Source organism: Shewanella waksmanii (genome assembly GCF_043643685.1).
In the GTDB taxonomy this organism is placed as follows: Bacteria; Pseudomonadota; Gammaproteobacteria; order Enterobacterales; family Shewanellaceae; genus Shewanella; species Shewanella waksmanii_A.
In genome coordinates, this window is the sequence record NZ_JBHZSN010000001.1 from 541,784 (window position 1) to 599,454 (window position 57,671).

General features: G+C 45.0%; 51 protein-coding genes and 1 riboswitch (1 of these 52 cut by a window edge). Of the genes, 31 read left to right on the forward strand and 20 right to left on the reverse strand.

Annotated features, from left to right (window positions below):
- The first annotated feature begins 105 nt into the window (after positions 1 to 105).
- The 16 genes from tsf to tilS all read left to right on the forward strand — a co-directional run bounded on the left by tsf (position 106) and on the right by tilS (position 19,203).
- Positions 106 to 954, forward strand: coding sequence for a translation elongation factor Ts (tsf, locus tag ACHUFW_RS02360; RefSeq protein WP_394200378.1), 849 nt, complete (start codon positions 106 to 108; stop codon positions 952 to 954).
- Positions 955 to 1,089: 135 nt separating this feature from the next.
- Positions 1,090 to 1,827, forward strand: coding sequence for a UMP kinase (gene pyrH / locus ACHUFW_RS02365; protein WP_394200379.1), 738 nt, complete (start codon positions 1,090 to 1,092; stop codon positions 1,825 to 1,827).
- A gap of 49 nt (positions 1,828 to 1,876) precedes the next feature.
- The gene (gene frr / locus ACHUFW_RS02370) at positions 1,877 to 2,434 is read left to right on the forward strand and encodes a ribosome recycling factor (protein WP_394200380.1); all 558 of its coding nucleotides are present in this window, start codon (positions 1,877 to 1,879) and stop codon (positions 2,432 to 2,434) included.
- An 82-nt stretch (positions 2,435 to 2,516) separates the two neighbouring features.
- Complete coding sequence (gene uppS / locus ACHUFW_RS02375; protein ID WP_394200381.1) at positions 2,517 to 3,308, forward strand: polyprenyl diphosphate synthase; 792 nt, start codon at positions 2,517 to 2,519, stop codon at positions 3,306 to 3,308.
- Between the two features lie 15 nt (positions 3,309 to 3,323).
- A complete protein-coding gene (locus ACHUFW_RS02380; RefSeq protein WP_394200382.1) occupies positions 3,324 to 4,181 on the forward strand; it encodes a phosphatidate cytidylyltransferase in 858 nt (285 codons plus the stop codon).
- A gap of 4 nt (positions 4,182 to 4,185) precedes the next feature.
- Entirely contained in the window at positions 4,186 to 5,376 is a 1,191-nt protein-coding gene (gene ispC, locus ACHUFW_RS02385; protein ID WP_394200383.1) for a 1-deoxy-D-xylulose-5-phosphate reductoisomerase, read from the forward strand.
- An 18-nt stretch (positions 5,377 to 5,394) separates the two neighbouring features.
- Positions 5,395 to 6,756, forward strand: coding sequence for a sigma E protease regulator RseP (gene rseP / locus ACHUFW_RS02390; protein WP_394200384.1), 1,362 nt, complete (start codon positions 5,395 to 5,397; stop codon positions 6,754 to 6,756).
- A 31-nt stretch (positions 6,757 to 6,787) separates the two neighbouring features.
- Positions 6,788 to 9,271 carry an outer membrane protein assembly factor BamA gene (gene bamA, locus ACHUFW_RS02395; protein ID WP_394200385.1) on the forward strand — a complete coding sequence of 828 codons (2,484 nt, stop codon included), beginning with the start codon at positions 6,788 to 6,790 and terminating at the stop codon, positions 9,269 to 9,271.
- Between the two features lie 63 nt (positions 9,272 to 9,334).
- Positions 9,335 to 9,829: an OmpH/Skp family outer membrane protein gene (locus tag ACHUFW_RS02400; RefSeq protein WP_394200491.1), complete on the forward strand. Its 495-nt coding sequence runs from the start codon at positions 9,335 to 9,337 to the stop codon at positions 9,827 to 9,829.
- 6 nt (positions 9,830 to 9,835) lie between these two features.
- The gene (gene lpxD, locus ACHUFW_RS02405; RefSeq protein WP_394200386.1) at positions 9,836 to 10,861 is read left to right on the forward strand and encodes a UDP-3-O-(3-hydroxymyristoyl)glucosamine N-acyltransferase; all 1,026 of its coding nucleotides are present in this window, start codon (positions 9,836 to 9,838) and stop codon (positions 10,859 to 10,861) included.
- A gap of 32 nt (positions 10,862 to 10,893) precedes the next feature.
- The gene (gene fabZ, locus ACHUFW_RS02410; RefSeq protein WP_394200387.1) at positions 10,894 to 11,355 is read left to right on the forward strand and encodes a 3-hydroxyacyl-ACP dehydratase FabZ; all 462 of its coding nucleotides are present in this window, start codon (positions 10,894 to 10,896) and stop codon (positions 11,353 to 11,355) included.
- A complete protein-coding gene (gene lpxA / locus ACHUFW_RS02415) occupies positions 11,352 to 12,122 on the forward strand; it encodes an acyl-ACP--UDP-N-acetylglucosamine O-acyltransferase (protein ID WP_394200388.1) in 771 nt (256 codons plus the stop codon). Before fabZ ends, lpxA begins: the two co-directional genes overlap by 4 nt.
- 72 nt (positions 12,123 to 12,194) lie before the next feature.
- Positions 12,195 to 13,343 carry a lipid-A-disaccharide synthase gene (gene lpxB / locus ACHUFW_RS02420; protein WP_394200389.1) on the forward strand — a complete coding sequence of 383 codons (1,149 nt, stop codon included), beginning with the start codon at positions 12,195 to 12,197 and terminating at the stop codon, positions 13,341 to 13,343.
- Positions 13,343 to 13,963, forward strand: coding sequence for a ribonuclease HII (gene rnhB / locus ACHUFW_RS02425; RefSeq protein ID WP_394200390.1), 621 nt, complete (start codon positions 13,343 to 13,345; stop codon positions 13,961 to 13,963). The genes lpxB and rnhB overlap by 1 nt, the downstream gene beginning before the upstream one ends.
- Before the next feature lie 378 nt (positions 13,964 to 14,341).
- Positions 14,342 to 17,815 (forward strand): DNA polymerase III subunit alpha, encoded by a 3,474-nt coding sequence (dnaE, locus tag ACHUFW_RS02430; protein WP_394200391.1) that lies wholly within the window; start codon positions 14,342 to 14,344, stop codon positions 17,813 to 17,815.
- Complete coding sequence (gene tilS / locus ACHUFW_RS02435; RefSeq protein WP_394200392.1) at positions 17,815 to 19,203, forward strand: tRNA lysidine(34) synthetase TilS; 1,389 nt, start codon at positions 17,815 to 17,817, stop codon at positions 19,201 to 19,203. Before dnaE ends, tilS begins: the two co-directional genes overlap by 1 nt.
- 169 nt (positions 19,204 to 19,372) lie before the next feature.
- On the opposite strand, the gene dgcS is transcribed toward tilS, so the two are convergent.
- A complete protein-coding gene (dgcS, locus tag ACHUFW_RS02440) occupies positions 19,373 to 20,251 on the reverse strand; it encodes a diguanylate cyclase DgcS (RefSeq protein ID WP_394200393.1) in 879 nt (292 codons plus the stop codon).
- A 310-nt stretch (positions 20,252 to 20,561) separates the two neighbouring features.
- Here dgcS and ACHUFW_RS02445 point away from each other — a divergent pair, with 310 nt between their 5' ends.
- Both ACHUFW_RS02445 and ACHUFW_RS02450 read left to right on the forward strand, forming a co-directional pair.
- Positions 20,562 to 22,511 carry a monovalent cation:proton antiporter family protein gene (locus ACHUFW_RS02445; RefSeq protein ID WP_394200394.1) on the forward strand — a complete coding sequence of 650 codons (1,950 nt, stop codon included), beginning with the start codon at positions 20,562 to 20,564 and terminating at the stop codon, positions 22,509 to 22,511.
- A gap of 109 nt (positions 22,512 to 22,620) precedes the next feature.
- Complete coding sequence (locus ACHUFW_RS02450) at positions 22,621 to 23,355, forward strand: SGNH/GDSL hydrolase family protein (RefSeq protein WP_394200395.1); 735 nt, start codon at positions 22,621 to 22,623, stop codon at positions 23,353 to 23,355.
- On the opposite strand, the gene ACHUFW_RS02455 is transcribed toward ACHUFW_RS02450, so the two are convergent.
- Entirely contained in the window at positions 23,348 to 24,472 is a 1,125-nt protein-coding gene (locus tag ACHUFW_RS02455; RefSeq protein WP_394200396.1) for a patatin-like phospholipase family protein, read from the reverse strand. The genes ACHUFW_RS02450 and ACHUFW_RS02455 overlap by 8 nt on opposite strands.
- Positions 24,473 to 24,675: 203 nt before the next feature.
- Positions 24,676 to 26,385, reverse strand: coding sequence for a proline--tRNA ligase (locus ACHUFW_RS02460; RefSeq protein WP_394200397.1), 1,710 nt, complete (start codon positions 26,383 to 26,385; stop codon positions 24,676 to 24,678).
- A gap of 221 nt (positions 26,386 to 26,606) precedes the next feature.
- On the opposite strand from ACHUFW_RS02460, the gene ACHUFW_RS02465 reads away from it, so the two are divergent.
- The 4 genes from ACHUFW_RS02465 to ACHUFW_RS02480 all read left to right on the forward strand — a co-directional run bounded on the left by ACHUFW_RS02465 (position 26,607) and on the right by ACHUFW_RS02480 (position 29,143).
- Positions 26,607 to 27,203 (forward strand): glutathione S-transferase family protein, encoded by a 597-nt coding sequence (locus ACHUFW_RS02465; protein ID WP_394200492.1) that lies wholly within the window; start codon positions 26,607 to 26,609, stop codon positions 27,201 to 27,203.
- Between the two features lie 11 nt (positions 27,204 to 27,214).
- Entirely contained in the window at positions 27,215 to 27,640 is a 426-nt protein-coding gene (locus ACHUFW_RS02470) for a GNAT family N-acetyltransferase (RefSeq protein WP_394200398.1), read from the forward strand.
- Between the two features lie 2 nt (positions 27,641 to 27,642).
- Entirely contained in the window at positions 27,643 to 28,140 is a 498-nt protein-coding gene (locus tag ACHUFW_RS02475) for a GNAT family N-acetyltransferase (RefSeq protein ID WP_394200399.1), read from the forward strand.
- Between the two features lie 160 nt (positions 28,141 to 28,300).
- Positions 28,301 to 29,143, forward strand: coding sequence for a hypothetical protein (locus ACHUFW_RS02480; RefSeq protein ID WP_394200400.1), 843 nt, complete (start codon positions 28,301 to 28,303; stop codon positions 29,141 to 29,143).
- 89 nt (positions 29,144 to 29,232) lie between these two features.
- Here ACHUFW_RS02480 and ACHUFW_RS02485 read toward each other — a convergent pair whose 3' ends face one another.
- Positions 29,233 to 29,361, reverse strand: a complete 129-nt coding sequence (locus tag ACHUFW_RS02485; RefSeq protein ID WP_394200401.1) for a hypothetical protein — start codon at positions 29,359 to 29,361, stop codon at positions 29,233 to 29,235.
- 254 nt (positions 29,362 to 29,615) lie between these two features.
- Between ACHUFW_RS02485 and ACHUFW_RS02490 the strand changes: the two genes are divergently transcribed.
- Complete coding sequence (locus tag ACHUFW_RS02490; protein ID WP_394200402.1) at positions 29,616 to 29,930, forward strand: hypothetical protein; 315 nt, start codon at positions 29,616 to 29,618, stop codon at positions 29,928 to 29,930.
- Positions 29,931 to 30,095: 165 nt separating this feature from the next.
- Positions 30,096 to 30,923, forward strand: a complete 828-nt coding sequence (locus ACHUFW_RS02495; protein ID WP_394200403.1) for a DUF481 domain-containing protein — start codon at positions 30,096 to 30,098, stop codon at positions 30,921 to 30,923.
- Between the two features lie 67 nt (positions 30,924 to 30,990).
- Here the strand turns inward: ACHUFW_RS02495 and ACHUFW_RS02500 are convergent, their stop codons facing one another.
- The 6 genes from ACHUFW_RS02500 to ACHUFW_RS02525 form a co-directional block, all read right to left on the reverse strand.
- Positions 30,991 to 31,617 (reverse strand): acyltransferase, encoded by a 627-nt coding sequence (locus tag ACHUFW_RS02500; RefSeq protein WP_394200404.1) that lies wholly within the window; start codon positions 31,615 to 31,617, stop codon positions 30,991 to 30,993.
- A 41-nt stretch (positions 31,618 to 31,658) separates the two neighbouring features.
- On the reverse strand, positions 31,659 to 32,372 hold the full coding sequence (tsaA, locus tag ACHUFW_RS02505; protein ID WP_394200405.1) for a tRNA (N6-threonylcarbamoyladenosine(37)-N6)-methyltransferase TrmO: 714 nt from the start codon (positions 32,370 to 32,372) through the stop codon (positions 31,659 to 31,661).
- A gap of 15 nt (positions 32,373 to 32,387) precedes the next feature.
- The gene (gene rcsF, locus ACHUFW_RS02510; protein ID WP_394200406.1) at positions 32,388 to 32,774 is read right to left on the reverse strand and encodes an Rcs stress response system protein RcsF; all 387 of its coding nucleotides are present in this window, start codon (positions 32,772 to 32,774) and stop codon (positions 32,388 to 32,390) included.
- Positions 32,775 to 32,839: 65 nt separating this feature from the next.
- Positions 32,840 to 34,108, reverse strand: a complete 1,269-nt coding sequence (locus ACHUFW_RS02515; protein WP_394200407.1) for an amidohydrolase family protein — start codon at positions 34,106 to 34,108, stop codon at positions 32,840 to 32,842.
- Positions 34,108 to 37,158 carry an amidohydrolase family protein gene (locus ACHUFW_RS02520; protein WP_394200408.1) on the reverse strand — a complete coding sequence of 1,017 codons (3,051 nt, stop codon included), beginning with the start codon at positions 37,156 to 37,158 and terminating at the stop codon, positions 34,108 to 34,110. Before ACHUFW_RS02520 ends, ACHUFW_RS02515 begins: the two co-directional genes overlap by 1 nt.
- 162 nt (positions 37,159 to 37,320) lie before the next feature.
- On the reverse strand, positions 37,321 to 37,713 hold the full coding sequence (locus ACHUFW_RS02525) for an H-NS histone family protein (protein ID WP_394200409.1): 393 nt from the start codon (positions 37,711 to 37,713) through the stop codon (positions 37,321 to 37,323).
- 309 nt (positions 37,714 to 38,022) lie between these two features.
- Here ACHUFW_RS02525 and ACHUFW_RS02530 point away from each other — a divergent pair, with 309 nt between their 5' ends.
- The 4 genes from ACHUFW_RS02530 to ACHUFW_RS02545 all read left to right on the forward strand — a co-directional run bounded on the left by ACHUFW_RS02530 (position 38,023) and on the right by ACHUFW_RS02545 (position 42,553).
- Positions 38,023 to 38,772 carry an electron transfer flavoprotein subunit beta/FixA family protein gene (locus ACHUFW_RS02530; protein ID WP_394200410.1) on the forward strand — a complete coding sequence of 250 codons (750 nt, stop codon included), beginning with the start codon at positions 38,023 to 38,025 and terminating at the stop codon, positions 38,770 to 38,772.
- A complete protein-coding gene (locus ACHUFW_RS02535; RefSeq protein ID WP_394200411.1) occupies positions 38,772 to 39,695 on the forward strand; it encodes an electron transfer flavoprotein subunit alpha/FixB family protein in 924 nt (307 codons plus the stop codon). The genes ACHUFW_RS02530 and ACHUFW_RS02535 overlap by 1 nt, the downstream gene beginning before the upstream one ends.
- Before the next feature lie 155 nt (positions 39,696 to 39,850).
- Positions 39,851 to 40,070, forward strand: a riboswitch (Lysine riboswitch).
- 79 nt (positions 40,071 to 40,149) lie between these two features.
- Positions 40,150 to 41,715 carry a Na+/H+ antiporter NhaC family protein gene (locus tag ACHUFW_RS02540; protein ID WP_394200412.1) on the forward strand — a complete coding sequence of 522 codons (1,566 nt, stop codon included), beginning with the start codon at positions 40,150 to 40,152 and terminating at the stop codon, positions 41,713 to 41,715.
- 259 nt (positions 41,716 to 41,974) lie between these two features.
- Positions 41,975 to 42,553 carry a thymidine kinase gene (locus ACHUFW_RS02545; protein WP_394200413.1) on the forward strand — a complete coding sequence of 193 codons (579 nt, stop codon included), beginning with the start codon at positions 41,975 to 41,977 and terminating at the stop codon, positions 42,551 to 42,553.
- Between the two features lie 33 nt (positions 42,554 to 42,586).
- On the opposite strand, the gene ACHUFW_RS02550 is transcribed toward ACHUFW_RS02545, so the two are convergent.
- Positions 42,587 to 43,009, reverse strand: a complete 423-nt coding sequence (locus ACHUFW_RS02550; RefSeq protein ID WP_394200414.1) for a hypothetical protein — start codon at positions 43,007 to 43,009, stop codon at positions 42,587 to 42,589.
- Between the two features lie 292 nt (positions 43,010 to 43,301).
- Between ACHUFW_RS02550 and ACHUFW_RS02555 the strand changes: the two genes are divergently transcribed.
- Complete coding sequence (locus ACHUFW_RS02555; protein WP_394200415.1) at positions 43,302 to 44,879, forward strand: methyl-accepting chemotaxis protein; 1,578 nt, start codon at positions 43,302 to 43,304, stop codon at positions 44,877 to 44,879.
- 50 nt (positions 44,880 to 44,929) lie between these two features.
- On the opposite strand, the gene ACHUFW_RS02560 is transcribed toward ACHUFW_RS02555, so the two are convergent.
- From ACHUFW_RS02560 to ACHUFW_RS02595, 8 genes are all read right to left on the reverse strand, one after another.
- Positions 44,930 to 45,586 carry a 3-oxoacid CoA-transferase subunit B gene (locus ACHUFW_RS02560; protein ID WP_394200416.1) on the reverse strand — a complete coding sequence of 219 codons (657 nt, stop codon included), beginning with the start codon at positions 45,584 to 45,586 and terminating at the stop codon, positions 44,930 to 44,932.
- A gap of 18 nt (positions 45,587 to 45,604) precedes the next feature.
- Positions 45,605 to 46,303, reverse strand: coding sequence for a CoA transferase subunit A (locus ACHUFW_RS02565; protein ID WP_394200417.1), 699 nt, complete (start codon positions 46,301 to 46,303; stop codon positions 45,605 to 45,607).
- Positions 46,304 to 46,351: 48 nt separating this feature from the next.
- Complete coding sequence (locus tag ACHUFW_RS02570) at positions 46,352 to 47,242, reverse strand: hydroxymethylglutaryl-CoA lyase (RefSeq protein ID WP_394200493.1); 891 nt, start codon at positions 47,240 to 47,242, stop codon at positions 46,352 to 46,354.
- Positions 47,242 to 49,263 carry an acetyl/propionyl/methylcrotonyl-CoA carboxylase subunit alpha gene (locus ACHUFW_RS02575; protein ID WP_394200418.1) on the reverse strand — a complete coding sequence of 674 codons (2,022 nt, stop codon included), beginning with the start codon at positions 49,261 to 49,263 and terminating at the stop codon, positions 47,242 to 47,244. The genes ACHUFW_RS02570 and ACHUFW_RS02575 overlap by 1 nt, the downstream gene beginning before the upstream one ends.
- Positions 49,264 to 49,323: 60 nt before the next feature.
- Entirely contained in the window at positions 49,324 to 50,124 is an 801-nt protein-coding gene (locus ACHUFW_RS02580) for an enoyl-CoA hydratase-related protein (protein WP_394200419.1), read from the reverse strand.
- 28 nt (positions 50,125 to 50,152) lie between these two features.
- On the reverse strand, positions 50,153 to 51,760 hold the full coding sequence (locus ACHUFW_RS02585; protein WP_394200420.1) for a carboxyl transferase domain-containing protein: 1,608 nt from the start codon (positions 51,758 to 51,760) through the stop codon (positions 50,153 to 50,155).
- A 77-nt stretch (positions 51,761 to 51,837) separates the two neighbouring features.
- A complete protein-coding gene (locus ACHUFW_RS02590) occupies positions 51,838 to 53,007 on the reverse strand; it encodes an isovaleryl-CoA dehydrogenase (RefSeq protein ID WP_394200421.1) in 1,170 nt (389 codons plus the stop codon).
- A gap of 111 nt (positions 53,008 to 53,118) precedes the next feature.
- A complete protein-coding gene (locus tag ACHUFW_RS02595) occupies positions 53,119 to 53,520 on the reverse strand; it encodes a MerR family transcriptional regulator (RefSeq protein ID WP_394200422.1) in 402 nt (133 codons plus the stop codon).
- A 443-nt stretch (positions 53,521 to 53,963) separates the two neighbouring features.
- Between ACHUFW_RS02595 and ACHUFW_RS02600 the strand changes: the two genes are divergently transcribed.
- Complete coding sequence (locus tag ACHUFW_RS02600) at positions 53,964 to 55,868, forward strand: propionyl-CoA synthetase (RefSeq protein WP_394200423.1); 1,905 nt, start codon at positions 53,964 to 53,966, stop codon at positions 55,866 to 55,868.
- Between the two features lie 299 nt (positions 55,869 to 56,167).
- Positions 56,168 to 57,232 (forward strand): GGDEF domain-containing protein, encoded by a 1,065-nt coding sequence (locus ACHUFW_RS02605; RefSeq protein WP_394200424.1) that lies wholly within the window; start codon positions 56,168 to 56,170, stop codon positions 57,230 to 57,232.
- Between the two features lie 264 nt (positions 57,233 to 57,496).
- Here ACHUFW_RS02605 and ACHUFW_RS02610 read toward each other — a convergent pair whose 3' ends face one another.
- A protein-coding gene (locus ACHUFW_RS02610) for a hypothetical protein (protein ID WP_394200425.1) crosses the window boundary here: on the reverse strand, positions 57,497 to 57,671 show its end. It continues 218 nt past the right edge of the window; the window shows 175 of its 393 coding nt (coding positions 219-393); its start codon lies beyond the right edge, outside the window — the gene reads right to left on this strand; it ends in the stop codon at positions 57,497 to 57,499.

Genomic DNA, 57,671 nt, shown 5'->3' on the forward strand with positions numbered 1-57,671 from the left:
GTCATCCCCCCTTATTAACCAAAAGATATGATTGGTGAACAGGGGCCCCAAGGCCCCTGTTTTTTATCAAATGAATTTGTAGAATTATCTGTAGAGGATTTAACAATGGCAATTACTGCTGCCCAAGTTAAAGAACTTCGTGACCGCACTGGCGCTGGCATGATGGACTGTAAAAAAGCTCTAACTGAAACCAATGGTGACATTGAGCTTGCAATTGACAACATGCGTAAAAGTGGTGCTGCGAAGGCTGCTAAAAAAGCAGGTAACATCGCTGCTGAAGGTACTATCCTTATCAAGAGCGGTGAAGGTTTCACTGCACTACTAGAAGTTAACTGCCAAACTGACTTCGTAGCTAAAGACGCTAACTTCCTAGCATTTGCTAACGAAGTACTAGACGCTGCAACTGCTGCTAAAGTATCTATTGAAGATCTTAAATCACAGTTTGAAGAAACTCGTGTTGCGCTAGTTGCTAAAATTGGTGAAAACATCAATGTTCGTCGTGTTGAGTACATCGACGGTGCAACTGCTGCTTCTTACCGTCACGGTGAGCGTATCGGTGTTGTTGTAACTGGTGAAGCTGACGAAGAGACTCTAAAGCACGTTGCTATGCACGTTGCTGCTTCTAAGCCTGAGTTCGTTAACCCAAGCGACGTTCCAGCTGATGTTGTTGAAAAAGAAGAAGCACTTCAGGTTGAAATCGCAATGAACGAAGGTAAGCCTGAAGAGATTGCTAAGAAAATGGTTGCTGGTCGTATGAAGAAGTTTACTGGTGAGATCTCTCTTACTGGTCAAGCATTCATCATGGAACCAAAGAAAACTGTTGGCGAAATTCTAAAAGAGAAAGGCGCAACAGTATCTAACTTCATTCGTCTAGAAGTGGGTGAAGGTATCGAGAAGAAAGAAGAAGATTTCGCTGCTGAAGTAGAAGCACAAATCGCCGCTTCTAAGGCTTAATTCGTTAAGTTGTTAGATACCCCCAAAACCGCAGCAATCGCTGCGGTTTTGTTATATCGATTTTTTATTCGTAACATGCATTTTGCCAGTTAAAATTGGTATGATACTCATCGACTCTAATTAGGAATATAAACTATGAGCACAAATCCTAAACCTGCATTTCGACGCATTCTATTAAAACTCAGTGGTGAAGCACTGATGGGTGAAGAAGGTTTTGGTATCGACCCTAAAGTCCTTGATCGTATGGCACAAGAAGTTAAAGAGCTGGTCGAGCTAGGTATTCAGGTTGGTGTAGTGATTGGTGGTGGTAACTTATTCCGAGGAGAAGGGTTAGCAACAGCTGGTATGAACCGCGTTGTTGGCGACCATATGGGCATGCTCGCAACCGTGATGAATGGTTTGGCAATGCGTGATGCGTTGCACCGTGCTTATGTTAATGCTCGCTTGATGTCTGCTATCCCACTAAAGGGCGTATGTGACGATTATAATTGGGCTGAAGCAATCAGTTTGTTGAAGTCTGGCCGTGTGGTTATTTTTGCTGCCGGCACAGGTAACCCGTTTTGTACCACCGATTCAGCAGCCTGCTTACGTGGTATTGAAATTGAAGCGGAAGTGGTGTTAAAAGGCACCAAGGTTGATGGTGTTTATTCTGATGACCCAGTGAAAAACCCTGAAGCCGTAAAATATGATCGTATGGGCTATGATGAAGTCCTAGATAAAGAATTAAAAGTGATGGATCTTGCTGCATTTACTTTAGCAAGGGATCACGATATGCCGCTATTAGTGTTCAATATGAACAAGCCTGGCGCACTTCGCCGTGTTATCATGGGTGAAGATGAAGGTACTTTGATTAAAAAGCCAAGTGCTGAATAATACAGAATATATATCAATTTAATACTGAGTGATCAAAAGGATATTTAACGTGATTAACGAAATCAAAAAAGATGCTCAAGAGCGTATGGCTAAGTGCGTTGAAGCAACAAAAACTCAAATGGCTAAAGTACGTACTGGTCGTGCTCACCCAAGTTTGCTTGATTCAATCAAAGTATCTTATTACGGTTCGATGACGCCACTTAAGCAAGTGGGTAACGTTTCTATTGAAGATTCTCGCACATTAGCGGTAACCGTATTTGATACAACAATGATTCCAGTTGTTGAAAAAGCGATTATGAGCTCAGATTTAGGTCTTAACCCTATGTCTGCGGGTACCACTATTCGCATTCCACTACCAGCACTAACAGAAGAGCGTCGTAAAGACCTTATTAAAGTTGTTCGCGCTGAAGCTGAAAACGGCCGTGTTGCTATCCGTAATGTTCGTCGTGATGCAAACTCTGATGTTAAAGCATTAGAAAAAGAGAAAGAGTGTACTGAAGATGATGTTCGTCGTACTGAAGACGAAATTCAAAAGTTCACTGATGCGCACATCAAGCAGATTGAAGAAATCTTGGTTGCAAAAGAAGCAGAATTGATGGAAGTCTAATCTCCCTGTTTCACTACTAGAGTTAACACGCCGTGTAGGGGTATACTACACGGCGTTTGTCTATTTTTAAGGGTTGTACTAGATGTCAATCGAATCCCAGTCAGATACTGATAAAGTAACGGCGGGTCTTGCTGAGTTGGTAAAACAATCGATGCCCAAACACGTTGCTATCATTATGGATGGCAATGGTCGTTGGGCGCAGGCTCAGGGTAAACCTCGTGTGGTTGGCCATAAAGCAGGTGTTAAAACGGTTAGGCGAGCGGTCAGTACAGCAAGAGAGCTCGGTATTGGCTCGTTAACTTTGTTTGCTTTTTCAAGCGAAAATTGGCGTCGACCAGATAAGGAAGTGACACTATTAATGGAGCTGTTTTTCACGGTATTGCAACGTGAAATAAAATTGCTTCATAAAAATGGTGTGCGCTTAAATATCATCGGTGATATCAGTCGCTTTTCTGAGCGATTACAAAAGCAGATTGCTGCAGCAATGGAGAAAACTGCGGATAACGATAAGCTAGTGTTAAATGTCGCAGCAAATTACGGCGGCCGTTGGGATATCCTTCAAGCAGCTCAAGCATTGGCAAAAAAAGTCGAATCTGGTGAATTGAGCAGCAATCAACTCACTGAAGAGGGGCTAAGTCAGCATTTGTGCATGCAAAATCAGCCTGAAGTTGATTTAATGATCCGCACGGGTGGAGATTACCGCATCAGTAACTTCGTGCTGTGGCAAGCGGCATACGCTGAGTTGGTGTTTACGGACATTTTATGGCCCGATTTTGATGAGCATGCTTTTAAGCAGGCCATTGATACTTTTGCCAGTCGTCAGCGACGTTTTGGTTTGACCGGCACACAGATAGAAACACTACAAGCAGAATAATTAAGAGGGAAAGTTTTGCTAAAACAAAGAATAATAACAGCAAGTTGGTTAATCCCTTTAGTCATAGGTGCAGTATTTTATGTGCCTAGCCAGTATTTTTCGTGGGGACTCGTTGCCGTCTTTATGATTGCGGCAAAAGAGTGGGGACGTATCATAGATAAGAACTGTAATATTACCCAATGGAGTTTTACTATTACCATTGGCTTTTTACTCGTTGCGTTAAACTTATTTGTGCCGTCTCATGAAGTGTGGTTCAAAGGCAACTTACACCCCGTCATGTTAGCGATTATTTTAATCGGCGCTATGTGGTGGGCCATCTCATTAGTGCTTGTGCTCGCTTATCCAAAAAGCGCAGGCTTTTGGCGCGGCAGTCCTACCTTTAAATCAATGTTTGGTCAGCTTACCTTAGTGCCGTGCTTTGCATCATTGGTGGCACTGAAGTCTTTGAGCTCTGCTGCCATGCCTCTTTATGGTGGTACGCTAATCTTTTTTGTTATGACAGTGGTGTGGGCAGCTGATACTGGTGCTTATTTTGCGGGTAAAAGCTTTGGTAAGCGTAAATTGATGCCTAACGTTAGCCCAGCTAAAACCATTGAAGGTTTGCTAGGTGGTTTGCTCACTACCATGCTTGTTGTCTATGCTGTTATGACAGTGTCACCGGAGCAGGAGCTTGGATTGGTCGTGTCGGTGACCTTATTTGTCGCCTTGGTTTCAGCGTTAGGCGACTTATCTGAGAGTATGTTTAAGCGTGTTGCTCAAATTAAAGATTCGGGCACAATTTTACCCGGTCACGGTGGGGTATTAGATAGAATCGATAGCCTAACAGCTGCACTGCCGATCTTTACTCTCCTATATATCGCATTTTGGATGTAAATAGATGCAAAACATGGTTATTTTAGGTGCGACTGGTTCAATTGGAACCAGTACCCTAAGTGTGGTTGCGGCCAACCCAACCGCTTTTAAAGCGTTTGCATTAGTTGCCCATAGCAGTGTGGATAAAATGGTAGACTTGTGTTTACAGTTTAATCCATCCATTGCTCATATGGTTGATGCTAACGCCGCTGCTGAGCTTCAGAAGCGTTTACCTGCGCATTTAGCCGTTGCTGTGTCTACCGGTGCCGATGAACTGGCCCAAATTGTATCTATGCCGCAAGTAGATACTGTGATGGCGGCAATTGTAGGAGCTGCGGGACTACCAGCTACATTGGCTGCGGTTAAAGCTGGTAAAAAAGTCCTGCTGGCAAATAAAGAAGCACTGGTGATGTCTGGTCGTTTGTTCATTGATGAGGTAGAGCGCTCTGGTGCTCAGCTATTACCTGTTGATAGTGAACATAATGCGATTTTTCAGTGCTTACCTGAGTCCGTTCAAACCCAAATTGGGCGCTGTGACCTAACGGCTGCTGGCATCTCTCATATCTTACTCACTGGCTCTGGCGGGCCATTTTTACAAGTCCCCCTTGAAAGCCTAGTGAGTAAAACGCCAGATCAAGCGTGTAAACACCCCAACTGGTCTATGGGGCGCAAGATCTCAGTTGATTCTGCCACGATGATGAATAAGGGCCTTGAGTATATTGAAGCGCGATGGTTATTTAATGCTAACCGCGAGCAAATCCAGGTGGTGATTCATCCGCAAAGCGTAATTCATTCGATGGTACAGTATATCGATGGTTCAGTATTGGCCCAAATGGGCAAGCCTGACATGCGTACTCCGATTGCTCATTGTATGTCCTATCCACAGAGAATTTGTTCTGGCGTTGAACCTTTGGACTTTTTTAAAGTCGGACAATTAAGCTTTGTTGAACCTGACTTTGCGCGTTTCCCAGGTTTAAAGCTTGCTATTGATGCTTGTGAGCAAGGGCAGGAAGCGACAACGGTATTAAATGCCGCCAACGAGATCTCTGTTGCAGCGTTTTTAGATGGCGCAATTAAGTTTACTGATATTGCTAAAGTCAATGAGTTAAGCTTAAATCGCATACCGCAAACTAATTTAAATAGCATTGAAGATATTATGCAGCTAGATGCACAAGCACGTGTCGTCGCAGCTGAAGTAGTCAGTGGACTCATTTAATCGTAATAAAGGAAATGGATGTTTGATTTTCTATGGAACTTAGGTTCCTTCATTATCGCTTTAGGTATGTTGATTACCGCACACGAATATGGCCACTTTTGGGTGGCGCGTCGCTGTGGTGTGAAAGTCGAACGTTTTTCTATCGGTTTTGGCAAGGCCATTTGGCGTAAAACAGGCCAAGATGGCACCGAATATGTTGTCGCGATGATTCCCCTTGGTGGATACGTCAAAATGCTCGATGAGCGAGTTGATGATGTGCCTGAATCGCTCAAGTCACAAGCATTTAACCGTAAAACCGTTTGGCAACGTATTGCGATTGTTGGCGCTGGACCTATGGCGAACTTTATATTTGCCATTTTCGCGCTCTATATCATGTATCTTATCGGTGTCCCTGCGATAAAGCCCGTTATTGAGTCGACCCAAGCCGATAGCCCTGCTGCCGTGATTAGTGTTAACGAGCCGATGCAGGTGACGGCTGTTGGTGGAAAGCCAGTTCGTACTTGGGAAGAGGTCACTTATGCTTTGGTGAGCCATATTGGTGATGAACGCTTAGCGATGACCTTGGCGCCACTTAAAGGTGGATATGGTAAAGAGCAGAGCTATCAGCTTGATATTAGTCAGTGGAAGTTTGACCCCGATAAACAGTCACCAATAACCTCGCTTGGCTTGGAGGTGTTTCGACCTGAAATTACCCCAGTTTTAGGTATGGTCAGTGATGATGGCGCCGCCGCGGCCGCGGGCATGAAGGTGGGCGATAAACTGGTGGCGGTTAATCAAACCCGCTATCAGGATTGGGATCAATTTGTCGAGCTAGTTAAAGCATCCCCTAACCAGCCTCTTGCTATCACAGTGCAGCGTGACGGTGAACAATTAATACTCGATGTGACACCCAAAGCACGGCGCGGCGACTCCGGTGTCGAAGAAGGGGTCATTGGTGTAGCGCCGACTCAAGCTAATTGGCCAGAAGATATGCGGCTGCAATTAGAGTATGGGTTAATAGATTCTTTTGCTGTTGCTGCTGATAAAACGTGGCAACTTATCTCTGTGAGCATTAAGATGATTGCCAAACTCTTTACCGGCGATGTATCGGTGAAGAATTTGAGCGGTCCAATTTCTATTGCACAAGGTGCGGGAAGCAGTGCAACATATGGATTGGTTTATTTTTTAGGATTCCTAGCATTAATCAGCGTAAACTTAGGCATTATTAATTTATTGCCTTTGCCAGTGCTTGATGGTGGGCATCTTGTTTATTACTTCATCGAAGTAATTACGGGTAGGCCTGTACCAGAAAAGGTACAGGAAATTGGATTCAGATTTGGGGCAGCCTTGCTGCTAATGTTGATGAGTATAGCCCTTTTCAATGATTTTTCCCGACTCTGAGCAAGGACACACAAATAATTAGAAGTGCTCTATGAGATTGAATAAACTTTTTGCCTCGATGTTATTAGTCGGTGCGTCTTTATCAGGGAACGGTTGGGCCGATACATTCCAGCCATTTGAAGTAGCCGATATCCAAATTCAAGGCTTACAACGGGTTGCACTGGGTGCGGCACTGTTGAATATGCCTATTAAGGTGGGTGATACGGTTGACCAGCAACGTTTGCAGCAAGCGATTAAAAGCTTGTATGCATCAACTAACTTTGAGCATATTGAAGTTAGTCGAGACGGTAATGTGCTCGTGGTTACCGTTAAAGAGCGGCCTACGATCAGTACGGTTACTTTTGAAGGTAACAAAGACATTAAAGATGAGCAGTTACAAGAAAGCTTGGACAGCTCAGGTGTTAAAGTCGGTGAGTCACTAGACAGAACCATGCTCAGCGGCATCGAGAAAGGTCTACAAGACTTCTATTACGGTGTAGGTAAATACGGCGCGAAAGTTGAAGCGCAAGTGATCAATCTGCCACGTAACCGTGTTGAGTTAAAATTTAACTTCACTGAAGGTTTAGCAGCAGAAATCGAGCAAATTAATGTTGTCGGCAATACGGTATTTACCGATGCTGAGCTCATCGGCATGCTTGAACTTAAAGATTATGTCGCTTGGTGGGATATTTTCGGCGAGCGCCGCTATCAGAAACAAAAGCTACAAGCTGACTTAGAAACCATTAAAACCTTCTACCATAATCGTGGCTATATTCGTTTTGATGTTACTTCAACCCAAGTAGCGATGACACCGGATCGTAAAGGCTTGTACATCACTATTAACGTGGATGAAGGTGAGCAATACACCGTTAATGAAGTTAATCTAACGGGTGAATTGATGGGCCGTGAGAAAGTCATGGAAGCCATCTTGCCGATTAAGAGTGGTGAGATGTATAACGGTGCAGACGTAACCTTTGCTGAAGAAATGTACAGCAAATACCTAGGCCGTTTTGGTTATGCTTACCCTGAAGTGACGACATTCCCAGAGATTGATGACGAGAACAAACAAGTTAACTTGAACATCAATATTCAACCGGGTAAACGTGTTTATGTTCGCAGCATTAATTTCTCTGGTAACCAAGTTACTAAAGATGAAGTGATGCGTCGTGAGTTACGCCAGATGGAAGGTGCATGGTTAAACTCTGCACAAGTTGAGCTGTCTAAAGCTAACTTAAACCGCTTGGGTTACTTCGAAACAGTTGATACTGAAACGGTGCAGGTACCTGGTACAGATGACTTAGTTGATGTAGCCTTTAACGTTAAAGAGCAGCCTTCGGGGTCATTTAACGCAGGTGTGGGTTATGGTACTGAGTCTGGCTTAAGTTTGCAGTTCGGTGTTCAGCAAAGTAACTTCTTGGGTACAGGTAACCAAGCAGGCGTTAATCTAAATACCAACAAGTATTCGAAAAACGTTAATCTCTCCTTCACCGATCCATACTTTACTAAAGATGGTGTTAGTTTAGGTGGTAGTATTTTCTGGAATGAGTTTGATGCGCAAGAGGCGAACCTGGAACGCTATAAAAACAGCTCATATGGTATTGCTGTGAACTCTGGCTTCCCTATCAATGAATATAACCGTATTCATGGTGGGTTAGGTTATCGCCACAATAGTATTTCGGAAATTTCCGCTTATGAGCAAGCGCTGAGATTCTATAACATTTATCGTGATCCAGATGACCCTAACGCCGACTTAGCATTCGATAACTTTGAAATGAATATTGGTTGGTCACGCCGTACATTAAACCGCGGAACCTTCCCATCGTCTGGTTCGTCACAGCGCTTTAATGCGAAGATGACCATTCCTGGATCGGATCTTCAGTACTTTAAGACTGATTTTAATACTGACTTCTATTTCCCGTTAAATCGTAACCACAGCTTTGTGCTCTTAACTAAAGCTCGCCTAGGTTATGGTAATGGTTATGGTAAGTTCCATGATAATGATCAGATCCTACCGTTCTGGGAAAACTATTATTCAGGCGGAAGCAGCTCATTGCGTGGCTTTAAGTCTAATTCAGTAGGTCCGCGTTCATTCTACCTATATCGAGGTGGCGAGCCATGCTCACCTGATCCATCGGGTGATGGTTGTTCTCTACCAGGCGATCCGAACCGTATCGATGTCAGTGAAGGTCGGTCTATTGGTGGTAACGCAATTGCGACAGCTACGATTGAAATGATTGTACCAACGCCATTCTTGGACGAAGCGTATACTAATTCGGTACGAACTAGTTTCTTTGTTGATGCCGGTAACGTGTGGGATACTGAGTTTGATTATGATTCATATCGATTCCTTCCGGCTGAACAGTTTGCTAAGCTAGAGGATTACTCGGATCCGAGTCGAATTCGTGCTTCGGCAGGTATGAGTGTACAGTGGCTATCGCCAATGGGGCCTATGGTATTTAGCCTCGCGTGGCCAATTAAGGAATATGAAGATGATGACACTGAAATCTTCTCATTTAATATTGGTCAAACTTTCTAAAATTAATTAATAAAGTTTACTCTGCTTAATTAGCAGAATAAGAAGGAGTCTATTTTGAAAAAGATGTTTAATCGCGCAATGATGGTTTTGGTTCTTTTAGGTGCCCCATTAGCCGCTCAAGCAGAAAAAATTGCTGTTGTTGATATGCAAGCGGTATTTGAGCAATTGCCTCAGCGCGAAGCTGTTAATAAAACATTGAAAGCTGAATTTGGCGACCGTGTTGCAGCTGTGCAAAAAATGCAAGACGAGCTTCGTGATATGCTAGAAAAGCAGCAACGTGATGCGGCCCTGATGAGCGATGCTCAAAAAACTGAGCTAGTGCGTAAAATGGAGTCAATCAAAGCTGAGCTGCAGTTAAAAGGAAAAGCCCTTGACGAAGACATGCGTCGTCGCAATGGAGAAGAGCAGAATAAACTGCTTGTTGAAGTACAAAAAACCATTAATGAAATTGCGGAAAAAGAGCAGTATGACGTGGTATTACAACGTGGTGCGGTAATTTACGTTAAACCAACTTCAGATATTAGTAGCAAAGTTGTTGATGCACTAAGTAAAGGCTAATGCTTGATGAAGCATTTTACATTAAGTGAGATTGCATCGCACTTAGATGGAGAGGTGGTTGGCGATGGCTCAATCACCATCTCAAGTGTTGCTACATTAGAAAAGGCGCAAGCTAATCAGCTTGCGTTTCTTGCTAATCCTAAGTATCGCTCGCAGCTTGATACAACAAAAGCTGGCGCTGTATTGTTAAATGAACAAGCGCTAGCTGGCTATCAAGGCAATGCCATTGTGCTCAAAGACCCTTATGTGGGGTTCGCGCGGGTTGCACAACTACTTGATAGTACGCCTAAGTCGGCCGATGGTATACACCCAAGTGCTGTCATTGATGATAGTGCCAAGCTTGGCCAAGGGGCTGAGGTTGGTGCTAATGCAGTGATTGGCGCTAATGTGATTATTGGTGAAGGGGTTCAAGTTGGCGCAGGGTGTGTCATTGGTCAAGACAGCATTATTGGCAGTGGCACTAAGCTTTGGGCTAACGTGACGATTTATCATAATGTCCACCTTGGGCAAAATTGTATTGTTCATGGCGGTGCAGTCATTGGTTCTGATGGCTTTGGTTATGCCAATAACCGCGGCCAATGGGTTAAAATCCCTCAGACTGGTGGCGTCAGAATCGGTGACAATGTAGAGATAGGAGCGAGTACGACAATCGATCGTGGCGCGCTTGATCATACAGAAATTCACGAAGGCGTGATTATCGATAACCAAGTGCAGGTAGCACATAACGTGGTTATTGGAGCACATACCGCCATTGCAGGAAGTACGACGCTTGCAGGCAGCTTGACCATAGGTAAATACTGCATCATTGGTGGCAATACTGCGATAGCCGGTCACTTGTCCATTGTTGATGGCACCCATGTCTCAGGTGGTACTAACGTAACCAGCGAAATTAGAAAGCCTGGTCTATACTCCTCTGCAACGATTGCAACAGAAAACAAGCTTTGGCGGCGTAACACCGTTAGATTTAGACAATTAGATAGTCTGTTTCAACGGGTTAAAAAGTTAGAGCAAAACGTAAAATCAGAAGATTAACTGCCCTGGGTGGCGGCTAAGGAAGTAATTGAGTGTCAAACGAATTAAATACGATGGATATCAAAGAGATTTTAAAGTTTCTGCCTCATAGATATCCATTTTTGTTGATTGATCGCGTATTGGATTTTACCTCGGGTGAAACCTTGCACGCGATTAAAAATGTCACAATCAATGAGCCATTTTTTCAAGGCCACTTCCCGGTTCAACCGGTCATGCCTGGTGTACTCATTTTAGAAGCCATGGCGCAAGCGACCGGTTTATTGGCATTTAAGACCATGAGCGACGTGCCATCAAATGATGCACTGTATTACTTTGCTGGTATTGATAAAGCTCGCTTTAAACGCGTGGTTGAGCCAGGTGATCAAATACACTTTGAAGTAAAAATGATTAAAGAACGCCGCGGGATTGGGGTGTTCACTGGTGAAGCTAAAGTGGATGGTGAACTAGTTTGTTCAGCTGAAATTATGTGTGCACGCAGAGAGATCAGCAAGTGATAGATAAGTTAGCTTATGTACACCCTAGCGCTAAAATTGGCGATAATGTAACGATTGGTCCTTGGACTTATGTTGGTGCCGATGTCGAAATTGGCGACGATTGCCACATTAGCTCTCATGTCGTTATTAAAGGCCCAACTGTAATAGGTAAAGGCAATCGTATCTTCCAATTTGCATCGGTTGGTGAAGATTGCCAAGACAAGAAATATGCAGGCGAGCCTACACGCCTTGAGATTGGTGATAACAACGTTATCCGCGAGTCTGTGACCATTCACCGTGGTACAACTCAAGATCAAGGCCTGACAAAAATTGGCTCAAATAACCTGTTTATGGCCTATGTACATATAGCCCATGATTGTGTTGTTGGTGATAACGTCATCATGGCTAACAATGCTTCTATTGCAGGCCATGTGCATGTCGGTGATTGGGCGATACTCGGCGGAATGACCGGAGTTCACCAATTTGTAAAAATTGGCGCTCATGCGTTTACTGCGGGTTACTCGTTGATTTTACAAGATGTGCCGCCATTTGTGATGGCATCGGGCCAACCTGCGATTCCACGTGGGCTCAACAGTGAAGGCTTGAAACGTCGTGGCTTCTCCAAAGAGAGCCAGTTAGCCGTGCGTCGCGCTTACAAAACCCTTTACCGTAAAGGGTTAACCGTTGAAGAAGCGATAGCAGCTCTTGCCGAAGACGAAGCACAAGATGAGCAAGTCGCCATGTTGGCTGATTTTGTTAAACAGTCCAGCCGCGGCATTATTCGCTAACAGCTTGCCTACTACAAAGAGCTCGTTATTTAACGGGCTTTTTTTTATTTAGTCATTTAATAGTACGATGGTATGAGTGAAGTAAAACAAAAAGTGTTTGCCATGGTGGCGGGGGAGCTCTCTGGCGACATATTAGGTGCAGGTCTAATTAAAGCACTAAAACAACAATATCCCGATGCACGGTTTGTGGGAATCGGTGGGCCGCAAATGGATGAACTGGGTTTTGAATCCTTGTTTTCATTTGAAGAGCTTGCCGTGATGGGAATTGTTGAAGTTTTGTCTCGATTGCCACGGCTGCTTCATGTTAGAAAGTCACTGATTGATAGCATAGAAGCGTTACAGCCCGATTGCTTTATTGGTATCGATGCCCCTGATTTTAATATCGGATTAGAGCTGAAGTTAAAACAGCGCGGTATCAAAACCGTGCATTACGTCAGCCCTTCAGTGTGGGCGTGGCGTCCAAAGCGGATTTTTAAGATTGCGAAAGCCACTAACATGGTGCTGTCTTTGTTGCCCTTTGAAAAAGCTTTTTATGATAAGCATCAGGTACCGTGTACCTTTGTTGGTCATACCTTGGCGGACGACATCCCGTTAGAATCTAATAAGCTTGCAGCCCGTCAAGCCCTTGGTTTGGATGCCGAATCTGAGTATTTGGCTATTTTACCAGGATCACGGGGCGGTGAACTTAAACAATTGGCCGAACCTTTCGTTAAAGCGGCCATGCTCCTTAAGCAAGATTACCCTGATTTAAAGTTTGTGACCCCGCTGGTAAACAGTCGACGCCGCGAACAATTTGAAGCGGCGTTAAAACAATATGCACCCGATCTCGCCATTACTTTAATAGAAGGTCAGTCTCGACAAGTCATGGCTGCGGCAGATACCATTTTATTAGCGTCGGGGACTGCTACGTTAGAAGCCATGTTGGTTAAACGGCCCATGGTGGTGGCTTATAAAGTCAATGCACTGACCTATAAAATTGCCAAAGGTATGATGCAAATCGATAGCTACTCGTTACCGAATTTATTGGCTGGTGAGAAAATCATTCCAGAGCTGATTCAAGCAGATTGCACCGCAGAAAAAATTGCTGCGGCTGTCGCACAGCAGCTAGATCAAGACTGTCGCCCGTTAATGCAAACATTTATGAATATGCATAAATCCTTGCGTTGCAATGCCAGTGAAGTGGCCGCCAATGCGGTGGTAAAATTGGTGGAGAGCAAGTAATGGCAGTTTTTAAGTCAATTAATGATGAGCAAATACAACAACTCACCACAGGCTATTATGCTGGTGTTGATGAGGTAGGCCGTGGCCCTCTAGTTGGTGATGTCGTGACTGCCGCTGTGGTCTTAGATCCAAATAATCCGATTATTGGTTTAAATGATTCAAAAAAGCTGTCTGAAAAGAAGCGTGATGCATTGTACGAGCAAATTTTAGAAAAGGCCTTGGATGTCAGCGTTGGACGGGCAACGCCTGCAGAAATCGATGAGCTCAATATATTGCATGCAACAATGTTAGCCATGCAACGGGCTGTGGCTGGATTAAAAGCCCGCCCAGATAGAGTGTTAATTGATGGTAATCGTGTTCCCGAATTGGATCACGAAGCCCATGCGGTTATCAAAGGTGATGGTTTAATTGACGGTATCAGTGCTGCATCGATTATCGCCAAGGTGGTACGTGATAGAGAGATGGCACAGTTGGACGAACGTTACCCTCAATATGGCTTTGCTAAGCATAAAGGCTATCCAACTAAAGCGCATTTTGAAGCACTAGCGACACACGGTGTGTTAGCTGAGCATCGTCGCAGTTTTAAACCGGTACAAACTGCGCTTGAACGTACCGAGTAAGTCAGCATCATTAATAGAGTCAACCCTTCTAGGGTGGATTGACCTTTTCAGCTCAGTTTTAGCAGTGTGTAGATTCTTTATATAAGGCTGATGCTTTGGTATGTAGTAGCGCTTTTTATAGCTGATAACGCTATAGATAGGAGCAACAAATACTGCTCGAAGGCCGGGGTGCGCTGAGGGCAAAATGCGTTTTACTCATCCTGCCCGGTAATTAACGTAGAGTGGCGCTAAAGCACTCGTCCTGATTAGCATGTTTTGACTAGGCGCCACCATCCGAGCTAAATTTAACCGTGAAAGGTCAACACGTCCTAGTGAGTTTGCCTTCAGTCTGTTAACCTCAAAGGCAGCGATTTTTGCCTAATGATAAAAGTATAGAGTATGTCCGAACCCCGTTTTGTGCACCTGCGTGTACACAGTGATTTCTCCATGTGTGATGGTCTAGCCAAAGTTAAACCGATTTTAGCTAAGGCGACTGAACTTCAAATGCCGGCTTTGGCATTGACAGATCAAACTAACCTTTGTGGTTTGGTGAAGTTTTACGGTGGTTGTCATGGTGCTGGGATTAAGCCCATTATTGGTGCTGACTTTTCCATGTTGGTCCCAGGATTTGAAAAAGAGTTTTGCTCTATCACGGTTATCGCCATCAACAATGAAGGTTATAAAAATCTGACCTTGCTGATCAGTGATGCTTTTTTGCGAGGCCATGTGCGAGACCGAGCTGTGATAGACCAGGCCTGGTTAGCTAAATACAGTGAAGGACTTATTTTGCTGTCCGGTGGTCGGGAAGGCGATGTTGGTAAGGCGCTGCTTAAAGGAAACCACAATCAAGTTAATGAACTACTTAGCTTTTATCAACAACATTTCCCGCAGCGTTACTATTTAGAGTTGATCCGTACCGGCCGTGTTGATGAAGAACGCTATTTGCATATGGCAGTGGACTTATCGACCCAAACTGGTGTGCCGGTGGTGGCAACCAATCAAGTCGTGTTTATGCAACCTGAGCAGTTTGAAGCCCATGAAATTCGAGTGGCGATCCACGATGGATTTACCTTAGCTGACCCACGCAGACCAAAGAAGTACAGCGAGCAACAGTATTTTCGCAGTGAAGATGAGATGTGTGAGCTGTTTTCAGATATACCAGAAGCATTGGCTAATAGCGTCGAAATCGCCAAACGCTGTAATGTTACCGTTAGACTGAATGAGTATTTCTTACCTAACTTCCCCACTGGTGACTTAAGTATTGAGGATTATTTGGTTGCGGTGTCTGAAAAAGGCTTACAGGAGCGTTTAGAGTTTCTGTTTCCTGATGAAGAAGAGCGCGCTAAACGACGTCCTGAATATGATGAGCGACTCGATGTTGAGCTAAAAGTTATTAATAACATGGGATTCCCCGGTTACTTCTTAATCGTAATGGAGTTCATTCAGTGGGGTAAGGACAATGATATCCCTATTGGTCCCGGTCGTGGCTCTGGTGCGGGTTCGCTTGTGGCTTATGCGCTGAAAATTACCGATCTGGATCCGCTTGAATTTGACTTGCTTTTCGAGCGATTCCTTAACCCAGAACGGGTATCGATGCCCGATTTCGACGTCGACTTTTGTATGGACCGCCGTGATGAAGTGATTGATCACGTGGCAGACCTCTACGGTCGAGACGCAGTATCGCAGATCATCACCTTTGGTACCATGGCTGCTAAAGCGGTAGTCCGAGATGTTGGCCGCGTGCTGGGACATCCTTACGGGTTTGTTGACCGAATCTCAAAAATGATTCCAGCAGAACCGGGAATGACGCTAGCGAAAGCTTTTGAAGCTGAGCCCGCCTTACCAGAATCCTATGATGCTGACGAAGATGTTAAAGATTTGATTGACATGTGCCGCATCTTGGAAGGCGTAACTCGAAACGCAGGTAAACACGCAGGTGGTGTGGTTATCGCACCCACTGTGATAACGGATTTTGCGCCCCTGTATTGTGATTCAGAAGGGCATAACCCAGTTACCCAGTTTGATAAAAACGACGTTGAAACTGCTGGCTTAGTTAAATTCGACTTCCTTGGATTAAGAACGCTAACCATTATTGACTGGGCATTGCAGATGATTAACCCTCGCTTGCAAAAGCAGGGTAAAGATGCGGTACGTATTGAAGCTATTCCTTTAGATGACCCTGCATCGTTTCGATTATTGCAGCGCTATGAAACCACCGCGGTGTTTCAGCTTGAATCCCGCGGTATGAAAGATTTGATTAAGCGTCTGCAGCCAGATTGCTTTGAGGATATGATTGCTTTGGTTGCATTGTTCCGTCCCGGGCCTTTGCAATCGGGCATGGTAGATAACTTTATTGAACGTAAGCATGGCCGTGAAGAAGTTTCTTACCCCGACTCTCAATATCAGCATGAGTCATTAAAAGAGCTGTTATCGCCCACCTACGGCATTATTTTGTATCAAGAGCAGGTGATGCAGATTGCCCAGGTATTAGCAGGCTATACCTTAGGTGGCGCTGATATGTTGCGTCGTGCAATGGGTAAGAAGAAACCTGAGGAGATGGCCAAACAACGCGGTACCTTCAAAGAAGGGGCGATCAACAATGGTGTTGATGGTGAGTTGTCGATGAAAATCTTCGACTTGGTGGAGAAGTTTGCGGGTTACGGCTTTAACAAATCTCACTCTGCAGCTTATGCATTGGTGTCTTATCAAACCCTGTGGCTCAAAACCCATTACCCAGCTGAATTTATGGCTGCGGTAATGTCTGCCGATATGGACAATACCGATAAGATCGTGGTGTTGGTTGATGAATGCGAACGTATGGGGTTGCCGCTTATTCCGCCCGACGTCAACAAAGGGCTGTTTAAGTTTACTGTCGATGAAGAACAAAACATTGTTTACGGTATTGGTGCCATTAAAGGCGTGGGTGATGGGCCTGTCGATTCCATATTGCAAGCAAGGGAAAATGGGCCGTTTAAGGATTTATTTGATTTTTGCGCTCGAGTGGATCTGAAAAAGCTTAATAAGCGGGTTATTGAAAAGCTAATTTGCGCAGGTGCGCTTGATAGTTTAGGCCCGCATCGTGCAGCAATGATGGCGACACTACCCGAAGCGATTCGCGCAGCGGCGCAACACGCTAAAGCGGAAGCTATCGGACAGGAAGACCTGTTTGGCTTACTTAATACTGAGCCGGAAGATAACAAGCAACAGTTTGTTGATTGCACGCCATGGCCTGACAAAGTATGGCTAGAAGGTGAGCGAGATACCTTAGGGCTGTACTTAACGGGTCACCCAATTAATCAGTATTTAAAAGAGCTAAAACACTATACCTCTGGTCGACTGAAGGATGTCCACCCAACTGAACGTGGTAAAACCATGAAAGCTGCTGGATTGGTGGTGGCGACGCGTGTGATGATGACCAAACGTGGCTCAAAAATGGGCTTGGTGACCTTAGATGATAAGAGCGCTCGCTTAGAAGTTATGCTATTTACTGAGGCATTTGAGAAGTTTAATCATTTGCTTGAGAAAGACCGAATTTTGATTATTGAAGGTGAAGTCAGCTTTGATGATTTTTCCGGTGGTAATCGTATGACAGCTAGAAACATTATTGATATGGGCGAAGCGCGCAGTCATTTTGCCAGTGCGGTAGAAATTGATGTTGAAGCAGAGTGTATCTCTGTTGATTGGCTGGAGCAGTTTCGCTCTGCTGTGGAGCCGTGGAAAGCGGGTGCGGTACCAGTCAAAATTAACTATGCCCAGCCGCAAGCCAAAGCCCAGTTTAGGCTTGGTGACGAATGGCGGGTCAATCCGACCGATGAACTGATGTTGGCACTAGAGTCATTAACAGGATCCGATAAAGTACGGATTTTGTTCTAATGGAAAGCCTCGATGTTGCCGCACTGATTGAGCAAAGTATTCAACAAGTTGCATTGTCAGACGGTGCTAAGTTAGTGCTTGCATACAGTGGCGGCGTTGATTCAGAGCTTTTGTGTCTTGGCTTGGCTCAATATGCTCAATCAAACCCACAGTTCAATTATCTGCTTGTCCATGTTCATCATGGGTTAAGTGAACACGCCGAACAATGGCTTGAGCACTGTAAAACACGTGCGAAGGGCTACCAGTTAGCGATAAATTGCCAGCGAGTCTCACTTTCGCTGGGGCCGAGAGTCAGCACTGAAGCGGCAGCTAGAGAGGCGCGTTATCAGGTTTTTCAACAATATGTTCAACCCGGTGACGTGTTATTAACCGCCCACCATCAAGACGATCAGCTGGAAACTATTCTTTTGGCGTTAAAACGAGGCTTAGGGCCAAAGGGCTTGGCGGCAATGGGGCAAGTTCAGCCGTATGCTGAGAAAGCTTGGTTAGTTAGGCCACTTCTCAACGTCACTCGGGAGCAGATAGAGCACACTGCTAGCTTATTAGCACTGACGCATATTGAAGATGAAAGCAACGCTGATACTCAATTTGATCGTAACTTCTTACGCCACGATATTATTCCAAGGTTGAAGCAGCGCTGGGGAGCGATTACAACGACAAGTAGCCGCAGTGCCGCGTTGTGTGCTCAACAGCAACAGTTACTAGATGAAGTCGTTAGTGAACGCTTACCAGCACTGATAAACCATAGTAATCAGGTGCTAGCATCAAGTTTAGATTTAGACTCATTGGCTCAATATAGCTTGGATTGGCAAGCAATGTATTTGCGGGCGTTTATTGAGCAGTGCGGGTTTTCCTTGCCATCGCAAGCGCAGCTTCACAATCTGTTATCGCAATTAATGTATGCCAAAACCGATGCCCAAATTCATATCGTTTTAAAAGGAATGTTAGCTAAGCGCTATCAACAGCAATTATTTTTGCTTGAATCGACAACCTATCAACAGCCAATGGCTGTTATCGGTAGTAATCAACTGGATGTTAGCGGCGAGGTTAATGCCTGGCAGGTGAATTTAAATGACGGTTCACAGCTACAATTTCATGTAGAAACTTTAGGTTCAGGCCTAAAAAAACCGAATGCAAAGCAGCATGTGACGGTGCGTTTTGGTGCTGCGGGTAGTGTCATTGTGCACCCTTCATCAAGACAAAAAAGTCGTGAGCTTAAAAAAGTATGGCAGGAGTTTGGTGTTCCGCCTTGGGAGCGTGCTCGGGTGCCATTGGTTTATTATGACGATAAATTGGTGAGCGCTGTCGGTTATTGGGTGGAGAAAGCCTACCTTAGTCAAAACGGTGAGCCGCACCTTGCGGTCAGGCATCAACCAAAGTCAATCTGATTATTACTGTTCGGTAAGCAGAGTTACTGGCTAGCATGTTCGAAAGCTCGCCAAGAAACTGCTCGCTAAAGCCGGGAGCGAAAGCGACTTTAAGAGCAAACGGCTTAACGAGACTGCAATTTAAGATAAGCAAGCGTGAAGTTAGCCTTATGCCGATAGGTATTAGTTATTACGAAGCCACTTTGTAACAGTTTCTTCCAGATGCTTTGGCGTCATACAGGGCTTTATCAGCTTGATCATACAGTTGGTCAGCATTGAGATTTGTTTGCCACTGCGTCAGCCCCAAACTACTTTTAACTGAATACTTCTCTAGCTGGATACTGCTGCTGATCGCAGCCAAAATTCTGTCACATAATACCGATGCCGCCTGAGCATCACCTTGGACAATAATTACAAACTCATCACCACCAGTGCGGAATGCTTGATCCGTTGCTCGAATACTATTGGTTAGGATTTGCCCAAATGCGGTTAGCACTTGATCGCCGATAAGGTGACCATAACGATCGTTAAGCATTTTGAAGTTATCTAAGTCGAGCACGATCATTGATAGTGCCTGTTGATTGCGCTCTGCAACTGCAATCGCTTTACGGATACTTTCGTTGTAGTAGTGGCGATTACCAAGCTGAGTCAGTGAATCAAACATGGCTTGCTTCGCCATTTCACTGTATCGGGTTGCATTGACTAAAGGCTGGAGTAAGTAGCCTTGAATTTGCTGCATAATTTCAGCTTGTGATGGCATTAGCGGCGAGTTGACACGATAGCATAAGGTAACCGCTTCACCGCCCACCTCTAGATGCTGGTTGATCATCAACCCTTGATTGCGGCCCCATGAAAATTGGTAGTCTTTGTAATGTAACGTGACCCCTTGGATCGGCAAATGTTGGCCGATCACCTTACCAAAACAGGCAAACACTGTCCGTGGGTCTAAGCTTTCATGTAGCTGTTGCAGTATTTTCGTCATATCCGGTGCGTTACCCGAACTACGATTATAATGCGTAGGGTAACGATACTCTTCAGGGTAATAAGCCGTAGCTAAACCAAAGTCCATAATGTTTACTCCACCAAAAACGGACCACTAATGGTGGAACACAAGCAATATACGTGCCGATGTATAAAAATAGTTATAAAAGGTGCGCAAAGTGCCGCCTGGTGCGGAAGGTGAGGAAGTTTTACTTCCGCCATGTTTTTGACATCTAAGCTACTGTATTTCAGAGCATACTATGTTAGCGTTATGTTACTGGGTGTTTTGTCATATAAGTTTGGTAAAAGAAACATTATCTTATCTGTGTGATAGACGTGATAGCAGTCGATCTCTATAGGGATGACAGCTAAATTTCAACATTGATGTTGGTGAATAGATGGAACATAGCTTTCTGATCCAAGTGTTGCTGATGCTGGTTATCGCGATTATTGCGATTGCATTGTTACGCCGTGCAGGTTTGCCCGCCATATTGGCCTATTTAGCGACTGGGGTGATCAGTGGCCCTGCAGGCTTTAACTGGTTTAGCCAACACCAGATGCACTCTGTGGCTGAGCTAGGTGTGGTGTTGTTGATGTTTAGCTTGGGCCTCGAATTTTCTTTGCCGCGGCTATGGGCGATGCGCCGAACAGTATTTGGTTTAGGTAGTGCTCAGGTTTTTGTTACTGCAATTGTCGCTATTGGTGTCAGTTTACTCAGCGGCTTATCCTTAGTCGAAGCGGTGGTGGTGGGCTCAGCCATTGCGTTATCGTCAACCGCGATTGTGTTAAAACTGCTGAACGAGCAAGGCTGGCTCCGTCGCCGACATGGCGAATTGTCGGTCAGTGTTTTGTTATTCCAAGATATCGCAGTGGTTCCGTTATTAATTCTGTTGCCGCTGCTGTCGACTCAGGGCGAACCGATGACATGGCAAACAATCAGTTATGCCATGTTAGAAGGGGTTGCAGCCTTTGTATTATTAATGGCCTTTGGTAAGTGGGCTCTGCCAAAGCTTTTTGATGAAGTTGCGCGTTCTCGCTCCAATGAACTATTTGTGTTGTCGACCTTGGTGGTGGCGTTAATCACAGGCGCGTTTACTCAATGGATTGGCTTATCCATGGCATTGGGTGCATTCATGGCGGGTATGCTGCTGGGCGAAAGCCAGTACAAACGTCAGCTTGAAGCGGATATTCGTCCTTTTCGTGATTTATTGATGGGGCTATTTTTTATCTCCATTGGTATGTTACTTGATTTTTCATTGGTGCTGGCTTTCTGGTGGCAAATTTTACTTTTGGTCGTTGCGGTGATTATTGGCAAGGCACTCATTGTCTTTGGTTTACTGCGGCTGGCGAAAGAATCGTTTAGAACCTCAGTTGCAACCGCCATTAGCCTGGCCCAAGTTGGTGAGTTCAGTTTTGTTGTCCTTGCATTGGCAGTCAACTATCAATTACTAGAAGCCACTTTAAGTACTAAGCTGGTCATGGTTGCTGTGTTATCAATGGCGGTAGCACCATGGTTAGTGCGCCACAGTGTGGATATAGCGAGGCGCTTACAAGGGGCTCGGGGTCGCAGTCCTGAAGAGCTTCACATCGATCCATCCCTTGAGCATGCGCAGGATTTAGTTCTTATCCTGGGCTATGGCCGTGTTGGGCAAACGATTGCCCGCTTTATGAAAACCGAAGCAGTACCGTTTATCGTGCTCGACCTTGATCCGACCCGAGTCTCAGAAGCTCAGCGAGCCGGTGAGCCGGTATACTTTGGTGACGTCAGTAAGCGTAGCATTCTTAAGCAAGCTAAAATCAAGCAAGCCAAGCTAATTGTATTAACTTTCAGTGAAGGGCGCATCCTAGAGGATGTCTTGCCTTTATGCCGTCAGTTAGCACCCGATGCTAAAATTTTAGTTCGTACTCGTGATGATGAAGGCATGCAGGAATTAGAGCAAGCGGGTGCAAGCCAAGTGATCCCTGAAACCCTAGAAGGGAGCTTAATGCTCGTGTCGCAAGTGCTGTATCAATGTGGTGTGCCACTTAACCGTATTTTGAAGCGTTTAGAGTATGAGCGCCGCAATCACTATCAATACCTGCATGGTTTCTTTTCCGGTGCCGAAACTGATTTCACCTTAGAGCTATTGCATGCTGTAGCCCTACCTAAAGGCGCTCATGTGGTGGGTAAAGCATTGGCTGATATCCCATGGCAGAAGTTGCGGGTCGAGATCCGTGCGGTGCGCCGGGCGGGGGCGGAAGTAGAAAGCCCTGAGTTAGACTGGAGCATTAAAGCTGGCGATACCTTGATTCTATTGGGCAAGCCGCGCCGCATAGAAAAAGCCGAGCATTTTCTGCTGCAAGGTTAAAGGGCATTGATTGGTCCCGTAAAACTAATGACAACAGCGCAAGGCGACTTAGTGACGGACCCACAATTTATTACTAGAACCAAAACCAAAACTAAAACAGGAGCTAGCCGTGACCACTTGGTATTACCGAATATTGCCACTATTGTTAAGTCCATTACTGCTGCTCCAAGCGTTGCGAGTAAAGTCCAATACATTGCGATTACCTGAGCCTGATGGGGAACGTGAAAGTCAGCCCTTGGATAAGGCATTGCCCGTCAATGATAAGCCTAAACTGTCGGTATTGCTGTTTGGAGACTCGGCTGCTGCAGGAGTGGGAGCCAGTAGCCAAGCCAAGGCGTTGTCTGGCCAAGTGGTGGCGCAACTAAGCCATAGCTTCGATGTTATTTGGCGTTTACATGGCCGTTCGGGTTTAACGACTCAAGGTGCTAAGCGCTGGCTATCGAAGCTTGATGCACAGCATTATGATGTGGTGGTTGTATCTTTAGGGGTTAATGACATATTTAGACCCCTAAGTCAGAAACAATGGCTGAATGAACAGCAACAACTTATCGAGCAAATTCAGCAACAGTGTACTCCGCAAATGCTGATTTTGTCTGCTGTGCCGCCGCTAGAGTATTTTAGTGCACTGCCACAACCATTGCGTTACTGCATGGGCCTGAGAGCCCGCTTGTTTAATTTAGGTTTGCACCAACAAGTACAGACGATGGACAAGATTGCAGTGTTATCCATTCCCAATGAGCAGGGGCAACTTTCGCTGGCTGAAGATGGGTTTCACCCAAGTGAGCAAAGCTATCAAGTATGGGCGCAAGTAATTGCAGATACTTGTGATGCAAGATTTAGCTAATATCAAAGAACTGCTTAATTTCATCAATTTGACACATGGCGTCCTGATAACCTAGATCGATTAGGGCGCTACAGTATGACTTTTCAAACAGCAGATAAGAGGCAATACTGGAGTCGCTCTGCTGGTTAACCCCAATTGGCCTTAACATCGCTCGCACTGCTAGCGGCATTTCTTGATAGTATTTGGTTGCGATTTGGCTGAGATCTTCGCTGGGTTTGATCACTAAGGTTTCGATTTGCTTTAGCGGCAAGGTAGTGCGTTTTTCGGCATCAATAAGACCTAAGGTGCCATTGATGCGTGACAGTCTTTCTAAATCACTATTGAGCGTATCTGAGAAAATGGTGTCGAGTAAATGACCCGCGATGGTTGCCGTTTTGGGGTGATGTTCTAAATCTTGGTGTTGGGTCTTATGTAAGCTTTCAAGATTTATCACCATGATTTTTTCGGCGCCTAAGTGGATAGGACTACTTAGTGGCGCGAGTTGGTGCACTGAGCCATCGCCAAAATAGCCTTGATTGAGCTTTACCGAAGGAAATACTAACGGGATTGCCGCACTGGCTAGCAGGTGCTCAGTATTGAGTTGGGTACGTTGTCCACTTCTGCGCGCCCGGTGCCATTCATCAATATGGTAATTACCTTGAAAGAAGGTGATTGATTTTGCGGAGTTATAGCAGGATGTATCAACACTTAGTGCTTCTAAGGCACCGCTACCGATATTCCTATCGATACGGGCAAAACTAATTAACTGATTTAGTAGATCCCTAAGCGGGTCATTATTGAACAAACTGCCCGGGTTGGTGTTAATTTTTTCATCTTGTAACCCCATCAATGCCATATTGGCGAGGTGAGCAAATATGCCAGCAAATGAAGATTTAAATACTTTATGGCAGTTAAAGTTACGCCATACCCATTCGAGTTTTCTTACCCCTAGATGAAAGCAAGAGGCGTGAGTGGCAATAGAGGTGCCGTTAATGGCGCCCGCAGATGTGCCGCAGATAATTTTAAAGGGGATACCGTGATTACGGGGGTAAAATTGAACGATCGCTTTAAGCACACCAACCTGGTAGGCTGCTCGAGCACCACCACCACCTAAAACTAGCGCCGTTTTTGCTGCCAATATAAACACTCCCTCAAAGACCGTTACTTTTATTAAAGCGCTTAATATGGCGTAAAATCAAGTAACTGAGCGTATTTATTCTTGTGGCCGGTTAATTTACGTTTGCTAGTCATTAGATGACAATTTTGCTGTGAAACAGCTAATAAAAATGCCGACCCTCAAGGTCGGCATTAAACTGTCACTGTATGCTGTAGGTCAGCGAATTAAGCTTGCGACTTAAGAAAGTCCATTAATTGATCAAATGGAATGTCTTGCTTCTCACCGGTACGGCGGTTTTTATATTCAAATACCCCGTTATCGATATTACGATCGCCAATCACTACCACGTGAGGAATACCTACCAGTTCCATATCGGCAAACATCACACCTGGACGCTCTTTACGGTCATCAAATAACACTTCAAAGCCAGCTTCATTTAAGTCTTGGTATAGCTGCTCAGCCATATCTTTAACACGATGTGACTTGTGCATGTTCATCGGCAAGATACCGACCTTGAACGGTGCAATAGCATCTGGCCAAATAATACCGCGGTCATCGTGATTTTGTTCAATTGCGGCAGCAACGATACGGCTAACACCAACGCCATAACAGCCCATTAGTAGCGTTTGTGATTTACCATTTTCATCGAGAACGTTGGCGCCCATCGACTCAGAATAGTTAGTGCCAAGTTGGAAAATATGGCCAACTTCGATACCGCGAAGCAGAGCAATAGTCCCCTCACCACAAGGACTCGCTTCACCTTCGATAATATTACGTAGGTCTGCACACTGGGCTTGCGGTAAATCACGTTCCCAGTTGATGTTGATAAAGTGCTTGCCGTCTTCGTTGGCTCCAGCAGCAAAGTCGCTCATAATATTGACACTGTGATCAACATACACAGGGATAGTGAGACCGACCGGACCTAATGAACCTGGGCCTGCACCGATGACCTTGCGAATATCGGCTTCATCAGCCATCTCAAATGGCGCTAGTACCGCATCAAGTTTTTCAACTTTAACTTCGTTTAACTCATGGTCACCGCGAACAATCACTGCAACTAAAGGTGCCTCTTCACTGGCGCCTTTAACGATAATGGTTTTGATGGTTTTCTCTATAGCAATACCGTGATTGGCCACTAATGCTTCAATGGTTTTAGCATCCGGAGTATCAATGGTGCTCATCTCAGCTGTTGGTGCTTGGCGCGTTGCGGTAGGCAGCGGTGCTTCGGCTTTCTCAATGTTGGCTGCATAATCACTGCCGGTTGAGTAGGCGATAAGATCTTCACCACTGTTAGCCAATACATGGAACTCATGGGACATGCTGCCACCGATTGAACCTGTGTCAGCAAGTACTGGGCGGAAAGCGAGTCCCATACGAGATAGGATATTGCTGTAAGCCTGGAACATTGACTCATAGGTCTCATCCATCGTTTGCTGATCTAGGTGGAATGAGTATGCGTCTTTCATCAAAAATTCGCGTGAACGCATGACACCAAAGCGTGGACGGACTTCATCACGGAATTTTGTTTGGATCTGATATAAGTTCAGTGGTAACTGCTTATAAGAGTTGACCTCTTTACGAATAATGTCGGTGATCACTTCTTCGTGAGTTGGACCCAGCACAAAATCACGATTGTGACGATCTTGGAAACGCAATAGCTCAGGGCCAAACTTTTCCCAGCGACCCGTTTCTTCCCATAAGTCTGCCGGTTGAACCATCGGCATCAAGATTTCTACAGCACCTGCTTTGTTCATCTCTTCACGAACAATCGCTTCAACTTTACGAAGTACACGTAAACCTGACGGCAACCAGCTATATAAGCCAGAAGCATTTCGGCGGATCATACCAGCACGAAGCATTAATTGATGACTGATCACCTCAGCGTTTGCTGGGGTTTCTTTTTGTGTTGAAAGCAGGTACTTGCTTACTCGCATTCCCAATATCCAGGTTAGAAATAAATTGGCCGATATTTTAGCATCGTTAGCGTCTATGTCACCTAGTTTATTGGTTAAACCTAGCCTTCAGCTTAAGCCCCTTACAGTTTGAAGAAGACGCAAGTAGGATAAAAGCAAGGGTTTGTTACATAAGTTACTTGGTGAATAGCTCAAATATAAGTTAACGTGATGTTTTTATGAGGTTTCAGGGAGCGACAATGATAAAAGTGTATGGTGATGTGCGTTCGGGTAATTGTTACAAAGTGAAGTTATTACTGACGTTACTCAATATTGAGCATCAATGGGTTGAGGTTGATATTATGGCCAAAGAGCAGCATAGCGCTGAGTTTAAAGCCATCAACCCAAACGGAAAAATACCCGCAGTTGTGCTTGAAGATGGCAGAGCATTATCTGAGTCCAACGCCATTTTGGGTTATTTTGCTGACCATACTCAATACTTGCCCACCGATAGTTATGGCAAAGCCCAAGTGTATCAGTGGATGTTCTTTGAACAGTATAGCCATGAACCTTATATTGCCGTGGCACGATTTATCAAGTTGTACTTAGGTCTGCCAGATAACCAGCAAGCACGTTATCAAGCGTTAATGGAGCCAGGAAATAAAGCCTTGGCGATGCTGGATCAGCAACTTTCACAAACCTTGTTTCTTGTGGGAGACAGTCTGACAATCGCTGATATCGCTCTTTACGCCTACACCCATGTTGCCGCAGAGGGTGGATTTGATTTGCACCTGTATCCTCATATTAGTGCTTGGTGTAAGCGAATTGCAGCGTTGCCAAACTATGTGGCACTGGGGTAGCAGGAGGCAAGATGCAATATCAGGTGATTGAAGATATCGCAAAAATGGATATTGAGGTGATTCATCAAGTATTGAGTCAAAGTTATTGGGCAGCGTCTATTCCGTTGCAGACCTTAGAGCGCAGCATGCAAAACTCTATGTGTTTTGCCGTATTAGACTCAAATGGCGATACCTTAGCTTTTGCGCGAATGATCACTGACAAAGCCACATTTGCTTATCTTGCCGACGTGTTTGTATTACCTGAGTATCAAGGGATCGGGCTGAGTAAAATGATGATGGCTTATATTGGTAAGCATCCGCAGTTGCAGGGATTACGCCGAGTGATGTTGGCGACGCGCGATGCCCATGGTCTGTATGCTCAGTTTGGGTTTGAGCCGGTGCCAAACCCAAAAATATTGATGCAAAAGTGGCAACCTCATATCTACAAGGACAAATAAGTATGACAGTGCAAGTTCATATTCGTCATAGTGATAACAATGACATTGCCGCGATTAAGGCGCTATATGCGCAACCTTCATGTTATGCAAATACGCTGCAGTTGCCTCATCCAAGCTTGGAAAAATGGATTGCACGCTTAACGGGGCCCCATGAGCACTTTTATTCGCTGGTGGCTGAAGTCGATGGCCACATTGTTGGGCAATTAGGCATGGAAGTTTTTAGTAGTCCAAGGCGTAAACATGTGGCTAATATCGGTATGGCCGTTGACGAGCGAAGTCGGGGGCAAAAAATTGGTGCGGCATTGGTTGAGCAAGCCATTGTACTTGCTAACGATTGGTTGGCAATCAAACGCATTGAATTAGAAGTTTATACCGACAATCAAGTGGCGATTAGTCTGTATAAGCGTTTTGGTTTTGAAATTGAAGGCACAGCGAAAGCTTATGCATTTAGAGGTGGCAGGTATGTTGATGCTCACCTTATGGCGAAAGTTATCAACTAACGCAATAATCTGATAATCCAAGCAATACTCAATCATTACTAGTCGCTACCAATTGTTCTGTTGGTGCCTAGTAATGATTGATCCTGCACACTAATTAGCATTAACCCATGGCGCTGGATGCACAAGAACGGGTCTTGTGTCCGCGGCTATAGGAGTCTATATGCGAATTAGTCATTATTTAACACCTAGTCACTATTTAACGATTAGTGCGCTAGTCTGTTTAGTTACGCCATTAACAGGCTTTACAGCGGAAGTAGACCCATCAGATTTAACTCAAGTTAATAGCTTTGCCAGCGGTATCGTGAGTAATCATGGTCGCGTGGACGCGATGGTAGGGTTTGCCGGGCAATATAGCCAAGGCAATAGTTTTCTTGGTTTAGTGGAGCACAGTGTGGGCACCCAAGATGAGGACAAAGGCCATCAAAACTCACGCCTACGTTATTTTCAAGTTATTGATACAGACAAGGAGACTGTTTCTCAAGTCGGACTGTCGGTTGATTACATGAAAGGGTGGAGTAAAGCCACCGCAGGAGTAAAATCGCCTCAAAGTGATTTAGTTGCCCTAGGGGTTATCGCTAAGGTGGCGACACCATGGGCTGCTTTATCGCTGTTTCCTAATTTGGCTTATGTAATAGGTCAGGCGACAGCTTATGAATCGCAAGACGTTAAGCATCACTTTGATCTTGATGGCATGCAGTTCAATGTATTTGGTTCTTATGATCTAGGCGAAGCAGGATATTTGATCGTACAGCCGCAGTATATGTCCCTTAACGTCGGCGGCTTGGCGGGGGCGACAGTAGAAGGGGTTGATTGTTTTAAAATTAAATCTGGCTATGGCGTAGCGTTGAGCGCAAGCAAGCGCACTTGGATTGAGCTTTCCCATACCTATACCAAAACTACAGCGAATGTAACAGGTGCTGAAAATGGACTACATGCGGCGGCTAATGAGCGCTTGTTTGATGATGAGCATAAAGTCGAGCTGAGTCTTTCGTACTATTTTTAACCATGAGAAAGTTTTTAAGCATGAATAGCTGCTATGTTAGCAAGCCCTTTTTTGCGATTTTGATTAACTTCAACAACGCCGTCTAAACCTTAGCTGTCGGTTAGGTAATTCGGTGTTGGTTGTTCTGAGAACGCCATAACTTCAGTGACGCACCAGATGACTGTTTGTCGCTGAAGTTGTCGCTGATATTGCTGTTTAAGTTGTCGCTCAAATTTCATCTGCGTTGTCGTTACCTATTCGCGTATGACAGCGTCATCAAGTACAGAATGTCCTAATAACAGATAAATGAATGCACTTATCGGTGGATTCCTTCACAAATCACACTCAATATTGTAACGATATCAGGCATGTGTGCTAATATCGTTATCTGTGTGTTGTTTGCGTTAACAAACAGTCTGTAGGTGCTTCAGCGGCTGTGTTACTGGCTTATTTAACACAGCATATTGTTGGTTTTTATTTATAGGGATTTCGAATGAAGTTGACTCTTGTTTCTGCCGCTGTTTTTGCTGCGTTTGCCTCTGCCCCTGTGTTGGCTAATGATAACGTGGGACGTGAGGATAACGAGATTAACCGGTCAGTGAATGACTCAATCGTGAAAGCGGGTGATATGTTGCAAATCCTATTACCAGCAACAGGTTATTTTGCTGCATGGTTACATGATGATTTTGAAGGCGCAAAACAGCTGACTTATGCCACATTGAGTACCCAGCTTATTATCCATGGCGTGAAAGAAACCGTTGGTCGTAAAAGACCTAATGAAAGTAGCTGGAACTCTTTCCCTTCGTGACATACTGGCGCAGCATTTTCCGGCGCTGCATTTTTACAAAGTCGTTATGGTGCATATTGGGGAATCCCTGCATACGCAGCAGCGACATTTGTCGGCGCAAGTCGTATTCATGGTAACCGTCATTACGCAGGTGATGTGGTCGCTGGTGGCGCTACGGCATTTTTGATGAATCAATATTTTGTTTCTCCTTATCGCACAGAAGGCGTATATATCAATGCTACCCCCACCGCTGATGGTATGGCGATGGGCGTGACGGTTACCGGTGAAGCATTTGAATCATCGTCAAAACCTAAAAAAGCACAAAAAATTGAAAAGCTTAAACATCGATTGGAACTAGGGGTCGGTACTAACTTTGCCGACAGCTCTGCTCAAGCTGGCGCGGCTGAGTTTTTAACCCAAGATGAGTTGATTGATGAAGCGCAGCCATTTTCTTATGTTAATTATCAATACCAACTCGGCGGTGGCGATTTCCTTGAAGCCGAGTTCTTGCCTTCAGAAACCCGGCGTCGTGGTGTAGTTGCCAAAGATTTTACGGTTGATGGTGTAGATTATCGTGTTGGCGACGAAGTACTTACTGCCTATCGTCACTGGGTTTTAGGCGGCAATGTCTATAAAGGTTTATCACTGACTGATAATTTACAGTTTGATGTTGGTTTGGGCTTATATGTTCACATGATAGGTTTAGATGTCGATGTTGATGATGGTGGTGGACGTTATGCTAATGAAGAAGATTGGAAAGCCTTGCCTGCTGGGACAGCTAAGCTTAACTGGAATATGACCCAGAACTTTTCTTTGCAAACAAATGTGCAGTATCAAGGGTGGGAAAATGATAGCTATTTTCTCGCTGAAGCAGGGGTCAGATACCAGCTCAATAAAGCTTGGGATCTTGGTATTAAGTATGCCTACACCCGGACTGAATTGGACCAAAAAGACAGCTTTTTTTACGACTATGATAGCAGTAGTGTCGTGTTGACATTTGCTAATCGATTCTAGTGTCGATGATTTAGGTGCAGAAGGGGCCAAGCGCTGATGTTTGGCCCTTTATTAATTGCTTGCAAAATTAACGCTTTTTACGCCTATCACCAATCACTTTTGCTGGATTACCAGCAACAATAGCGTAATCTTCAACATCCTTAGTCACAATGGCGCCCATACCTATGACTGCACCATTACCTATGGTGACGCCATCAACAATACCGGCTTGTGCACCAATCCAAACATCTTCGCCGATGACAATACCCTTTGAAGTGACATTTTGCTGGTAAATGGCAAGTTCAGGGCTCATGCCATGGTTAAAAGCATAAATAGTGACGTTATTAGCAATGCGTGTTTTGGCGCCGATTTTTATCTTACCTTTGCCACCATCGAGGGAACAACCATGGTTGATGGCAACTTCATCACCGAGTTCAATGGGGCCGTGCAGAAAGCTGTCAGCAGCTATCATACAGCGATTACCAATAAGAATATCTCGGCCGGGCTCAGCAAATAGGTTAACGTTCGGTGCCACAAAACAGTCTTGACCGATACGCACGGTTTCAAGTTGCATTAATTCTGTTTGTATTTGTGCTTGCCATGGCTGAGCCCACTGTAAATGCTTAGGTTTTAGCGAAAAGTACAGCCAAGGCATGTAGGCTAAGCGACGCTTGTGCTGCGAGCGATAATCTATTGCATTTTCTGTGTCGGTCATATCTGTACCAGCTTTAGATGGTCCATTTTAACTTTGTCGGTTTACACTACACCTGGTCGAATGGCATCCACAACAATGCCATCATCTGTTACATGCCATAATACGTCTTTATCGTATAACGCAACCTGATATTGTTTGAGGTCTTGCTTAGCTCTTTTGTAGGCTGGCCGCGGATCTTGGCACAAGACTTCAGTGATTAATGCTTGGAGGTTCGGATGGCTCTGCTTTGCGCTGTGAATATCTGCAATCGCTTGTTCTGAAAAGTTAACCGGCAGCGTATGCGGCGCTTCATGGGCGATACCACCTTGGGCGCTGGTTATTGCATCTGAAAACGGAATATAAGGTTTAATATCCAAAATAGGGGTGCCGTCGAGTAAATCCATCGCAGCAATATTTAAACGTACCTTACCGTTCAGCTGTTCAACACCGATAAGCTCAACCACTGACTGGCCGATGCCATTGGGTCTAAATGTTGAACGGGTAGCAAATACGCCTAATTTTTCGTTACCACCTAAACGTGGCGGTCGCACAGTGGTTTTCCACCCTTGGGCTAGATTCTCATGAAAGCTAAATAACAGCCAAATATGTGAGTATTGCTCTAGTCCACGTACACTATCGATGTGATTAAAAGGTGCTTGTAGCTCCACATAACCATGGGCCGATTTTACTAAGCCAGGTTGACGGGGAATGCCGAACTTCTGTTTATAGGGGGTGCGACAAATCGCCACCGCTTGTACTTGATTGGTGAATGCCATGAAACTTGATTCAGCTTATTGCTGGGTGGAATTTGTCAATGAAATTGCCTGTGCGACGCAAAAAGCGCGACTAAAACAGGTTTCTGTGCGCTCTTCAAATACCGCACACTTCTTAACCATGATGGCATTGGCGCCTTTGTCGGCAGCAGCTCTTCTGGCAATAGTACGGGCTTCTACTATAGATGCGGGTGCATCGTCAGCCCCAACTTGACAGGACTCTCCCTCAACTAGGCCCTTAAGTTCATAAGGCGATCTTGGTTGCTCACCTTCGTTGAAAACCGTGACATCAGACGCTTTAAAGTATTCATCAATAGCTTCGCCATTGAGGTTGCTATTAAATGTGTAATTACCTGCACATGCACTTAATAATAATGTGCCGATGAGGGGAAGGTAAATTTTCATAAAAGTGCCTGTTTTTTGATAACCAATTAAAGGAAGCCGCCTTATTTAAGGCGGCTTTGAAAATTCTACCGTTTTAGATACTTTTGATAAAGCTGTTGGTGGCGATTATTCAAATCTATTTTACGTCCATCAATAAAGACTTGCTCAACCTTATTAGTCATTGGATCAAGTAAATCTCCTTGGACTATCACTAGGTTGCCTCTATAACCGGCCGCGATATCTCCCATATCTTTTACGCCCAATATTTTGGCAGCATCTAATGTTATCGCACTTAAAGCCTGTTGCTTTGTTAAGCCATAAGCTGCAGCTTGACCAGCCGCGTAGGGCAGGTTACGGCTGTTCCAGTCGGAGCTAAATCCAAGGGCAAAAGGGATATCTGCCTCAGCCAATAAAGCCGGAATTTTAAAGCTCATTTCTAACGGCTCATCATGACGCATTGGTAAGCTAAAGGTGCGTGTGTAGACAACACTGGCGTTGACCTCATTTAAAATATCCGCCATGCGCCAACTGTCGTAGCCGCCAACAATCACTAGTTTAAATTGATATTGCTTTGCTAACGCGACAGCTTCTTCAATTTGCAACTGTTTGTTGGCATGTACAAACAGCTGGGCTTGGCCTTGGTAGAGAGGTTTTAGTGCCTGCCAGCGAAGATCAATCTTGCTGGTTTGTTCTTCTTTATTGGCAACAAAATAGCGTTGACCATCGGCGAACACTTGCTGAATTTGTTGTAACTGCTGCTGGTATTCATCTAATTGCTTTTTGCGTTGGTCTTTATCTTGCGACAGTCGACGAATAGATGGCCAGTATAAATGGAACCCTTGAGTTGATGGCACCAGTGCATCTTCAATAGTCCAGCTATCAAGCGATACTAACGACGACTGGCCTGCTAATAGATCGCCCTGGGGCACCACTTGTGCGTGGGTGATACCATTGACTCTAACCGTAGGAATAATTTCTGAGTCAGGATTGTAAGCACTCACGGCGACAATTTGTGGATTGCTTTCCCCGACCTCATACACATCGTTGCTGGGGCGCATCATTTCTACTTCAACTAAACCTAGGCTGGTATCAAGGGCGATAACTCCGGGATAAACCTGCTTATTGGTGCCATCAATGATATTAGCGTTATCAGCTTTTAGCGCTTGACCAACAGCGGTGATTTTGCCTTGTTGGATCAAAATATCTGTGTTGTTCATCACCCCAATAGAGGGGGAGTGAACAGTGGCATTAGTGATCAAGATATCTTGCGACTGCGCGGGAGCTGGCACCATATCATGGGCATTAACATACATTGTGGCACACAGTGTTGCCGCTAAGGTGATTATTCTTTTCATTATTTTACCTCTCCAGCGTGCGATTGACCCCATGCGTTATAATGGGTGTCACAGTGCCACTCTGGTTCCTGTGTGATAACTTCTGGCGTGCCTAACTCTGCGCTTTCATCGCGATTAAGTATTTTTTGAATCAATGCAGCACGTTCCGTGTTAATCGCTTTTTGTGCTTGTCTATCTCTCTCTTTATTAAAGTACTGCTTCCCATCAACCCATGTGGACTCGACAGTGGCATAGACAGACAATGGGTTATCGCTCCATAGCACGATGTCTGCGTGTTTACCTTTTTCCACAGAGCCGACATACTCATCAATACCGAGCTGGATAGCGGGATTAATCGTGACCATATTCCAAGCATCTGTCGCACTCATACCGCAGTACATCATCGATTTTGCAGCTTCCTGATTTAGGCGTCTTTGCATTTCATAATCATCAGAATTGATACTGGTTAATACGCCTTTGTTTTGCATCAAACAGGTGTTTTGCGGGATGGCATCATAAACCTCAAACTTGTATGCCCACCAATCACTAAATGTTGAAGCATTGGCACCATGCTCTGCCATCTCTTGAGCGACTTTATAGCCTTCGAGAATGTGAGTGAAGGTATTGGCAGTAAAGCCATAAGCTTCGGCTAGCCGCAGGAACATTAAGATTTCCGATTGCACATAGGAGTGAATATGAATATCCCGTTCATCGGCTAACACCTCAACTAACGCGTCTAAACGATAGTTAGGTCTTGGCGCTATTTGACGACGTTTTTCACTTGAACGCAGTTTTGACCACTCACGTTTCGCTTGGCGATATGCTTTAGCTTCATTAAATGCTTCTTCAAACAAAGATTTAACACCCATACGAGTTTGTGGGAAACGCTCGTCATAATCATCTCCCCAATTGCTTTGTTTTACGTTCTCTCCGAGGGCAAATTTAATGCTTCTAGGGGCTTGAGTCATTTTTAACTGTTCAGCCGTAGCTCCCCAGCGGGTTTTGATAACCTGAGCTTGTCCACCAATGGGGTTCGCACTGCCGTGAAGTAACTGGGCTGTGGTGACACCACCTGCTAATGCTCGATAAAGGGCAATGGCATCGGGATCGAGAATATCACCAATGCGGACTTCTGAGGTGATGGCATCGGTTGCTTCATTAGTGCCGCCATTAATTGCAATATGTGAGTGCTCATCAATGATGCCGGCGGTGATGTGTTTACCGTTAGCATCAATAACGCGATAACCAGAAGGGGTTTTCAAGGAAGCGCCTATCTCGTCAATTTTGCCTCGGGTAATGATCACATCGTGATTTTCAAGGATGCCTGCTTCGGTCGACGTCCAAACCGTCGCATTTTTGATATGCACTTTATCGAACTTTGGCTGCTCGGTCAGTCCATAGGCAACGTTTGGAGAAGTGACGGTAGATACATAAGATATTGCTTGCTCATCGTTTTCACTTAAATCCATTACAGGTTTGGGCGCTGCGATTCCTGCAAGCGGAGATTGCTGGTTATTTGCATCGAGCATACGGCCACGAACACCTTGCTCGTCAAACCACAAGGTAAAGCGGCTAACGCCAGGGTAACCAGCTTCTGTCAAGTTAGCAGTAAAGGTTAGACGACCAGATTGATAGTTAACGTCATTAAGGCTGATACTTTGTTCGCCGCTACTTAATGCGCCACTTAGTGATTCGCCAACGTCAATATCTAAGCTTAAGTTAAGCTCGTTAAGTTGGATTAAATACTGTTGATTTAGATGGGCAAGGCTAGAGTCAATAAGCTGTTGTGGTTTGCCTTGAAGCCATACTGCGTGTATGTCACCGTCGACAAATAAATTACCTTTAGCGATAACAAAATCTGCGGTGTAACCGGCTTTTAATTTCCCAGCAAAGTCCGCGGTACCGACCATTTCTGCCGCGTCAGTTGTCAATGCGGCTAGCGCTTGTTGCTCTGTTAATCCAGCGTTGATGGCTTGACGAATTCGAGGCCAGAAGTCTTCAGCTTCGATGCCATGTTGAGTTACAGCAAAAGGTACACCTGATTGAGCCACTACACCAAGGTTGCTCGGTGCCTGCTCCCAGTGTCTCAAGTTCGCTAGTGGAATGTCGCGCTCACTGTCTGCATCAGCGATGTTTGGTGCTGCTGGAAAATCCAGTGGCAAGACCAAACTATATTGATTGGCTTTAATTTCATTTATACGCGCATATTCACGACCATTACCAACTAATGTTGCTTTTATTTTTGCACCTTTTAATAACTGGCTTGCTCGTAATAAGTTATTTAGGTTGCGAGTTTCAAACAGTACTTGTTCATTATCAATATTGGTCAAGTTTGCTAATGCAGCATTATATTCAATGGTTTGTTTTGCCTGCTTAGCATGCGCTTTTTCGATATTGTTTTTGTACCAGTTAACATCCGAAAATGTTTGTCTGATAAGGGCAATACTGCCCATTAATGAGTTAGGGTAATCTTGAATTGAACTGCCTTTGTCAAATGCCATAAAGTGGCTAGATTTGGCATTATAGATAACATCATTTGCTTTCTTATCTGCCAAGGACACTGTGGCGGCACGACCACGGAAAATGCCGTCATGAATGGCGGTTTGCACCGAAGTAAAGCCATTATTGATCCAGGTTTTGGCATCTTCTTTATCCGGATATATATAATCTACCCAATTTTGCTGAGAATGAATTGCACCATTTTCGGCGTTACCACCAATACGTTTGATATCGGTTACTGGCCCAGAACGGCTTTGCTCAGGATATTCAAAGTCGATGCCATATTCGGTGAACGGGTCAATAAAGCCGGGGTAAATAGTATAACCTTGCAAGTTAATGACATATGCCCCTTGAGGCACATCATTATCTTTGATGATGGCTTTAATTTTGTTGTTCTCGATGAGTAAGGTGGCGTTATCGAGCTGCTTTCCCGGTTCTAGCATGAGCCGGGCTTGGGTAAGTGCGGTTAATTTAGGTGTATTATCAGTTAGTTGTGAGTTTGCTTGTACATTAGGGCTGAGGGCGATACCTAGCAAAGCGCAGGTAAGCACTGTTTTATTATTGTTATTCATATATCCAGTAGGTAGACAAGTTTGATCTAGGTTGTCAAAGAATATCGTAAATAAAGCGGAAATACCAAAGTGGATTTGTTACTGATAGTGTCTGCAGAATAGCGAATATAAAAAAGCCGAATCATCATAATTCGGCTTAATGGGTCAAGGTTTAATGATAGCTTAGATTAAGAAATCATCCATGCTACGACCTTTATCTAATTCATTTTTGAATACGGTCGGTGTACGACCTTGTCCAGTCCAAGTAATGGTTTCACCATTAACTTCAATTTTATATTTTGCTGGACGTGGAGCACGTTTCTTAGGTGCTGCTTTTAATGCTGCTGCGCCTAGGTCGTCAACAGATAAACCCACTGCTTCCATTTGCTTACGAATTTCTTCAATCTTGGCATTACGCTCCGCTAATGCTTCAGATTCAGCGGCAATTTTTGCCTCCCTGTCGGTGATGATTTTATCAAGCTTACCCGCTAGCTCTTTTAATTCATCAACTGATAACTCTTTAACTGCCGCTTTAAAGCGACGGCCGTGAGTTAATATATCTAAAAAATCGCTCATAATAATAGTGGTCCTATTTATGTAACTTTGTTTATTTGTATCATGGTTAATAATAGAAAGGATTTAACTGATAATCAAATAAAAGTTCAAAATATGTACTTATATAAACAAAAAGTAATCAGAAAATAGTTAATTTATATAAATAGTCGGTTATTTTTTGCAAATTTTTATTAACGGCAAGTTCTCAATACAAACGAGCGTTTGAATTGCTGTTGACGTTAACGTTAACAGCACGTAAAGTGACAGCTATTCTGTATAGCCTAAGCTGTACCATTGTATGAGACCGAGAGACGTATAAAAGGAAGCCTTATGAAAGTTTTGGTGCCAGTAAAACGTGTCGTTGATGCAAATGTAAAAGTCAGAGTGAATGCTGATAACACTGCCGTCGACACTGCAAATCTAAAAATGGCTATTAACCCATTTTGTGAAATTGCCGTTGAAGAAGCAGTTCGCCTAAAAGAAGCGGGCGTAGTGAGTGAAATTGTTGTTGCCACTATCGGACCTAAAGCGGCTCAAGAGCAGTTACGTACAGCTATGGCACTGGGTGCAGATCGTGGTATCCACGTGGAGACTGATGAAAGCTTATGTGCGCTTTCTATTGCTAAGCTACTTAATGCTATTCAAGGTAATGAGCAAGCAGAGCTTATTTTATTAGGCAAGCAATCGATTGATGGTGATAATAATCAAACTGGTCAAATGTTGGCTGCTTTAGCGAAATTACCGCAAGCGACGTTTGCATCTGAGGTAAAAGTTGCCGATGGATTTGCCACGGTAACCCGTGAAATTGACGGTGGCCTACAAACCATTAAGATGCCGCTTCCAGGTATCATTACCGCAGATTTACGTCTAAACGAACCTCGTTATGCCAAGTTACCCAACATTATGAAAGCTAAGCGTAAGCCGCTTGATACCATTACGGTTGAGAGTTTAGGTGTGAGCCTTGCACAGCATCAAAAGGTTGTTAGTGTCACGTCGCCGGCGGAGCGTCAAGCTGGAATTATGGTGGGCTCAGTTGAAGAACTTGCTGATAAATTAAAAAATGAAGCGAAGGTGATCTAATGACAACTTTAGTAATAGCAGAACACGATAACCACAGTTTAAAAGCTGATACCGCTAAAGTTGTTGCTTGTGCACAAGCGATTGGTGGTGATATCAACGTTTTAGTTGTTGGCGCTGATTGCCAAGCGGCCGCCGCAGAAGCGGCAAAGTTAAATGGGGTAGCGAAGGTCTTGGTCGCTGACGCACCCGCTTATGCTCATGGCCTGGCTGACAACCTCGGTGAACTCATCAGTGGCCTTGCAGGCGATTATTCTCACGTTCTAGCGTGTGCATCAACCTTGGGTAAAGATGTACTGCCGCGTGTTGCAGCGTTGCTGGATGTGGCTCAGCTTTCTGAAGTGGTTGAAGTTAAGAGCGACGATACCTTCGTGCGTCCAGTTTATGCGGGTAACGCCATGGAAACGGTACAAAGCCTTGATGCCAAGAAGGTGATGACAGTTCGTTCAAGTGCCTTTGATGCTGTCGCAAGTGATGGCAGTGCTGAATTGGCGACAATTGATACCGTGATTGATAGCCAAGTGAGTTTTGAATCTCAAAGTCTGACAGAGTCTGAACGTCCAGAACTTGGTAGTGCTTCGGTGATTGTCTCAGGTGGTCGCGCCCTAGCTAGTAGTGAAAACTTTGCCATTTTAGAAGCGCTTGCCGATAAACTTGGTGGTGCGCTGGGTGCATCACGCGCTGCTGTTGATGCCGGCTTCGTACCCAATGATCTACAAGTGGGTCAAACCGGTAAAATTGTTGCGCCAGATTTGTACATTGCGGTTGGAATTTCAGGTGCAATTCAGCATTTAGCAGGTATGAAAGACTCTAAAGTGATTGTGGCAATCAATAAAGATCCAGAAGCGCCAATATTCCAAGTTGCTGACTATGGATTAGAAGCGGATCTGTTTGACGCGATTCCTGAGTTAACCAAGCTGGTATAGCGTAAACATCATCAGCTTGTAACAGCTAGGTTATCAAGCCGATGTTTACCCGAAAAATAATGTGATTGCGATCACATCAAGCGGTTTTGAGGTAGCATCCTCAAAGCCGCTTGTGTTTTGATGAGCCTCACGTTTTCGACCCTGTGTTGAGAACGTCCTAAAGTAGAGGTGCATGAGATAAGAGTACCTGCAGTGAGGGTGATGCCGTAGACCTGCAAGGAAAGGATCGAATGCCGAAGTTGTTGCACTCATCAAAGTGAACTGCTGGGGCTGTCGTCGAATAGGGACAGCACTGCCATAGACTTCTTATCCGGATGATAGGAAGATGATATACCTATATACTCATGGGTATTACTATGGAGCGCTACTGAAAGGACAGGTGTTTTTGATATCTTCATCCATATCCCACCAGTTCAGTCGCCTCCATTCGTACTCAAAACGAAGATAAAAATAAATGACGACTCTTAGTTACGCTGATTCAGCGCTCTCATTGCTACCCCCCGTGGTTGCAATACTCATGGCGATATTTACCCGCAAAGTTCTGCTGTCTTTGGGGGTGGGGATCCTGTTAGGCATACTGCTGATCACGGATTTCGCTGTGGTCGACTCAGGCCAGTATTTGGCTAACCAAGCTGTTGGGCTATTTTGGGAAGATGGCGCAATGAACAGTTGGAATGTCTATTTACTCGGCTTCCTTATCCTGCTTGGTATGATCACCGCGTTGATTACCGTCAGTGGCGCTGCTAAAGCGTTTGCTGAATGGGCACGCAATCGCATCCGTAACAAACGTGATGCAAAGCTGTTGACCATGTTCTTAGGCTGCGTGGTGTTTATTGACGATTATTTTAATAGCTTAGTTGTTGGTAGTGTCGCAAGGCCGCTAACTGACCGTTACTATATTTCTCGCAGTAAGCTGGCTTATCTCCTTGATAGTACTGCAGCACCTATTTGTGTTATCTCACCAGTATCCAGCTGGGGTGCTTATATTATTGCTCTTATTGGCGGTATCCTTACGGCGCATGGCTTTACCGACAGTGGCCATTTAAGCGTATTTGTGCAGATGATACCGATGAACTTCTACGCAATTTTTGCGTTGTTACTGCTGTTATGTGTGGCATTTATGGGCTTAGATATCGGCCCAATGCGTCAGCATGAACTTAACGCACAAAAGGGCAACCTGTATGATGAGTCAAAAGGGCTACCACCGGGTGCCAATAGCGACTTACCCGAGTCAGATTCAGGCAAAATTATCGGTTTGTTCTTGCCAATTACTGTACTTGTTGGTGCGACCTTGTACTTTATGATTAGCAGTGGTGCAGATGCATTGGCGGCTGAGTCTATTGAGTTCTCTATCATCGGCGCATTTGAGAAAACGGATGTGGCTTGGTCACTGTTTTATGGCGCACTGATTGGTCTTGTGGCAACCGTTGCATTAGTGATCAGCCAAGGTTTACAGAAAGAATTACTGATTAAAGGGTTAGTGGCCGGGGCGCGCTCGATGCTGCCAGCTATCTATATTTTGCTATTTGCTTGGACTATTGCGGGCGTGATTGGCCAACTAGAGACCGGTAAATACATGGCAAGCTTGGCATCTGGCAATATTCCATTTGCGTTGCTTCCTGCGGTGCTATTTGTACTGGCTGGCTTAACTGCATTTTCTACCGGTACCAGTTGGGGCACATTTGGCATTATGTTACCTATCGCTGCTGATATGGCGATGGGCACCCATATCAACATGATGTTGCCAATGTTAGCAGCCGTGTTAGCGGGTGCGGTATTTGGTGACCATTGTTCTCCGATATCTGATACCACGATTTTGTCATCTACGGGGGCTAACTGTCACCACATTGACCACGTATTAACGCAACTTCCTTACGCGGTGATTGTGGCGGTGATAAGTTTAGGTGGCTACACAGTACTTGGCTTTACTGAATCGTTAACCGCAGGTTTACTGACTTGTACGGTACTATTCATTATCAGTGTATTGGTGCTTAGAGTAAAAGCGAATCAACCGAGTTAATCCGCAATAACGCCATCATAAAATCAAGCCCAAGTGGGGAACCCTCTTGGGCTTTTTTATTGCCTGAAGCTTACTCAATTGCTTTTGGCTAACATATAAGCCCACTGGCTCATTTGTTTTATGCGCCGAGAATTTACGTGGCAAAACTGCGCTGAGTAGATCAACGTCTTATAGTGATAGCGATTAGACGCCTTTTACTGGTATGACATTGGTTGACGCGGTAAACTTAGCCACCTTTTTATTCGCTAAGGAAGCAGGTTTGGCTCAGCTTTATTTTTATTACTCGGCAATGAACGCCGGTAAGTCCACGTCTTTATTACAATCTTCATATAACTATCGCGAACGTGGTATGAATACCTTGGTGATGACTGCATCCATTGATGACCGTTATGGTGTGGGCAAAGTAGCCTCAAGGATTGGTATTGAGACCGATGCGCAAGTTTTTGGTAGTCATGATGATATTGCCAAACTTATTGAACAAGCCAATGCTGAGCAACAATTACATTGCATCTTGATTGACGAAGCACAGTTTTTAGCGAAAGAGCAAGTTAAGCAATTAACTTATGTGGTGGATGTACTCGACATACCTGTGCTGTGTTATGGCCTAAAAACAGACTTCCAAGGTGAATTGTTTAGTGGTAGTCAATACCTGTTGGCTTGGGCGGATAAGCTCATAGAGCTAAAAACCATTTGTCATTGTGGACGTAAAGCTAACATGGTGCTTCGTTTAGATGGTAACGGTAAGCCGATGCGAGAGGGCGAACAGGTAGCAATTGGCGGTAATGAAAGTTACGAGTCTGTATGTCGTAAACATTTTCGAGAGTTTCTTTGGGACTAACACTAGCCCGAATGTAATTGGCTATCGAAATCGCTATTGCAGTGATGATAACAGCTGACGCACTTTAGCGCGGCTGTTATCTATTTCGGCAATAATGGCGTTGCTACTGTGTTGCTCCTCGGCCATCAATGACCAGTTTTGTTGCCATACCGCCTTGAGTTGCTTGGTTTGCTGTTGCAGCTCCGGCGTGGTTATCAGTGCTAAATCATGAACCAGATTCACCTTAATCCAACCTTTGCGCGGATTGCCTTCAATTAAGTTGTTATCATAGTGAGCGGCATAAACTATCGCTTCTAGTTCAGAAAGCTGCAGTAGTAACTCAAAGCTGGCTGAGCGCATGGTATTATTGTGTTCGCTAATTTCCATCCGCCACACGTTATAGCTAAAGCCAATTAAGGCAAAAATCATACTGAATACCGCAGTGATTTGAAAAAGCTGCCTACGAGCTGCACCCATCAACTGGCTCCCATGCTTATCTGACTTTTGAACACTCTTTTAGTGTAGTGCCTGCAAACGATGCTGGCACATTCTTGATATTAAATAGTTTCCAAGTCTGCTAAGTCGTTTTTAGTGGCTTTTCAAGTGAGGCGGGAGAGATTTACTTTTGCAGATCAGGATTTGCGATCCGCCTCAAAAATAAACAAATGTAACAATGGTTGATACATTTAATCTTGCACTGGGTCACATATTATCCGCCATTAACAAGGCAAACTAGCGCCACCTTACCTAGATAACTATTTGAAACATAATGCGTAATAATCAACCTGTGACAACGCAGGAAGTGTGTCTAACGGATGAAGATATTTTGCTATCTACTACCGACCTTGCCGGTAATATTCGCTATGCAAATGAAGATTTTTGTCGAGTATGCGGATTTGAGCAGCAAGAGCTAGTAGGTCAGCCGCATAATATAGTTCGCCACCCCCATATGCCTGAGCAAGCGTACAAAATGCTGTGGCAAACCTTGAAGCAAAATCAATCTTGGATGGGAGTGGTTAAAAACCGATGTAAAGATGGCGGCTATTATTGGGTCAATGCTTATGTAGCACCGGTTGTTAAAGATGGAAAGGTTGAGGAATATCAGTCGGTGCGCCGCCGTGCTAGCGCACAGCAGGTTGAGCGGGCAAGTGCTACCTATAAGAAGTTGCAGCAGGGCGACACCCCTGCTGAACTGGATAAGCCGTTTTTGAGCTTTACCGCCAAAATCAAATTGTTTGCGATGGTAATGCTGTTGTTAGGCATTGCCTGTGCGGCGTTGTCACCATGGCTTGCCAGCTTGTTGGTTGTGCCTATGTTTTTGGGTTTAAAGCTTATCCTCAAACCGTTCAAGCAGCTTGAGAGCCAAGCGTTGTCAGTTATTGATGATCCTGTTGCTAGGCATGTTTATACGGGCCGAAATGATGAGCTGGGCAACATCGCATGTGCGATGGAGTTTGTGAACGCCGAGATTTCTGGTGTAGTGGGCCGTATGGCTGATGGCGCCAAATCAATTGCAGATGATAACGATCAATTGCTGACATCGATTACCGCAGCATCAGGACGCGCAGATGGTCAAAGTCAGCAAACGGCCCAAGCTGCAGCCGCTGTTGAGGAGTTAACCGCTAGCTTTAATGAGCTAGGTAGCCAAATCAAGCAAGTTGCCACGGAAGTAGAGCATAGTCAGTCAACGGTCGCACTGGGCTATCAGCAATTAGATACCGTGGTAAAAACCATTGATGCATTAAATCATGAGGTGGGTAACTTTGCTTCTGTGGTAGCTGAAATTGAACAAGACAGTGTGGCGATTAACCAAGTACTGGAAGTCATTAGCACGATTGCAGAGCAAACCAATTTGCTGGCACTTAATGCGGCTATTGAAGCGGCTAGAGCAGGGGAGTCAGGAAGGGGGTTTGCGGTTGTCGCTGATGAGGTGCGTCAGTTATCAGCCCGTACTGGAGAATCGACTCGGCAAATAGACCAAATCATTGCTAAGTTTCAATCTAGCACAGCTAATGCAGCTAATACCTTGGCAGCTGGGCAGGCTCAAGCGACTAAAGCGGTGGAGCTTGTGAAAGAAGCTGAGCATGTATTTGCAGGCTTAGTTGCTACGATTGATAGCATTAATCAAATGACCGAACACAGCGCTGATGCTATGGGAGAGCAAGGCATTGCAGCTAACGAGATCAGTGACTCGTTACAAGCAATTAGTGAATTAGCTAATGAAGGTTATAGCCAATCACACCAAGATAAAATGCTTGGTGAGAACACCGCAGAGAAATCGGCGATGTCGCGCCAATTGTCTCAACAATTCTGGCAACATTCAGTGCAAAGGTTAGCACGTGATTAAAAACAAAAAAGCCACTCATTGAGTGGCTTTTAGCTAGATAGAAACACAACTTATAGCTGCATTTCGGGAACATGGTCAGGAACGATCAATTTCCCTGCGGTTTTGGCGACAATCTCTTCCACTGTCACGCCAGGAGCGCGCTCGAGTAGGTGGAAGGCACCGTCTTTAATCTCGATAAAAGCCAGATCGGTGAGCACTCGCTTGATACAGCCGTAACCGGTGAGTGGTAATTCACACACGGGCAGCAGCTTTGAGTTGCCTTTTTTATCAGCATGCATCATGGTGACAATGATGTTGTCGGCGCCAGCCACGAGATCCATCGCTCCACCCATGCCTTTAATCAGTTTGCCAGGGATCATCCACGAGGCAATCGAGCCGTTAACGTCAACCTCAAATGCACCGAGTACTGTTAGGTCAACATGTCCGCCACGGATCATCGCGAAACTCTCAGCTGATGAGAAAAATGATGCGCCATCTACGGCAGTCACAGTTTGTTTTCCAGCGTTAATCAAATCCGCATCAATAGTGTCTTCTGTTGGAAATTCTCCCATACCCAATAAACCATTTTCTGATTGCAGCATGACTTGCATACCGTCAGGAATATAGTTTGCCACTAAGGTGGGGATACCGATACCAAGGTTAACGTAAAAGCCATCTTGCAACTCTTGGGATACACGCTGCGCTAGTTGTTCTCTCGATAGTGCCATTATCAATGCTCCCTTTAATTATGCTTTTACAGTGCGTTGTTCAATACGTTTCTCAAACGTACCTTGAATCAATCGATCGACGTAGATTCCTGGCGTATGAATATGATCCGGATCCAGTTCGCCCGGCTCAACAATATGTTCAGCTTCTACCACAGTGATTTTTCCCGCGGTTGCCATCATAGGATTAAAGTTGGCGGCTGTTTTACGGAACACGAGGTTACCCATGGTGTCTGCTTTCCATGCTCTCACTAACGCAAAGTCTGCTGTCAGAGCTGGCTCTAGCACGTAGTGACGCCCATCAATCTCACGGGTTTCTTTGCCCTCTGCAACGGGAGTACCGTAGCCAGTTGCTGTGAAAAATGCAGGGATACCTGCACCACCGGCACGAATTTTTTCTGCAAGTGTGCCTTGAGGCGTTAAAATTACATTTAATTCGCCAGATAGCATTTGCTGTTCAAATGTCGCATTTTCACCAACGTATGAAGCGATCATGGTATCGATTTGGCGGCTTTTCAGTAGCAAGCCTAAGCCAAAGTCATCAACACCTGCGTTATTTGAAATAGCGGTCAAGCCGGTTACGCCGGTTTTTACCATTTGTGCGATAAGACCTTCTGGGATGCCGCATAAACCGAAGCCGCCGACCATAACGGTCATATCATTACTTAAACCTTCAAGTGCAGCTTCATAGCTACTGACCAGTTTATTCAGTCCTGCCATTATTATTATCTCCCTCTCTAAGATTGCCGCCACAGGGCCACAATCAGATTAAATATTGATAGCTTGTGCTACTTTCGAACCGGTATCTCGACCTAACGCTTGACTAATTTGCATGCCAGCCTGCGCTAATAACTGTAGGTCAATGCCGGTATCTATGCCCATACCGTGAAGCATATAAACCAAATCTTCGGTCGCTAAGTTGCCAGATGCACCTTTGGCATAAGGGCAACCACCAAGACCCGCCACTGAGCTGTCGATTACGCTGACTCCGGTTTCTAAGCAAGCCAAAATGTTGGCTAATGCTTGGCCGTAAGTGTCGTGAAAGTGCAAAGCCAGCTGGTCAACGGGAACACGTTCGCTGACCGCTTGCACCATTTTACGGGCATTAATCGGGGTGCCAACGCCTATCGTGTCCCCAAGTGAAATCTCGTAACAGCCCATTTTGTAAAGAATCTCTGCCACGCGAGCCACTTCGTTAATGGCGATTTCGCCTTCATAGGGGCAACCTAAAACGCACGATACATAGCCGCGAACTCGTACTTTGTTGGCTTTAGCCGCCTCTACTACTGGGATGAAGCGTTCAATCGACTCTTCAATGGAACAGTTGATATTCTTTTGACTGAAGCTTTGAGAGGCGGCACCAAAAATGGCAACTTCGTCTGCTCCGGCGTCAAGTGCAAGTTCCAAGCCTTTTAAATTAGGAGTTAACGCACTATAGGTGACACCTTGTTGTCTGGTTAACTGGCGGAAAATATCACCTGAATCTGCCATTTGCGGCACCCATTTAGGTGAAACAAAGCTGCCAGCTTCGATACGATTGATGCCAGCGCGCCCCAATTGTTCTATCAGCTTGAGCTTATCTGCCGTCGATACCGCTACTTCATTCTGAAGCCCATCACGGGGACCGACTTCAAATATGGATACTTTATCGGCAAACATCATTCTTCCTCGCTGTCGTTAGGGGTGACTTCAAGTAACTGAGTACCATCTTCAACCAACTCGCCAGACTCAAAGAAGAAAGCGGTGACCACGCCATCAAAAGGCGCCTCAATGGTGTACTCCATTTTCATCGCCTCCATCACCAGCAGGCCTTGACCTTGGGTGACACTATCACCCACTTGAGCTAGATGAGTCACTACCGTGCCATTCATAGGGGCTTTTAGCTTATCTTCGTGGCTGGCCTGTTCTTCGGCGATTTCGGTTTGTACCGCTTTAAAATGATAACTACCTTGGGGCAGGAACAGGGTAAACCCTTCAGTATCTTGGCTAACCGGTACCTTACTCTTATGACCATTAATTTCGGCGTGCAGCACATCTTCAATTAGGCTGCCACTTAACAGTAGCGGTTGATCATTGAAGCTGATGCTAAATTGATCGCCGATTTGAGTAAGTTGTAATTGTTGTAGCTGGTTATTAGCATCTAACAACGCAATGGGGTGAATACTATTACTGTTCAACCTAAAGCCACTTGCTTGGCCCCAAGGTGAGTAGGGATCATGGCTATTTAACGCCGCCGATTTAGCTTGCTGCTGTTGAACACACACTGTGTATAGGGCTGCCATTGCCAAAGCATGGTTGGTTTGTTGCTCACTGTCATCGAGTTGCGGGCCGATGAGGCTATCGCCATAACGCTCAATAAAGTCAGTACTGAAATCAGCACTGGCAAAAGCGGGGTGCTCGGCAATATTGGCTAAAAATTCTATGTTATGTTTTAAACCGCTGATCTGGTAGGAGCCCAGAGCGTGGATAAGCCGTTGTAGCGCGCGAGGACGTGATTCATCCCAAACAATCAGCTTGGCGATCATCGGGTCGTAGAAGTTACTGATGACATCATTTTCACGAATGCCCGAGTCGATACGCACAAACTTGTTTTGTTGCGGCTCACGTAAAAAGTTGAGTTTGCCACTGGCGGGTAAAAAGTCGTTAAGTGGATCTTCTGCGTAAATCCGTGCCTCGAACGCATGGCCATGAATACGCACTTCATCTTGTTGAAGCGGCAGGGGTGACTTGCTGGCCACCATTAGCTGCCATTTAACCAGATCTTGTCCTGTAACGAGTTCGGTGACGGGGTGTTCAACCTGCAAGCGGGTATTCATTTCCATGAAATAAAAGCTGTCGTCAGTATCGAGTAAGAACTCGACCGTACCAGCACCGACATAATCAATGGCCTTAGCGGCTGCAACAGCTGCTTCCCCCATTTTTTTGCGTAGGCTATCACTGAGCCCTGGGGCGGGTGCCTCTTCCACGACTTTTTGATGACGGCGTTGAATCGAGCAGTCTCTATCAGAGAGATAGATACAATTGCCAAAGGTATCGGCAAACACTTGTACTTCAACATGGCGAGGTTGACGTAGGTAACGTTCAATCAATAATTTGTCATTACCAAAAGAGGATGCTGCTTCTCGTCTTGCCGAGTTAATGGCGTCAAGGGCCTGATCGTGTGACTCAACGATACGCATGCCTTTACCACCGCCACCATAAGCGGCTTTTATCAGCTGTGGAAAACCAATCTCTTTTGATGCTTGCAGTAATACTTGATCCGATTGTTCATCGCCATGGTAACCCGGGACTAGCGGTACGTTGGCGTTACCCATAATTTCTTTTGCGGCACTTTTACTGCCCATGGCATCGATTGCCGCCGCGCCAGGACCGACAAAGGCGATGTCATTTTGTTCACATAGACGAGCAAACTCAGCATTTTCGGATAAGAAACCATATCCAGGGTGGATGGCTTGTGCACCAGAACGCTTGGCGATATCGATGATCAGCTCACCTTTTAAATAAGAGTCTGCTGGCGCACTGCCACCAAGATAAAAAGACTCATCAGCCATTGCCACATGGCGAGCATCTTTATCTGCATCGGAGTAAAGTGCAACTGTACGTACGCCCATTAACTTGGCGGTTTTGATAATGCGGCAAGCTATCTCACCACGATTTGCAATCAATAATTTGGTAAACATATCAAGACACTCTCTGTGTTGTGTTTACAATAGGGCGAATGAGGATTGTGTGCATTGTTATTATTCCTCTGCCTGCCATTGGGGAGCACGTTTTTCAAAGAAGGCATTGAGGCCTTCTTGGCCTTCTTCGGACACGCGGATACGGGCGATACGCTCACTGGTATGATCGCGTGTTTGCTGATTAATCTCGCCATTTTCTAAATGACTCAGCAAGGTTTTGGTCCACGCCATCCCCTGAGGACTATTGGCCTTGAAGGCGGCAATAAATGGCTTTGCCGCGGCGGCGAGATCGTCATCGATTTGGTGAATAATCTGTAATGTTTGTGCTGTATTCACATCGAAACGTTCTGCGGTCATCATGTAGCGCCTCGCTGCGCGTTGCCCCATTGCTCGGGCAACATAAGGGCTAATGACGGCAGGGATTAGTCCTAGCTTCACTTCGCTTAAGCAGAAGCTTGCGCGAGTATTGGCAATGGCAATATCACAGCAACAAATCAGGCCTAATGCGCCCCCAAAAGCAGCACCCTGCACCAGTGAGATACTGGGCTTAGGAAACTTATCGAGCTCATGCATCAAGGTCGCCAGCTCATTGGCATCGGCCAGGTTTTGCTGAAAGTCCATGCCCGCTTGTTTGCGCATCCAATTGAGATCTGCACCGGCGCTGAAATTTTTGCCTTCAGCACTGAGTAACAAAAGCTGGCATTCGTGACGCTTTGCAAGGATACGCAAACTGGTAATGATTTCATTAATCATCACTTCGTCAAACGCGTTGTGTTTGTCCGCCCGATCTAGCTTGATATGACCGACGCCATCTTCTATGAAGCAGCGAACAAAATTAAAATGTTGGGTTTCTGGTAACATAATCATGCCCTTATATTGTTCGCAGTCATTACATTCTAAATACACCAAACTTGGTGTCTGCTATTGGGGCATTGAGGGCTGCTGATAGCGCAAGACCTACCACATCGCGAGTTTGGGCTGGATCGATAATACCGTCATCCCATAACCTTGCACTGGCATGGTATGGATGACCTTCTTTATCATATTGCGCTACGATGGGTTCTCTAAACTTGGCTTCCTCTTCCGCGGACCAGTCTACCCCTTTACGAGCTAGACCATCACGACGCACAGTGGCAAGTACGCCTGCAGCTTGTTCACCTCCCATGACTGAGATACGAGCATTAGGCCACATCCACATCATCGTAGGTTCAAAAGCGCGACCACACATACCATAGTTACCAGCACCGTAGCTGCCGCCAATGATGACAGTAAATTTAGGTACCGTGGCACATGAAACGGCAGTCACCATCTTGGCACCATGTTTGGCGATACCTTCATGCTCGTACTTCTTACCCACCATGAAACCGGTAATATTTTGCAGGAATAACAATGGAATCTTTCGCTGGCAACAAAGCTCGATAAAGTGAGCGCCTTTTTGAGCGGACTCAGAAAATAAAATCCCGTTATTAGCGACAATACCGACCGGGTAACCATGAATGCGAGCAAAGCCACAAACTAAGGTGTTACCGTAATTTGCTTTAAATTCATCAAAGTCTGAGTCATCGACCAATCGAGCAATCACTTCCTTAACATCAAAAGGCTTTTTCAGATCGGTTCCGACAATGCCGTATAGTTCGTTGATGTCGAACTTAGGTGGTTTGACCGCGCTTAATTGAGCAGCAATCTGCTTGTTGTGATTTAACCGAGCTACAGACTTACGGGCCAGTTCTAATGCATGATCATCATTTTGCGCCATGTGATCAGCAACCCCTGATATCTTGGTATGCACCTCTGCACCGCCAAGCTCTTCTGCTGAGACCTCTTCACCGGTAGCCGCTTTCACTAATGGGGGGCCAGCTAAGAAGATGGTGCCTTGTTCTTTTACGATGATAGACTCATCAGCCATCGCTGGAACATAAGCACCGCCAGCGGTACATAAGCCCATCACCACGGCAATTTGTGGGATCCCTTTAGCAGACATTTGTGCTTGGTTGTAGAAGATGCGACCGAAATGGTCACGATCAGGAAATACTTCGTCTTGACGGGGTAGGTTAGCTCCCCCTGAATCGACTAGATAGATACAAGGTAGGTGACATCGCTCGGCTATCTCTTGGGCTCTTAGGTGTTTTTTCACCGTGATGGGGTAGTAGGTTCCGCCTTTAACAGTGGCGTCATTGGCAATGATCATGCACTCAACCCCACTGACTCGGCCTACACCGGCAATAATGCCTGCTGCCGGTACGACATCATCGTATACTTCATAAGCTGCAAACTGTGATAGCTCTAGAAAGGGAGAGCCAGCATCAAGTAGTTTTTCTACGCGCTGTCTCGGTAGCAATTTACCGCGAGAAAGATGACGTTCTCGAGCCACTGCACCACCACCTTGTTCTATGGTGTGCAGTTTGCTTTTTAAGTCGGCAACAACCGCTGCCATCTCTTGGTGTTTGGTTTTGAACTCATCGCTGCGAGCGTTAATTCGACTGCTTAGTTGCGTCACGGTCATGTCCTTGTTAGCACAAAATGAGGGAAGTCGGCAAAGGCACTGCAGCGGGGAGTCTGCAGTGCCTCAATGAGTTATTTGGATTCGTTAAATAACTCACGACCGATCAGCATGCGGCGTATTTCAGAGGTGCCAGCACCAATTTCATACAGTTTCGCGTCGCGTAATAAGCGCCCTGTGGCATATTCGTTGACGTAACCGTTACCGCCTAATAATTGAATGGCGTCTAATGCCATTTTGGTGGCCAGCTCCGCGCTATATAAAATGGCGCCAGCGGCATCTTTACGCGTGGTTTCACCGCGATCGCAGGATTTAGCGACATTGTAAATATAGGATTTGGCTGCATTCATGCCGGTGTACATGTCGGCAAGTTTGCCTTGAACTAATTGGAATTGACCGATTGATTTACCAAACTGTTCTCGTTCATGAATGTACGGTACCACAATGTCCATGCACGCCGTCATAATGCCGAGTGGTCCGCCAGATAGAACAACGCGCTCGTAATCAAGGCCGCTCATCAGTACTTTTACGCCATTGTTTAATCCGCCAAGAATATTTTCTTCGGGCACTTCAACGTTATCGAACACGAGTTCACAGGTGTTAGAACCGCGCATTCCCAATTTATCGAGCTTTTGCGCTTGGCTGAATCCTTTGTATCCACGCTCTACAATGAAAGCGGTGATACCGTGTGGGCCTTTATCTAAGTCGGTTTTTGCGTAGATAACATAAGTATCTGCATCTGGGCCATTAGTGATCCACATTTTGTTGCCGTTGAGGATATAGCGATCGCCTTCTTTGCGGGCATGAAGTTTCATCGACACTACATCTGACCCTGCATTGGGCTCACTCATGGCTAATGCACCAATGTGCTCGCCGCTGACCAGCTTTGGTAGATATTTCGCTTTTTGTGCCTCGTTACCATTGCGGTTGATTTGGTTAACACAAAGGTTGGAATGGGCACCGTAGCTCAGGCCAATTGATGCAGAAGCACGCGATACTTCTTCCATCGCCACAACATGGGCTAAATAGCCCATATCAGCGCCACCGTACTGCTCTGGTACAGTAATACCTAGTAACCCCATCTCACCTAGAACAGGCCATAGCTCATTGGGGAAGGCGTTTTGTTCATCGACTTTAGCGGCAATGGGGGCGATTTCATTGCTGGCAAAACTGTGTACTGCATCGCGAAGCATATCGATGTCTTCACCGAGGCCGAAATTGAGAGATGAGTAGAGTTGAGTCATGGTTGAAGTCCTATCATGTACTTTTATTAGTATTGTTATTTTTTGCTGTCTAATTGCTTGTTAAATTTTAAGTTTATTAACTTATTAGCATTGCTAATTTATTGTTTTAATTTAGACTTTTTGTTGCTCTTCTAATGCGGCACGGCATTGCTGCTCAGCACTGTTTAATTCCATCAGTACCACTTTGATGTCGTCCATTTGCTGTTGCAAAGCAGACTTTTTCTCTTCTACCAAATCCAACATGGTTTGCAGTTGTGAGGAGCTATTTTTGTCAGCATCGTAAAGTTCAAAGAGGCGGCGTGTTTCGGCCAATGAGAAACCAAGTCTTTTGCCTCGCAGGATAAGTTTTAACCGCACTCGGTCTTTCAAACCGTAGATGCGGGTTTGGCCTCGACGTTTCGGTTTTAAGAGGCCTTGGTCTTCATAAAATCGGATACTACGCGTCGTAATATCAAACTCTTTAGATAACTCACTGATTGAGTAAGTTGTCTGTGGGGCGTGATTGTCGCTCATTAATAACACCATAAAATTTAACGTTTCATGCACAATATATGAAGTTTACGTAAAGGTAAAGCTTGCGCTGATTTGATAGCTTGAAATCGATTCAATAAGGTGTCAGGAAAAGCTGACGCTTACCATGTAAAACATAGAAATTTCTTGATTTTAAAGGCTTGCAGAGGCTTATGCCGCACTGTTTTATTGCATAAATTAGCCCTAGTTATTCTAAGGTCTAATGGGCAACGCTGAGCTGGGCGCGATAATTGAGTCATCAGTTTTGCCCATAAAATAAACAATATTCGCCGTAAGGCAGGGCGCTGTCACTGAGGGAATCACACGTAGATGTAGATACCTTATTTATACAAGCAAGGGGATAGATTGGACTGGCTGTAGGTGGAGTATTGGTATGCATATCAATAACTCGCTTACAAACATAGTCACAATCAAGGAGGCACACCATGAAGGAATTACATCAACAACTGCAGCAACAAGCGAAAGCAAACCCTAATGATTTTTGGGGGCAAGCGGCACAAGCAATCGATTGGACTCGGTCTTGGGATAAGGTACTTGAAGATGATAATGCGCCCATGTACCAATGGTTCAGTGGCGGCGAGTTAAATACCTGCTATAACGCTGTAGATCGCCATGTTGCTGCGGGACGAGGTAATCAGGTGGCAATTCAATATGTCAGCCCTGTTACAGACACTGAATATGGTATCACCTTTGAAGAGCTGCAGGCGCAAGTGAGTCGCCTTGCTGGGTTTATGGCTCAGCGAGGCGTGAGCAAAGGCGATCGTGTGGTGATATATATGCCAATGATTCCTGAAACGGCCTATGCGATGCTAGCCTGTGCTCGTTTGGGGGCAATTCACTCTGTGGTGTTTGGCGGGTTTGCTGCTAATGAGCTGGCTACCCGTATCGATGATGCAAAACCAAAGATGGTGTTATCAGCGTCATGTGGGATCGAGCCATCTGGCGTGGTGGCATATAAACCCTTGCTCGATGAAGCCCTCGAACAGTCATCACACAATGTTGACAGCTGCGTGATTTTGAATCGTCCGCAATATACAGCAGCGCTTGTACCGGGCCGAGACTGGGATTGGCAAAAATGCGTCGCCAATGCCAGCCATATTGATTGTGTTAGCGTCAAAGCGACTGACCCGTTATATGTGCTTTATACTTCCGGCACCACAGGTCAACCTAAAGGGGTGGTAAGAGACAACGGTGGCCATGCCGTGGCGCTAAGTTGGTCGATGCAGCATATTTATGACATTCAAGCGGGCGATACTTTTTGGGCGGCATCAGATGTCGGTTGGGTAGTGGGCCATTCCTATATCGTTTACGGTCCCTTGTTAGTGGGAGCGACCACCTTACTGTTTGAAGGTAAACCCGTTGGTACGCCTGACCCAGGCACATTTTGGCGGACGATTGCAAAGTATAATGTGAAGAGCTTTTTTACCGCACCAACCGCCATTCGTGCGATTAAGCGAGATGACCCTACAGGCGAGTATATTAAGCGAGTTGATTTAAGCTGCTTGAAGAATCTGTTTTTGGCTGGCGAACGTTGTGATCCCGATACCTTGTACTGGGCCCATGATCAATTGCAAAAACCTGTAATTGACCACTGGTGGCAAACTGAAACAGGCTGGCCCGTTGCGGCGAATATGATGGGCACAGCGCCGGTTGCTGTTAAACCAGGCTCTCCTGCGTTACCCATTCCTGGATACGATGTGCAGGTGGTCGATGAGATGGGCGAGCAAGTAGCCGCCAATGATTCAGGTAACGTTGTGATTAAGCTGCCACTGCCACCGGGAACACTCACGACATTATGGGGTAATGAGCAACGTTATAAAGACAGTTATTTGAGCATGTACCCTGGCTACTATTTAACCGGCGATGCGGGGTATATGGATGAAGATGGTTATCTTTATATTATGAGCCGTATTGATGACATTATTAACGTGGCGGGTCATCGTCTATCTACTGGGCGTTTTGAAGAAGTGTTGTGTCAACATGAAGCGGTAGCCGAAGCGGCAGTGATTGGTGTGGATGATAAGTTGAAAGGCCAAGTTCCCCTTGGATTGGTGGTATTGAAAAAAGGAGTCCATTTAACTGATGAGCAATTATATAAAGAGTTGATTGCATTAGTGCGAGAGCAAATTGGTCCGGTGGCGGCATTTAGGTTAGTGAGTGCTATCCAAAAACTACCGAAAACTCGCTCTGGTAAGATTTTACGTGGCACTATGCGTAAAATTGCTGATAATCAATCTTTTAATATGCCTGCGACCATCGAAGATCCGCAAACGCTCGATTTAGTGCGCAATGCGCTAACTCGCATGGGCTATGCAGATGCACATGTTTAATTAACTTATTCGCCCATGATGGGGCGTTACCTGCAATGGGGTACCAGCTTCTAGGCGCCCCGCTTAGCGTTTAAAGTTTGAAGTGATACTATAGTGATTATGCTGAGTTACAGCTTGTGAATATTGCAATGGATAAGGGCCAATAAGCGCATACTCAATTGGGTATTATTCATAATGTAATCTCAGTGCTTTGTAGGATTTTTCTCGTTCGGCCAGTGACAATGCATATTTGTTGCTACACTTTTTAACATCGGTCAATAAATCGTGTTTTAAGGTAATGCAATGAATTTAGGTCAGTGATGATTAAAAACCCTGCGTCTAATAATCAGCTTGATAAATGTGGTCATGAACAAATTTCGGCTTTGCTAAATTGTGATGATGAGATTTTGCTAAAAAAAATGTTGGTTGAGATTTACTCCAGTTATATTAACCAACTTAATTTTCAGCTTTATTTTAATGGTTCACTGGCATTGGCGATTGGTGAGCAGCCGCCCTATGACGATAACCAGCTCCTCGATTGGCAACAAAAAACTCAAGATGGCAAAGAACATATCAGTAAGACAGATTCGAGTTTTATTTCGATCATTCCTTTGACCTATAATCAAGATCATTTAGGAATTTTATTTACTTTTACTCCAACACAGCTTGACCACAACCGTATTGCGACTTTGCAGTACCTAAGTCGAATGTTTTGTCAACAATGGGTTAATCTGCAACGTAGTATTCTTGATCCTCTCACGGGACTTCTTAACCGTAATACTTTTGAGAAGCGTGTGATGGCAATCGTGCAAGACCCGCACTATGCCCCTGAGCGAGCAATCTATAGCAGTCAAGAACGCTTGCCAGCGCTAAACCCTGCTAGGAATGTCGATGCTTCCTATGAAGTTGATACCACTTTGGATGGTTTACCAACAAAGGATTGCAATTACGGTCGGCTCTGGTATTTGGCAATATTTGATATTGATTTCTTTAAACAGGTAAATGATAACTTTGGTCATATGCTTGGCGATGAGGTGCTATTGCTGTTTGCCAACTTATTTAAAACGTCTTTTAGAGAAGAAGATTTCCTATTTCGATATGGTGGGGAAGAGTTTCTGGTGTTATTTCGAGCCTATAGTGATAATCAGGCATTTCAGGTATTAGATCGGGTAAGACGCTCGGTAGAGAACTACGCCTTTCCGCAAGTGGGGAGGGTGACTGTGAGTATTGGTTTTAGCCCGTTTATTGAACATATGTACAGCACTGATTTAGTTGCGCTAGCCGATAAAGCTTTATATGAAGCTAAAGCTCTTGGGCGAAATCGTGTTGAACGGGCTAAGTACACTCAAGTGCAACCCTGCCAAGATGATGTTGAGTTGTTTTAGTTACTGTCCTTTAGCCATCAAAGATAAGCTCACGAATACAGAGGAATAACTTTTTGATAAAGTGTGCTGAGCGATTAATAATGATAGCTATTTTTTGTTAAAGAAAATCAACATCTAAACGTCAATGCAATTGACCGTTTTTATTCGCCTAAGTCCCAACTATAATAATTCATTTGTGGTCGACTACTTTTCGCTCCAGCTCAAATTTGAAATTGATTAATGGCCTATAAAGTAGTCATAACCGCAGATGACTTTACTATTGCTTTAAGATCTTCTGCGTCTGGTTTCAATTCGCACTTGAGTGATCACCGGTGTCATGTGTGGGTTTGAATCACTTGGTTTGTATTTGTTTAAAGGCATTTTATTAAGATGCTTTTGCGTCATCCATTTGGCTGGATCAGAACTTTCTAGCTTTCTTCTGATTTCACGGCCATTAGAG

What these genes read in the sequence shown, in the direction of transcription:
- ACHUFW_RS02500 (WP_394200404.1), bottom strand. Translation starts at nt 31,617, where the DNA reads ATGACCGACACAGAAAATGCAATAGATTATCGCTCGCAGCACAAGCGT.
- ACHUFW_RS02535 (WP_394200411.1), top strand. Translation starts at nt 38,772, where the DNA reads ATGACAACTTTAGTAATAGCAGAACACGATAACCACAGTTTAAAAGCT.
- lpxD (WP_394200386.1), top strand. Translation starts at nt 9,836, where the DNA reads ATGAAGCATTTTACATTAAGTGAGATTGCATCGCACTTAGATGGAGAG.
- lpxB (WP_394200389.1), top strand. Translation starts at nt 12,195, where the DNA reads ATGAGTGAAGTAAAACAAAAAGTGTTTGCCATGGTGGCGGGGGAGCTC.
- ACHUFW_RS02565 (WP_394200417.1), bottom strand. Translation starts at nt 46,303, where the DNA reads ATGGCAGGACTGAATAAACTGGTCAGTAGCTATGAAGCTGCACTTGAA.
- dgcS (WP_394200393.1), bottom strand. Translation starts at nt 20,251, where the DNA reads ATGGACTTTGGTTTAGCTACGGCTTATTACCCTGAAGAGTATCGTTAC.
- bamA (WP_394200385.1), top strand. Translation starts at nt 6,788, where the DNA reads ATGAGATTGAATAAACTTTTTGCCTCGATGTTATTAGTCGGTGCGTCT.
- ACHUFW_RS02530 (WP_394200410.1), top strand. Translation starts at nt 38,023, where the DNA reads ATGAAAGTTTTGGTGCCAGTAAAACGTGTCGTTGATGCAAATGTAAAA.
- ACHUFW_RS02520 (WP_394200408.1), bottom strand. Translation starts at nt 37,158, where the DNA reads ATGAATAACAATAATAAAACAGTGCTTACCTGCGCTTTGCTAGGTATC.
- ACHUFW_RS02470 (WP_394200398.1), top strand. Translation starts at nt 27,215, where the DNA reads ATGCAATATCAGGTGATTGAAGATATCGCAAAAATGGATATTGAGGTG.
- ACHUFW_RS02490 (WP_394200402.1), top strand. Translation starts at nt 29,616, where the DNA reads ATGAAGTTGACTCTTGTTTCTGCCGCTGTTTTTGCTGCGTTTGCCTCT.
- ACHUFW_RS02600 (WP_394200423.1), top strand. Translation starts at nt 53,964, where the DNA reads ATGAAGGAATTACATCAACAACTGCAGCAACAAGCGAAAGCAAACCCT.
- ACHUFW_RS02580 (WP_394200419.1), bottom strand. Translation starts at nt 50,124, where the DNA reads ATGTTACCAGAAACCCAACATTTTAATTTTGTTCGCTGCTTCATAGAA.
- ACHUFW_RS02515 (WP_394200407.1), bottom strand. Translation starts at nt 34,108, where the DNA reads ATGAAAAGAATAATCACCTTAGCGGCAACACTGTGTGCCACAATGTAT.
- ACHUFW_RS02460 (WP_394200397.1), bottom strand. Translation starts at nt 26,385, where the DNA reads ATGCGAGTAAGCAAGTACCTGCTTTCAACACAAAAAGAAACCCCAGCA.
- ACHUFW_RS02475 (WP_394200399.1), top strand. Translation starts at nt 27,643, where the DNA reads ATGACAGTGCAAGTTCATATTCGTCATAGTGATAACAATGACATTGCC.
- ACHUFW_RS02480 (WP_394200400.1), top strand. Translation starts at nt 28,301, where the DNA reads ATGCGAATTAGTCATTATTTAACACCTAGTCACTATTTAACGATTAGT.
- tsf (WP_394200378.1), top strand. Translation starts at nt 106, where the DNA reads ATGGCAATTACTGCTGCCCAAGTTAAAGAACTTCGTGACCGCACTGGC.
- pyrH (WP_394200379.1), top strand. Translation starts at nt 1,090, where the DNA reads ATGAGCACAAATCCTAAACCTGCATTTCGACGCATTCTATTAAAACTC.
- ACHUFW_RS02570 (WP_394200493.1), bottom strand. Translation starts at nt 47,242, where the DNA reads ATGTTTGCCGATAAAGTATCCATATTTGAAGTCGGTCCCCGTGATGGG.
- ACHUFW_RS02605 (WP_394200424.1), top strand. Translation starts at nt 56,168, where the DNA reads ATGATTAAAAACCCTGCGTCTAATAATCAGCTTGATAAATGTGGTCAT.
- ACHUFW_RS02445 (WP_394200394.1), top strand. Translation starts at nt 20,562, where the DNA reads ATGGAACATAGCTTTCTGATCCAAGTGTTGCTGATGCTGGTTATCGCG.
- ACHUFW_RS02575 (WP_394200418.1), bottom strand. Translation starts at nt 49,263, where the DNA reads ATGTTTACCAAATTATTGATTGCAAATCGTGGTGAGATAGCTTGCCGC.
- rnhB (WP_394200390.1), top strand. Translation starts at nt 13,343, where the DNA reads ATGGCAGTTTTTAAGTCAATTAATGATGAGCAAATACAACAACTCACC.
- ispC (WP_394200383.1), top strand. Translation starts at nt 4,186, where the DNA reads ATGCAAAACATGGTTATTTTAGGTGCGACTGGTTCAATTGGAACCAGT.
- ACHUFW_RS02495 (WP_394200403.1), top strand. Translation starts at nt 30,096, where the DNA reads ATGAATCAATATTTTGTTTCTCCTTATCGCACAGAAGGCGTATATATC.
- tilS (WP_394200392.1), top strand. Translation starts at nt 17,815, where the DNA reads ATGGAAAGCCTCGATGTTGCCGCACTGATTGAGCAAAGTATTCAACAA.
- tsaA (WP_394200405.1), bottom strand. Translation starts at nt 32,372, where the DNA reads ATGGCATTCACCAATCAAGTACAAGCGGTGGCGATTTGTCGCACCCCC.
- ACHUFW_RS02550 (WP_394200414.1), bottom strand. Translation starts at nt 43,009, where the DNA reads ATGGGTGCAGCTCGTAGGCAGCTTTTTCAAATCACTGCGGTATTCAGT.
- ACHUFW_RS02540 (WP_394200412.1), top strand. Translation starts at nt 40,150, where the DNA reads ATGACGACTCTTAGTTACGCTGATTCAGCGCTCTCATTGCTACCCCCC.
- ACHUFW_RS02400 (WP_394200491.1), top strand. Translation starts at nt 9,335, where the DNA reads ATGTTTAATCGCGCAATGATGGTTTTGGTTCTTTTAGGTGCCCCATTA.
- ACHUFW_RS02560 (WP_394200416.1), bottom strand. Translation starts at nt 45,586, where the DNA reads ATGGCACTATCGAGAGAACAACTAGCGCAGCGTGTATCCCAAGAGTTG.
- rcsF (WP_394200406.1), bottom strand. Translation starts at nt 32,774, where the DNA reads ATGAAAATTTACCTTCCCCTCATCGGCACATTATTATTAAGTGCATGT.
- ACHUFW_RS02555 (WP_394200415.1), top strand. Translation starts at nt 43,302, where the DNA reads ATGCGTAATAATCAACCTGTGACAACGCAGGAAGTGTGTCTAACGGAT.
- dnaE (WP_394200391.1), top strand. Translation starts at nt 14,342, where the DNA reads ATGTCCGAACCCCGTTTTGTGCACCTGCGTGTACACAGTGATTTCTCC.
- ACHUFW_RS02485 (WP_394200401.1), bottom strand. Translation starts at nt 29,361, where the DNA reads ATGAAATTTGAGCGACAACTTAAACAGCAATATCAGCGACAACTTCAG.
- rseP (WP_394200384.1), top strand. Translation starts at nt 5,395, where the DNA reads ATGTTTGATTTTCTATGGAACTTAGGTTCCTTCATTATCGCTTTAGGT.
- ACHUFW_RS02525 (WP_394200409.1), bottom strand. Translation starts at nt 37,713, where the DNA reads ATGAGCGATTTTTTAGATATATTAACTCACGGCCGTCGCTTTAAAGCG.
- uppS (WP_394200381.1), top strand. Translation starts at nt 2,517, where the DNA reads ATGTCAATCGAATCCCAGTCAGATACTGATAAAGTAACGGCGGGTCTT.
- ACHUFW_RS02595 (WP_394200422.1), bottom strand. Translation starts at nt 53,520, where the DNA reads ATGAGCGACAATCACGCCCCACAGACAACTTACTCAATCAGTGAGTTA.
- ACHUFW_RS02590 (WP_394200421.1), bottom strand. Translation starts at nt 53,007, where the DNA reads ATGACTCAACTCTACTCATCTCTCAATTTCGGCCTCGGTGAAGACATC.